Genomic DNA, 57,671 nt, shown 5'->3' with positions numbered 1-57,671 from the left:
GGCTACGACGCCGACGCGGTGGCGGTGGCGCGGACCGTGAAGGCCATGTCGGTGTTCGGGATCGAGCCCCGGCACCTGCGGGCCTACCGGGCCTCGGCCGACCGCGAGGTCGGCCTGTTGACGCAGATCGTCACGCCACTGGCCCGGCAGCGCGATCCGCAGGCCCGGGGCCGGGCGGAGGAGGTCATGAGGGAGCTGGCGGCACTGTCGGTGTCGCTGCATACCCTGCTGGTGAAGACCGGGCTGCGTACTGCCCTGGGTGGGTGAGGGTTAGGTCACTCGATCGGGGCGGCGTGCGGAATGGCCCGCTCGGGAAACCGGGTCCGGGCTGGGATGCACGCTCGTTCCGTGACGAACGGGTAACCAAAATGCAGCCGAACAGGCGAAGGGCGGCGTTCCACGCCCCGGACGGGTAGCGTCGGAGACGACGGTACGCGATCCTCGTCGGTACGGGGGCGCCACGGTTGCGTGCTGGAGGAGGCGAGACCGATGAGCAGCGAGATGCGCGTCGTCGGCGTACGGGTGGAGCTGCCCGCCAACCAGCCGATCCTGTTGCTGCGCGAGTCCGATGGCGACCGGTACCTGCCGATCTGGATCGGGACCATGGAGGCCAGCGCGATCGCGCTCGAGCAGCAGGGCGTGCGGCCGTCCCGGCCGCTGACCCACGACCTGCTCAAGGACGTGATCGCCGCGCTCGGCCGGGAGCTGCGCCAGGTCCGCATCACCGACCTCCAGGAAGGCACGTTCTTCGCCGAGCTGATCTTCGACGGTGACATCCGGGTCTCGGCCCGGCCCAGCGACTCGGTGGCGCTCGCCCTGCGGGTCGGGGTGCCGATCCACGCCGAGGAGGGCGTGCTCGCCGAGGCCGGCCTGGTGATCCCGGACGAACAGGAGGACGAGGTCGAGAAGTTCCGGGAGTTCCTGGACTCGGTCTCGCCGGAGGACTTCCGCGGCGCCGATACCTGAGGCCGCGCTCGCCGGCCCTGCTCCAGCACGACGTCAACCCACGGCGCCCCTCCCGCACCACCCACGGGAGGGGCGCCGTCGTTCGGTCCGGTCCCAGCCCGCGGCCGAGCGCGGTCGATGGCCCGCCGATCGGGTGATGCCGGGGGCGCTTCGGGGGCCGCCCCGGCGGCACCGCAACCTACCGTAACCCTCAACTAGAGCTTTATGTTCTGGCCCGCCCGCGCGTCGCGTTGACCGGCCGGACAGCCGGTCTTACCGTCGAGGTCGAGCGAATCGCGCCGGTGTGATTCGGCGAGATCGCGGATTCCGCTCGCGTCCCCCGCCCGCCGGGTGGGCGGGCGCGGTCGTCGGCCGTCGGGCCGGACGAGGGGAGGCAGGCGTGGTCGAGGAAACGCCCAACCGGGACGGTGCCGGTGCGCAGGGCGAGTTGTTCCCGGACACCGCGCTGCCGGACGAGCTGGTCGGCTACCGCGGCCCCGCGGCCTGCCAGATCGCCGGGATCACCTACCGGCAGCTCGACTACTGGGCCCGTACCGGCCTGGTGCAGCCATCGATAAGGAGTGCGTCGGGCTCGGGGAGCCAGCGGCTGTACTCCTTCAAGGACATCCTGGTACTCAAGGTCGTCAAGCGGCTGCTGGACACCGGTGTCTCGCTGCAGAACATCAGGGTCGCCGTCGACCACCTGCGGCGCCGCGGCGTGCAGGACCTCGCCCGCATCACGTTGTTCAGTGACGGCACGACGGTCTACGAGTGCACCTCCCCCGAGGAGGTCGTCGACCTGCTACAGGGCGGCCAGGGCGTGTTCGGGATCGCGGTGAGCGGCGCCATGCGGGAGATCAGCGGGACCATCCACGAGTTCCCGGCCGAGCGGGCCGACGGCGTGGAGATCTCCCCACCCACCGACGACGAGCTGGCCAAGCGGCGTCGGGCCCGGCGCACCGGCTGACGGCCGTGACGCAGCACACCTCGGGCCGCCTGATCCGGATCCGGCGGTGGACGGGGTAACCTGCGCGTGTAGTCGCTGACCCCATGCGGGAGAGTCCACCGCCCCGACGGCGGTGGCGCCGAAGGAGCAACTCCTCCCCGGAACCTCTCAGGCCGCCAGGACCGCGTGGGCGAGATGCCTCTGGAAAGTGGGCGCGCACCCGCGGGCGCGTGACCCCGCCGACGGTGCAAGCCCGGCCGGGCCGGGTGAAGCTCTCAGGCGTCCGCCGGGTGCGGGCACGGACAGAGGGGGAGGGCGCGGAGCCGTCGTTCCGCATGCCCGTCCCCCGACGCCGGAGGCGCAACATGACGCAGGCGACCAACCAGCTCCGAGCCGGCCACACCCCGTTGGCCGAGCTGGAGAGCGGCACCCCGTTCGTCGACCGCCACGTGGGCCCGCGGCCCGCCGAGCTGGCCAGGATCCTGTCCACCGTGGGGGTCGGCTCGCTCGCCGAGCTGGCCGATCGCGCGGTACCGGAGGCCATCCGGGAACGCGGGCTCACCATGGCGTTGCCCGAGCCGGCCAGCGAGGCCCAGGCGCTGGCCGAGCTGCGCACGTTGGCCGACCGCAACCGCCGGGCCGTGCAGATGATCGGCCTGGGCTACCACGGCACCGTGACGCCACCGGTGATCCTGCGCAACGTCCTGGAGAACCCGGCCTGGTACACCGCCTACACGCCGTACCAGCCGGAGATCTCGCAGGGCCGGCTGGAGGCGTTGCTGAACTTCCAGACGGTGGTCGGCGACCTCACCGGACTGCCGGTGGCCAACGCCTCGATGCTGGACGAGGGCACCGCCGCGGCCGAGGCGATGACCCTGGTGCGGAGGGCCGGCCGCTCCCGGTCGGCGCGGTTCGTGGTGGACGCCGACACGCTGCCCCAGACCCTCGCGGTGCTGCAGACCCGCGCCGAGCCGCTGGGCATCGAGATCGTCGTCGCCGACCTGTCGCAGGGGCTGGAGGGCCTCGGCCTGGGCGAGGACTTCTTCGGCGTGTTGCTGTCCTACCCCGGTGACTCCGGCGTGGTGCGTGACCACGAGTCGGTCATCGCCGAGGCGCACGCGCGCGGGGCGATGGCCGTGGTCGCCGCCGACCTGCTGGCGCTCACGTTGCTCCGCCCGCCCGGCGAGATCGGGGCCGACGTCGTGATCGGCACCACGCAGCGGTTCGGGGTGCCCATGGGCTTCGGTGGCCCGCACGCCGGGTACATGGCGGTCCGCCAGGGCCTGGAGCGGCAGCTGCCCGGCCGGCTGGTGGGCGTGAGCGTCGACGCCGACGGCAACCCCGCCTACCGGCTGGCACTGCAGACCCGCGAGCAGCACATCCGGCGGGAGAAGGCGACCAGCAACATCTGCACCGCACAGGTGCTCCTCGCTGTCGTGGCCGCGATGTATGCCGTCTACCACGGCCCTGAGGGGCTGCGCACGATTGCGACCCGAGTGCACCGGATGGCGACCGTCCTGGCCGCCGGGCTGTGCGAGGGCGGTGTCGAGGTCGCGCACGGCGACTTCTTCGACACCGTGGTGGCCCGGGTGCCGGGCCACGCGGATGAGGTGGTGGCCGCGGCCCGGAAGCTGGGCGTCAACCTGCGCGCGGTCGATGCCGACCATGTGGGGATCTCCTGCGACGAGACCACCACCCGGGAGCACCTGGAGCTGGTCTGGCGGGCCTTCGGCGTCACGGTCGGTGATGTCGACGGACTGGACGGCGACACCGCCGACGCAATCCCGCCGGAGCTGCGCCGCACCTCGGAGTACCTGACTCACCCGGTGTTCCACCAGCACCGGTCCGAGACCGCGTTGTTGCGGTACCTGCGTCGGTTGGCGGACGCCGACATCGCGCTCGACCGCAGCATGATTCCGCTGGGCTCGTGCACGATGAAGCTCAACGCCACGGCGGAGATGGAGCCGATCACCTGGCCGGAGTTCTCCGAGCTGCACCCGTTCGCCCCCGCCGAGGACGCGGCCGGGCTGCTCCAGGTGGTGTCCGACCTGGAGCGGTGGCTGGCCGAGATCACCGGCTACGACGCGGTGAGCCTGCAGCCGAACGCCGGGAGCCAGGGCGAGTTCGCCGGCCTGCTGGCGATCCGCGCGTACCACCGCAGCCGCGGCGAGTCCGGCCGTGACGTCTGCCTGATCCCCTCCAGCGCGCACGGCACCAACGCCGCGAGCGCGGTGATGGCGGGCATGCGTGTGGTCGTGGTGCGGTGCGACGACAACGGCAATATCGACATCGACCACCTGAGCGAGTTGGTCACGACGCACGCTGACGACCTCGCCGCGATCATGATCACCTACCCTTCAACGCACGGCGTGTACGAGGACACCGTGCGCGAGGTGTGCGGCTTGGTGCACGACGCGGGGGGCCAGGTCTACGTCGACGGCGCCAACCTCAACGCGCTGATCGGTCTGGCCCAGTACGGCAAGTTCGGTTCCGACGTCTCGCACCTGAACCTGCACAAGACCTTCTGTATCCCGCACGGCGGCGGCGGTCCCGGTGTCGGCCCGATCGGTGTCCGTGCGCACCTGGCGCCGTTCCTGCCCAACCACCCGCTGCAGCCGGCGGCCGGCCCGGAGACCGGTGTCGGACCGATCGCCGCGGCCCCGTGGGGTAGCGCGTCGATCCTGCCGATCTCCTGGGCCTACGTCCGGATGATGGGCGGTGCGGGGCTCACCAAGGCCACGCTGACCGCGGTCGCCGCCGCGAACTACATGGCCAGGCGACTCGAGCCGTACTACCCGGTGCTCTACACCGGTGCGGGTGGTTTCGTGGCCCACGAGTGCATCCTCGACCTCCGGCCGATCACCAAGGCCACCGGCGTGACCGTGGACGACGTGGCCAAGCGGCTGGCCGACTACGGCCTGCACGCACCCACGATGTCGTTCCCGGTGGCCGGGACGCTCATGGTCGAGCCGACCGAGAGCGAGGACCTGGCCGAGCTGGACCGCTTCTGCGAGGCCATGATCGCGATCCGGGCCGAGATCGACCGCGTGGGCTCGGGCGAGTGGCCGGCAGACGACAACCCGCTGCGCAACGCGCCGCACACCGCCGCGTCGTTGGCGGGCAAGTGGGACCACCCGTACACGCGGGAGGAGGCCGCTTTCCCCGCCGGGCTCGACAAGCCCAAGGCGTGGCCGGCGGTGCGGCGGATCGACCAGGCCCGCGGTGACCGCAACCTGGTCTGCTCCTGCCCGCCGCTGTCGGCCTACGAGAGCTGACCGGACGGATCTGACCACATCGGAAACCACGAACGCGCCCGCCGGCGGAATGCCGGTGGGCGCGTTCTTTCGTGGCGGGTTGGCAGAGACAGGATTGCCGGGTGACCGGGATCCACCCGAAAGCGCCTGCCCCGGCGCCTAGTGCGTGGCGGTTTCGGCCCAGCTCTTGGGGAGTTGCTCGGCGACGTCCCGGGGGAGTGCAGGGACCTGTGTGCCCAGGGGCTGCCAGCGCAGGCCGGGGGAGGAGGTGGGGTGGTCGGCGGTGGCGCGCACCCGCAGGCCGGCCGACGCGAACAGCCGTTGCTGGGCGTCCTCCCGCAGGAACTCGCGGAACTTCTGGGCCGCGCGCAGCTGCACCTCGTCGTCCTGCCCGCCGGAGCTGGCGAGGCCGACGAACGGGAAGTCGGCGACCGGGCTCGGCCCATCGGCCAGCAGGCCGATCAGCGGCATGGACGGGCGCGGCGCGCCGTCGGCACCGATGTTGCGCCGGTACAGATCGATCTCGGTGGCCGGGACAGCAACGAACGGGGTAGCGGCCATGTCCTTCTGTTCGGCCAACTTGACCAGCGCGTCCCGGGTGGTGCCGGGAACCTCAGCCGGCTGCGCCTTCGCGAGCTGGCTCAGCGCGTCGGAGACCGGTTGCGAACCCAGCACGTCGGCGGTCAGGGGTCCCGCGGCGTTCGGCCCGGCACCCGCGAGCGCGGCCCCCACCGCGAACAGGCTCGCGGGGTTGGCGGCGGGGTCCGGGACGGCCACGGTGAAGCGGCCCCACTCGGGCTTGCCGAACCGGTTCCAACCGTCGGGGGCGGCGGTGAGCCCAGGGAGGTCGGCCCAGCGGAACCGGTCCTTGTCACCGCCGACTAGTGGCTGCGCCCCGGCGTCCGGGACCGCGAGCAGCACCGGGCTGGTGCCAACCGACTCCGGCTGCGTGGCCACCGCATTGCCGTCCTGTGCGGCCAGCCGGTCGACCCACAACGTGGAGTCCGGCAGCCAGGCATCGGGGCGCGGACCGAGCTTCGCCTCGTCCCAGGTTCCGGTGAACCCGTCGAGCACCGCCTTGGGCTCGGCCTCGGTGACCCGCACGGTCACGCAGTGGTCCTGGATGACCGGACGCTTCGTGGCCCACTCGCTGGCCGCGCGGCGGACCGGCTCGGCCACGCCCGGGGTGACCGCCACGGTCAGCGTCGCCTCGCCGTCCACGCAGGTGCCCGCCTCGGCCGCGGCCCGGCGTTCCAGCAGCCCGCCGAGCCAGCTCCAGCCCAGCCAGCCGACGACGACCAGCAGCACGAGGCCGAGCACCGCGATCGGCCAGCCGGCCACCCCGCGGCGGCTCGCGGAGCCCAGCGCGCGGTGTCGACCCATCGGACGCTCCCTTTGCCTGCAACCGGCGGCCTGACTGCACGCCGTAGTCGTTGCGGGTGATCGGGCCGGCGGATCGACCCGGATTCCCGGCGTATCACGCTAACAGGGGATCTTATGTGGTCAATCGTGCTTACATTCAGTTAGCACCGGTGTCGTGTGGCTCACGGCGGTGTTGAATCGCTCGCCGTCGGGCTTCGCTGTGCGCCCTCTCGCCGCGCGTTGCAATGCTCGTCGCCCGTCACCTCGCGTATGCCAGCAGCGCACGGCACACCTCGACCAGCCGGGCACGCAGCGGCGCGGCGCGCTCAGCGAAGTCGGCCTGCTGCCGCGCGTACTCGGCCCGCCCCTCAACGGTCTCGATCCGCACCGGCGAATACCCCAGGGCGGTGAGGTCGTAGGGACTCGCCCGCATGTCCAGCTCCCGTACCCCGACGGCGAGTTCGAAACAGTCGGCCACCAGTTCCGAGGGCACGAACGGGTCGAGCTTGTAGGCCCACTTGTAGAGATCCATGTTGGCGTGCAGGCAGCCCGGCTGCTCCAGCCGGAGCTGGTCCTGCCGCGTCGGCTGCAGCGTGTTGCGCGGCCGGGCGGGCGGGGTGAAGAACCGGAACGCGTCGAAGTGGCTGCACCGGATCGGCAACGACTCCACGACCCGGTCGGTCCCGCTCGACCCGAGCCGCAGCGGCCACCCGGCGTGCCGGACCTCCTCCTGCGACGACCGGTACACCATGGCCCACTCGTGCAGGCCGAAGCAGCCCAGCCGGGGCGGGCGGGCGGCGGTCGCCGTCAGCAGGGCCAGCACGAACTCGGCGGTGCGCCGCCGGTTCGGGGTGAACGCGTCCGGGTCCAGCTCGACCCCCGCCGCCACCTCGCGGTAGCCCGACCAGCCCAGGTACTCGCGAGCGGACTCCCCGGCGAGCACGACCCCCGGCCCGGGGTGCCACCGCTCCAGGCGTGCCGGGCGGTGCGAGTAGTAGGTGAAGAGGAAGTCGAGCACCGGATGCTTCTGGCCGTCGGCCCGGCGGCGCAGGTGCGGCTCGGTCCACCGACGCATCCGCCGCACGTGCTCGTCCCGCCGCGCGCGCCAGGTCGCCTCGACCAGGACGACGGGACCGGCACGGCGGTCGGTCTTGGGAGTGAGCAGGTCCGACACCACCACCCCACCACCGTACGGTGGCCCGACGCCAACGGGTGACCGGGCACCCGTGCGTCAGCGCCGCTGGCCGTTGACGTGCGTGCCGTCCCGCACGGTCCCCACGTACTCCTCGAGCAGGTCCTCCAGCGCGACCACACCGCGCAGCTCACCGTCCGGCCCCACCGCGCGGGCGAGGTGACTGCGGGAGCGGCGCAACGCCGACAGCGCCTCGTCCAGCCGGGCGTCGGCCGGCAGCTCGGGCAGGCCCCGGACCCTGGTCCGCGGGACCGGCGTCACCGGGTCCGCACCCGCCAGCTCCAGCACGTCCTTGACGTGCAGGTAGCCGACCAGCCGGCCGTCGCCGGTGCGCAGCGGGAATCGGGAGAAGCCGGTCTCCGACACCGCCCGCGCCACGTCGCCCACGGTCGGCCGGTCCGGCACGGTGGTCAGCCGGTCGACCGGGACCAGCACGTCGGCGACCGTGCGGCCGGCCGACGACAGCGTCTGCGCCAGCCGGCGGTGCTCCGGCTCGTCGAGCAGGCCCTCCCGCCGCGCCTCCCCCAGCATCTCCGCCAGCTCCGCACTGGTGTAGGCGGTGTCCAGCTCGTCCTTGGGCCGCACTCCGAACAGCCGCAGCGTGCCGTTGGCGATCAGGTTGAACAACGCGATCAACGGTCGCACCAGCCGCACCACCGCCACGTGCGGCGGCACGAGCAGCAAAGCCATCCGTTCCGGGCCGGCGATGGCGATGTTCTTGGGCACCATCTCGCCGAGCACGATGTGCGCCACGGAGAAGATCGCCAATGCGATGACGAAGGCCAGCGGGTGCACCACCGCGCCCGGCACGCCGAACGGGTGCAGCAACCGTTCCATCTGGTGGGCGATCACCGGCTCGCCCAGCGCACCCAGCCCCAGCGAGGAGACCGTGATGCCGAACTGGGCGCCGGCCAGCATCAGCGAGATGTTCTCGCCGGCCCGGATGACCGTCCGCGCCCGCTGGCGCCCCTGCTCGAGCAACGCCTCCAGGCGGTCCCGGCGCGCACTGATCAGGGCGAACTCCGCGCCCACGAAGAAGGCGTTGGCCGCCAGCAACAGCACCGCGATCGTCAGCGAGACCAGATCGCTCATTGCACTGTCTCCCGCGGTCGCCGCTGCTCGGGCGGAGTGGCCGAGAGGTCGGCAACGCGCGCGACACGCAACTCGGCCACGCGGTGCCGGTCCATGCGCATGACCGTCAGCCGCCACCCGGCGTAACGCGCCTCGTCGCCGACGATGGGGATGCGGCCCAGCCGGGCCACCACGAACCCGGCGAGCGTCTCGTAGTCACCTTCGGGGATCCGAAACCCGGTCGCCTCGGCCAGCTCGTCCCCGCGCAGCAGGCCCGACACCATCCAGCTGTGCCGGCCCAGCGGCCGAACCGGGGAGACCTCCAGCGGATCGTGCTCGTCCCGCACGTCGCCGACGATCTCCTCGACCACGTCCTCCAGGGTCACCAGCCCGGCGGTCCCGCCGTACTCGTCGACGACCACGGCGATCTGTAGGCCGGAACCGCGCAACCGGTCCAGCAGGGCGTCCCCGTCCAGCGTCTCCGGCACCGTTGGCACCGGGCGGGTCAACGCCGAGACCGGGGTGGTGCCGCGCTGCGCCACCGGAACGGCGAACGCCTGCTTGACGTGGACGATGCCCTTGATGTCGTCGAGGTCACCGGCGTGCACCGGGAAGCGGGAGTAGCCGGTCCGGCGGGTGGCCTCGATCAACTCCAGCACGGTGTCGTCGGCCCGCAAGGTCTCCATCCGCACGCGCGGCGTCATCAGCTCGCTCGCCGTGCGCTCCACGAACCGCAGCGAACGGTCGAGCAGGGTGGCGGTGCCCGGGTCGAGCGTGCCGTGCGCGGCACTGGCCCGCACCAGCGACCCCAGCTCCTGGGGTGAGCGCGCGGACCGCAGCTCCTCGGCCGGCTCGATACCCATCCGGCGCACGATCCAGTTGGCGGCGTTGTTCAACGCGTTGATCAACCAGCGGAACGCGGTGGAGAAGGCCGCCTGGATCCCGGCGACCGCACGCGCGGTCGCCAGCGGCCGGGCGATGGCCAGGTTCTTGGGCACCAGCTCGCCGAACACCATCGACAGCCCGGTGGCCAGCAGCAGGGCCACCGCCAGCGAGACCGGCTCGGCAGCAGCCCGGGGCAGACCGATCAGGGTCAGCCCGGGCTCCAGCAGCCGCGCGATGGCCGGCCGGGCGATGAAGCCGGTGACCAGCGTGGTGATGGTGATACCCAGCTGGGCACCGGAAAGCTGGAAGGACAGGGTGCGGTGCGCCTGCCGGACGCTGCGCGCCCGCCAGTCACCGACCCGCTGGGCGTGCGTGTCGACCTGGCTGCGCTCGAGCGCGGTCAGGGAGAACTCGGCCGCGACGAAGATGGCGGTGCCGAGAGTGAGCAGAACGACGGCAAGCAGGCCGAGCACGCTGAGAAGGACCCCGGTCACCGAATGCTCCCCAGGTCGGTGTCCGGGTCAGGATGGCAGCCGGGTGATCCCGGCTCGCTACTGCAACCTGGCGACTGGGCGTCGCACACGGAACGTGTCACTCCTTGAGCTGCGGTTGTTCGTACGCATCAGTGTATACGGGGAGTAAGGAAGGAGGACGATCTCCCGTAAGAAAGCCCCAGTCAGGTTGTAGCGGGCGACTGGCCGAGTGAATTCCCCCGGTGCCTCGGCCGGCGCCGGTAGGTTGCCCTGGTCACCGGCGGTTGTTGACGATGCCGTCCGGCCCCGGTTCGGGTGGCCGGGCACCCCGACTTCCTCCCGCTTCACCGTCTGTGCGGGTTGCCGCTTGCGCGTTCCGGATAGCGGTTACCCGCCTTCCGGCCGGGGGCCACGTGAGCAGATCCCGCAAGCGGTGTCACCTCGCCCGCGCGAGCACGCACCGGGAGCACCACGTCCTCCGGAGCGGACAGGCCGAATCCTAGGCGCCAACGACCAGTCGATCAGCTCGTCGAGGCCCGTCTTTCCCGCGTCCTCAGTGCTTCGGCGCGGGCTCGCGCCCGGCCAGCGCGAGCAGCTTGGCCTGCAGATCGGCCGAGCCCGCCACCGTCACCGCCGGCGCAAAGACGCCGGCGGCCCGCCAGGACTCCGCCTGTGGGCGCAGGACCAGGTAGACGACCTGGACCAGTTCCTCGTCGAGCCGTTCGTCGGCGCCGACCGCGCGGGCCAGGTCCCAGGCGTGCACCGCGAGGTCGATGGTCATCTGCCAGCCGTACTCGCTCGCCGGGAGCAGCCCGGAACTGGTATGGACCTGTCCGTCCAGTGCCCCCGGCTGCCGGAAAGCCGCCCCGGCGCCGGAGGCGGCTCGGTCCCAACTGGCGACCGGGTCCGAGCCGAGTTGATCACCGTCGAACCGGTCACCGACGTCGGCCAGCGTCGCCCCGCGCAGCAGCCACGGCGCCCACAACTGTTCGGAGACCAGGTGGTTGACCAGGTCGTGCACCGTCCACTCGGTGCACGGCGTCGGCGCCGGCCACTGCTCGTCCCCGACCGCGTGCACCCGACGGCCGAACTCACCGAGGGCCCGTTCGTGCGCCGTCAGGAGATCCATGTGACGAGTACAACATTGTCCGGATCGGACCGCGCACCGACCCTGGAGCGAGCGGCCGCCGGGAGGGTGTGGTGTAGACCACGGCGGCCCTTGTTTGGTTTCGGAGTGCTACCAAAACCGGCGTAGCCTCCGGCCGTCGTGCGCGGACGGTAACCCCCGGACGCGCGGTCGAGGGGAAAGAAGGGCAACTCAACGTGAGCGCTACGGCGAGCGCGGCCCCGGTCAGCGAGGATCGGGGCTTTTTCGGGCACCCACGCGGGCTGGCCACCCTGTTCTTCACCGAGATGTGGGAGCGCTTCTCCTACTACGGGATGCGCGCCATTCTCGTGCTGTTCTTCACCGCCTCGGTGGCCGACGGCGGCATGGGGATGGAGAAGGGGCTGGCCAGCTCACTGGTCAGCGTCTACGGGGCGGCGATCTACATGTCCGCGCTGGTCGGCGGATGGCTCGCCGACCGCATCCTCGGTGGGCAGCGGTCGGTCTTCTACGGCGGCGTGCTCATCATGGCCGGGCACATCTGCATGGCGCTGCCGTTCGGCGCGACCACCGTCTACCTCGGTCTGCTGCTGATCATCCTCGGTACGAGCCTGCTCAAGCCGAACATCTCCGCGGTCGTCGGCGGGCTCTACAGCGAGCAGGACCGGCGTCGTGACGCGGGCTTCTCCATCTTCTACATGGGGATCAACATCGGTTCGTTCGCCGGCCAGATCATCACCGGCTACCTCGGCGAGGAGATCAACTGGCACCTCGGGTTCGGCGCGGCCGCGGTCGGTATGGCGCTCGGCCTGGTCCAGTACAGGCTGGGCGGGCGACACCTGAGGGGCGCGGGTGCGACCCCGCCGAACCCGCTCACCACCGAGGAGCGGAGCAAGGCGTTGGCCCGGTTCGGGCTCGCCGCGGTCGTGCTGGTCGTCGTCGGTGCGGCGCTGTATTTCCTGGGGCGCCTTGACGCCAAGGGCGTCACCGACGTCATCAGCCTGGCGTCGCTGCTGCTGCCAATCGCCTACTTCACGATGATGATGCGCAGTCCGAAGACGACGAACGTGGAACGGGACCGGCTCAAGGCATACGTCCCGCTGTTCCTTGCGGCGGTGCTGTTCTGGTTGATCTTCGAGCAGGCGGCGAACGTCCTCAACCTCTACGCGCAGGGCCGGGTGGACCGGAACCTGGCCGGGTTCGAGATCCCCGCGTCCTGGTTCCAGTCGGTGAACCCGCTGTTCATCATGGTGCTCGCGCCGCTGGTGGCCTGGGTGTGGATCAGGCTGGGTGACCGGCAGCCGTCGACCCCGCGCAAGTTCGCCATGTCGCTGGCCGTGGTCGGCAGCTCGTTCGCCGTGCTGGCCCTTGTCTCCGTCATCACCGACGGCAAGGTGAGCCCGCTGTGGCTGCTGCTGGTCTACGGGATCCAGACCGTGGCCGAGCTGCTGCTGTCCCCGGTGGGCCTATCCGCCACGACCAAGCTGGCCCCGGCGGCCTTCACCTCGCAGATGATGGCGATGTGGTTCCTCGCGACCGCTGCCGGCTACGGCATCGCGGCGCAGGTTGTGCCGTTCTACTCCCCGGAGAACGAGCTGCCGTACTTCGGCATCCTCGGTGCCTGCGCGGTGGCGCTCGCCGTCCTGGTCTGGATTGGGGCGAAGCGGATCAGGGGCTTGATGCACGGCGTGGGCTGAGCCGCCTTCTGACCCGTGGGGCCAGGGTGCGCTACGGCGTACCTTGGCCCCATGTGGTTGGGAGAGCTGTTCTCGTCGGGTGCGCGGCACCAGCGGGAACACCGTGAGTGGTCGCTGCTCTACCGGCGGGGGCAGTACGAGGCCGGTGCAGACCCGCTCGACCTCGACTCCGGCGTGGTGCGCCTGGAGAGGCGCCGGCCGGCTGAGGAGAGCGACTAGTCGTTCCGGCCACACACCCGGACCGTGGCGGCGGTCCAGGCCCGTTGTGCAGGAAGCCCCCATAACGCCCCGTAACCCCTCTGACACCGACAAGACGGCGACTAGGCCAGGACCTCGCGGCGGCCGGCGATGCACCGGACGGGGAGGCTGCCGACGCCGTGGATGAGGCGCGAGGAGCGGGGCCGTGGCGCGCCGGCCAGCTCCAGCGCGGGGAATCGTTGGAACAACGCCCGCAGCGCCACCGCACCTTCGATCCGCGCCAGGCCCGCTCCGAGGCAGTAGTGAATCCCGCCGGAGAACGACAGGTGGTCGCGGGCGTTCTCCCGTCCGATGTCGAAGCGGTTCCGGTCGGCGAACACAGCCGGATCCCGGTTCGCCCCGCTCAGTAGCAACAGGACCGGTGTGTGGCGGCGCAGCAACGTACCGGCGAGCGTGACGTCCTCCTTGGCCACGCGCATCGTGAACTGCACCGGCGACTCGTAACGCAGCACTTCTTCGACCACGTTGTCGGCCAGGTCGGGGTTTGCCAGGAACCGTTGCTTCTCCCGGGGATGGGACAGCAGGGTGAGCACCCCGTTGCCGATCAGGTTCACGGTCGTCTCGAAGCCGGCGACGAGCAGGAGTTGAGTGGTCGCGACCAGGTCCGCCGGCCCCACCGGCGCACCGTCGACCCGCGCCGCCAGCAGGTCGCTCATCACGTCGTCGCCGGGGTGTTGTCGTTTGTGGGCAAGCAGTTCGTCGAAGAACGTGCCCATTTCCGCCACGGTCTGCTGGAGCCACCGCAGCTCGCGGACCGTACGTACCCCGTCGAGGGTCCGCCCGAGGACCTGACCCCACCGGGCGAACCGCTCGTGCTGTGGCTCGGCGATGCCGAGCAGGTCGCAGATGACCTGGATCGGGACCCGCACCGCGAACTCGGTGATGAGGTCGATGGGCCGTGAGGTGTCCAGGCGGTCCAGGTCCCGCTCGACGACCTGCTCCACCCGTCCTACGCGTTCCCGCAAGGCACGCGGGGTGAACCATGGTGCCGCCAGTCGACGGAGCCGGGTGTGGTCCGGCGGATCCTTCGACAGGAACGAGTCGTTGATCGGGTGGATGGACGAATCGGTGGACAGCGCCTCGCGTGGCCGCAGCCGGGTCCACGGGTCCTCCGGCAGCGGTACCACGCCGAAGCGGTTGTCCCGAACCACCTCGCTGACCACGGGGTAGCTGGCGCTCGCCCACAGGCCCAACCGACTCCGCACCACCGGGCCCGCCTGACGGACCGCGTCGTACCACCGCGGCAGCGGGTCGGTGCCGGGCTGCAGCACCCGGGCGACCGGATCGCCGAGTCGCGCGTAGGTCCAGATCGCCCCGCGGGCGGTGAACAGCGACAGAGCCATGCGGAACCCGGTGCTGGCCGTCATCGCCACCTCCCTTGACGGGGCGGTCCGGGCGGCACCGGCACCACCCGTATCCACGATCGCGCCGTGGTCGGAACGGCGTAAGACCCAGGAGGGTGAATAATGTTCACCTTTTTCGCCGGGTGGATGCCGCACCACCGGGTGGTTGCCCTGCCCGGCACCGCGTCATGATCGCGGTTGCCGGGTGCTCCCGTCCTAGCCTGGCCAGATGGCATCCCTGACCGACCGATCTCTGCAGGGCCGGCGGATCCTGGTGACCGGGGCATCCTCCGGCATCGGCGAGGCGGTGGCGCGGGCGGCGGTGGCCGCCGGCGCCTCGGTCGCCGTGCTCGCCAGACGGGCCCACCTGCTGTCCGCCCTCGCCGAGGAGATCGGTGCCGTGCCGGTTCCCGCCGACGTCACCGACCACCCCGCGGTGGCCGCCGCGGTGGACACCGCCGCCGACCAGCTCGGCGGGCTGGATGCCCTGGTCAACTCCGTCGGGATCACCTGGTCCGGGCTGCCGCTGAGCACCGACCCGGCGGTGTGGCGCCGGCTGTTCGACGTCAACGTCGTGGGCACGCTCGCCGTGACCAAGGCGGCCGCGCCCCATCTCCTCGCGGGGGTGGCGCCCAGCGTCGTCACTGTTTCATCCATGTCGGGCCGTCGGGTAGCCGGGGCGAGCAGCGGGGTCTACGCGGCCACCAAGTTCGCGTTGCACGCCCTCGGCGAGGCGTTGCGGATGGAGCTCCAGCCGCGTGGGGTGCGGGTCACCACGCTCGCGCCGGGGCTGGTGCGGACGCCGATCCTGGACGACGTGCCGGACAGCCCGTGGCGCGCGGCGCTGGCCCGACGCATCGCCGAGCTCGGGCTCGACCCGGCCGAGGTCGCCCGGGCCGTGCTGCACGTGCTGTCCCAGCCGCCCGAGGTCACTGTGGTCGAGTACGCGCTCATGCCCACCGCACAACGCGACCACGGCTTCCTGGAACCATCCACCGAATAGACGGGCGGCGTCAGGCGGGCGCGCCGTCGCAGACCGGACCCAGCGGCTCGACCCGCACCACCGGCCGGAACCTGGTCCGGGCCGCAGCGTCGAACCCGCCGGCCAGCGGGTGGAGCACCGCGGCGGCGGACAGCGCGACCGCCTCCCGCAACAGCTCCGGCCACGGCACGCCCTCGGCCAGACCCACGGCCAGCGCGGCCACGCAGGCGTCCCCGGCACCCGTCGGGTTGCCGGCGATGCGCTCGGGCGGGACCGCACGCATGGCCAGCCCGTCGGTGACGGCCAGCAGGCCCTTGTCGCCGAGGGAGGCGACGACCGTGCGGGCCCCGGCCTGGCGGAGTCGGTGCACGCCGGTGAGGGGATCGTCGGTGCAGGCGGTGCCGCGCAGTTCCGTGGCGTTCGGTTTCACCACGTCGGGCCGCGCCGTCAGGGCGAGCCGCAACGGCTCGCCCTGAGCGTCGACGATGGTGCTCGCGCCGTGCTGGGCGGCGCTGCGCACCAGCTCCGCGTAGGCGTCGTCCGGCACGCCCGGCGGCAGACTCCCGGACAGCACGACAACGGAGGCGTCGCGGGCCAACACGGCGAAGCGCTCCATGAACAACGCCCATGCCTCGGCGGGGACCGCCGGACCCGGCTCGTTGAAGACGGTGGCGTCCCCGACCGCGGCGGAGACGACGGTGACGGTCCGCCGGGAGTCGCCGGGAACCTCCACGAACGCGTCGACCAGCCGGGACCCGAGGCCACCGCGGATCGCCGCGCCGGTGGGGCCACCGGCCAGCCCGGTCACCACCGTCGGGTGCCCCAGCTCGGCCAGCACCCGCGCGACGTTCACGCCCTTCCCACCGGCCCGGTGATGGACCTGTCGCACCCGGTGCGAGTAGTGCGGCACCAGCTCGTCGACGGTGTAGGTCGTGTCGAGCGCGGCGTTGAGCGTGACGGTGACGATCACAAGGAGACTCCGGACGGCTCGGGAGACAAACTGTCTACTCGGCGATCGTAGGAGCAGACGGCGGGTACGCACGCGCGCGCATGACCACCCAGCCCACCGCTGCCGCGGCGACCTGCGCAATCGCCACCAGAATCAGAACCGGTCCGCTTCCCCAGACAGGTACGAGGAAACCTCCCGTGGCCGAGCCGAGGGTGGCGGCGCCGATCTTGAGGCCCGCGCCGGTCGTCGAGACCTGGGCGAGCAGGCGGCCGGGCGTGTACCGCTGTCGTGTTCGGATGAGTGCGGGCAGTGTCGGTCCCTCGGCCACCCCGGCGATCAGGGCGCAGGAGGCGAGGAGCGGCACGGACGGCGCGAAGGGTCACAACATCAGCCCCAGCCCGTAAAGCGCGGTTCCGACGTACGCCACGCGCTCCGGTCGGCTTTCCGCCAACCGCGGCGCCACGGCCAGCGTGCCGACGAGCGCACCGATTTCGAGCGCGGCCAGGACCAGCCCCGCGACGCCCTCCTCGCCGCCCAACCTCGTCACGTGCAAAGGGAAGGGAGTGTGATCGCCAGCATTCCCACGGCGCCGAAGCCCAGCATGGTCGTGAGCGTGGCGCCGAACAGTGGAGGTGTGCACCAGAAATGCGTGATTCCGTTACGGACGGCGGCCAGGATCCCCGGACGCGCGTCGTTGTCGGTCCGATCCACGGTCACCGGGAGCAGGCCCGTTCCGAGGAAGCCGGCCAGTGCGAATCCCGCGATCGCCACCATGGCCGTCTCGGGGCCGAGGATGGCTGCGAACGTTCCCGACAGTGCCGGCCCCGTGATCGCGGCGGCCTTGAACGTCGCGGCGTCCCACGCCGTGACCCGAGGCAGCGACTCCGGAGGGGCCAGCCGTGGTAGCAGGCTGCTGAAACCGCCACTGGTCAGGGGGATTCCCGCACCCGCCAGCGCGGCGAGCCCGAGGGGAACCCATGGGTTCCGGCCGGCGAAGAGCAGTAACCCCAACGCCACCAGCGCCAGCACGATCTGGTTGGCACCAAGGGCGAGTCGGCGGTGCCGGGTCCGGTCCAGCCAGGCGCCGACGACCGGCCCGGACAACACGGCGGGCAGCGTGTAGGCCGACAGCGTGATCCCGGCCACCGCTGGATCACCGCGTCGCAACATGAGGGACGTGACCGCGAGCGGGGCCATGTCGTCCGCAAGCCGGGTCGCTCCGGCCGCGAACAGATACCGGGGCACGCCGCGCGTTCGGGCCGGTGCCTCGATCGCCAAAACTGGCTCCCCTGGTCGGAAATGCTCCGCAGGCTGTCATCTGACCATCAAGGGCCGGCTACCGCGCGAGTTTCCATCCCTGGCGCCGGATGAAGGTTGGTCGGGGAGAACCGGAACCGTGGCGGGAAGACGCTGCGGTGGGTGGACTGTCTTTGTCGGGGCGGATTTCAGCCGGAACGCCGGTGCCGGCGTACGCTCTCCTCGACGAGATCGAGGACGGGGTCGAGGTCGTCCGCGGGTAGGCCCATGGCCAGGTGCGAGACCAGGCCCTCCATGACCAGTTCCAGATACGCGGTCAACACCGGGACCTCGACGTCGTCCCGCAGCTTGCCGGCCTCGCGCTGCCGCTCCAACCGGGCCCGGGTGGCCGCGGTGAGCTGCTCGGAGCGCTCGGCCCAGCGCGCCCGGAAGTCCGGATCCGTCCGCAACCGGCGGGACACCTCCAGTCGGGTTCCCAGCCAGTCCGCCGGGTGCTCGCCGACCGGCTCGGAGTGCTCGGCCAGCAGGTTACGCATCACCTGGACCAGGCCCTGCTCCGCCACGACGTCGGCCATCCGGCGGGCGTCGTCCTCGGCGAGCGCGAGGAACAACGTCTCCTTGTCCCTGAAATGGTGGAAGATCGCACCCCTGGAGAGCCCGGTAGCCTCTTCCAGGCGGCGCACCGTGGCGCCCTCGTACCCGTGGCGGGCGAAACAGGCCCGCGCACCGTCGAGAATCTGGCGGCGGCGCGCGTCGAGGTGGTCCTGGCTCACCCGGGGCACACGTCGATCGTCCCAGGCGGGCCCGCAAGATGCAATCCGTACGTACGTCTTGGGGGAACCCGCACCCATCCTCGGTTCCGTGGTTTCAGTCCCCACCAAGAAAGGTCGGGTGGGGGACAGCTCGGGTGCGCGCGTGCGTTCGCGGGCGGTATCGAACGGTGGGGCGCACACTTGTCGGAGGGGTGCACAGACTCCGCGAGTTTGTGTAGCGTCGGGCGAACCGATCACAGGGGGTGGTGGCGTGACCGCGCTGCGTGCCGCCGACGCCGCCGGTGCCGGGTCACGTCGGCTCCGCACCCGGGCGGAGGCGGAAGGCTACGTCGCCTCCGTCTGTTTCAAGCACGGCCCTCCGCGGCTGGTCGGCGTCGAGCTGGAGTGGACCGTGCACCACATCGACGACCCCCGCCGGCCCCTCGACGCCGCCGTGCTGGCCAAGGCCCTCGGCCCGCACACACCCACGACCCTCGTCCCGGACAGCCCACACCGCCCGCTGTCGAGCGGCTCCCTGGTCACCCTCGAGCCCGGTGGCCAGGTCGAGGTCTCCAGCCGGCCCCATCCCACGCTGACCGGACTCATCGACGCCGTCACCGCTGACACCGCCGAGCTGGCGGGGCTGCTGCGCGCGGCCGGGTTGTTCCTCGGCGAGCGCGGCATCGACCCGCACCGGCCACCCAACCGGCTGTTGATGACCCCCCGCTATGACGCGATGCAGACCGCCTTCGACCGCATCGGACCGGACGGCATGATCATGATGTGCAGCACGGCCGGGCTGCAGGTCTGCCTGGACGCGGGGGAGACCGCCCGGGTGCCGGCGCGGTGGGCCGCGATCCACGTGCTCGGCCCGGTCCTGACGGCCGCCTTCGCCAACTCGCCCGTGCGCGCGGGTGTGCGGACCGGATGGGCGTCGGCCCGGATGGCCGCCCTGTTCGGCACCGACCCGCCCCGGACCAGGCCGGCGGTGCTCAGCCCGCAGGATCCGGGCACCAGCTGGGCGCGCCGGGTGGTGAACACCCCGCTGGTCTGCGTGCGGCGGCCGGACGGGCCGTGGCACGCCCCGCCGGGCATCACCTTCGCCGACTGGATCGCCGGTGCCCTGGTGACCCCGCCGACCGTCGACGACCTCGACTACCACCTCACCACATTGTTCACACCGGTGCGGCCGCGCGGATACCTCGAGGTCCGCTACCTGGACACCCAGCCGCTGACCGAGTGGGTGGTGCCGCTGGTGACGTTGGTGACGCTGTTCGCCGAAGAGTCCACTGTGGACGAGGTGTTGCGGGTGGCCGCACCGGCCGGCTCGCGCTGGGTACAGGCGGCCCGGCACGGCATGGCCGACCCCGTGCTGGCCCGTACCGCGCGGGACCTGTACGCGGTGACGGCGGCCGCGTTGCCCGCCATGAAGCTCCCGACCGACCTGGCCGAGCACGTGCTCGACCGGTTGCAGGAGAAGTTCCGACCGACCCGAGGGGCGGGCTCCGACCCGTGGAAGGGGTAGGCCGATGGCACTGGAGGACATGCCGACCGAACGGCTGCGCGCGCACGTGGCCGCCGAGCTGGAACGCACCCGGGCGCGAAGCGCGCTACTCACCGACTCCGTCGACGAGACCGACCTGGTCCGCCAGCATTCGCCGCTGATGTCGCCACTGGTGTGGGACCTCGCGCACATCGGCAACCAGGAGGAGCTCTGGCTCGTCCGGGACGTCGGCGAGCGGGCGCCCGTACGGTGCGATATCGACGAGCTCTACGACGCCTTCAAGCATCCTCGGCGCAAACGACCCGACCTACCCCTGCTCGGCCCCACGGAGGCGCGTGACTACGTCGCCGAAGTGCGGGACAAGGTGCTCGACATCCTCGACCGGGCTCCGTTGGAGGGCAGGAGGTTGGTCGACAACGCGTTCGCCTTCGGCATGATCGTCCAGCACGAGCAGCAACACGACGAGACCATGCTGGCCACGCACCAGCTCCGCACCGGTTCACCCGCGCTCGACGCGCCAGCACCACCGTCCGCCCCGGCCGATGTGCGTAGCCTGCCCGGCGAGGTGTTGGTTCCCGGCGGCCCGTTCACCATGGGCACCTCGACCGAGCCCTGGGCACTGGACAACGAGCGGCCGGCGCACACGGTGGACGTTCCGCCGTTCTTCCTCGACACCAGGCCGGTGACCAACGGCGAGTTCATGGAGTTCCTCGCCGCCGGTGGGTACGACGATCCCCGGTGGTGGAGCGAGCAGGGCTGGGCACACCGGCAACGCGCCGAGCTCGGCGCGCCACAGTTCTGGGAGCGCGATACCGACGGCACGTGGTGGCGCACCCGGTTCGGCCGCGTCGAGCGGGTTCCGCCGCAGGAGCCGGTACTGCACGTGTGCTACTACGAGGCGGAGGCGTACGCGCGATGGGCGCGGAAGCGGCTGCCCACCGAGGCGGAGTGGGAGAAGGCGGCCCGCTTCGACCCGGCCAGCGGACGGTCCCAACGTTACCCGTGGGGCGACGCCGATCCCACCCCGGAGCACGCCAACCTCGGCCAGCGCCACCTGAGCCCCAGCCCGGCCGGCAGCTACCCCGAGGGTGCCTCACCGCTGGGAGTGCGCCAGCTCATCGGTGACGTGTGGGAGTGGACGAGCGGCGACTTCCACGGGTATCCGGGGTTCGTCGCCTTCCCGTACCGCGAGTACTCGGAGGTGTTCTTCGGCCCCCGCTACAAGGTGCTGCGCGGCGGGTCGTTCGGCACCGACGGTGCGGCCTGTCGCGGTACCTTCCGCAACTGGGACTTCCCCATCCGCCGGCAGATCTTCTGCGGGTTCCGCTGTGCCCGCGACCCGCGCCCGGGTGAGCTGGAGTAAGTCACGTGTGTCGGCATCTGGCGTACCTCGGCCCACCCGTGTCCCTGGCTGAGTTGTTGCTGCAATCAAGTAACTCGTTGTTGCGACAGTCGTGGGCACCCGGCGACATGCGCGGCGGCGGGACCGTCAACGCCGACGGTTTCGGCGTTGGCTGGTATCCGCCCGATGGCCGGGAACCCGTGCGGTATCGCGTCGACCGTCCGATGTGGAGTGACGTGAACTTCGCCGCACTGGCCGAGGTGACCCGTTCCCCGGCCGTGCTGGCCTCGGTACGGTCGGCGACCATCGGCATGCCCGTGGTGGAGACGGCCGCTGCGCCGTTCTCCGACGACGGGTGGCTGTTCGCGCACAACGGAGTGGTCCGGGGCTGGCCGGAGTCGGTGGCCCACCTCGCCGGTGAGGTGCCGGTCGCCAACCTGCTGACGATGGACGCGCCGATGGACTCGGCGTTGTTGTGGGTGTTGTTGCGGCACCGGCTCCGCAAGGGGGCGGACCCGGCCGAGGCGGTGACGAGCCTGGTTGCGGACGTGGCGGAGGCGTCGCCGATGTCGCGGCTGAACCTGCTCCTCACCGATTCCGAACAGATCGTGGCGACGACGTGGACCCACTCGCTGTGGACCCGGGTGGGCCCGGGCCGGGTGGAGGTCAGCTCCGAACCCGGCGACGACGATCCGGCCTGGACCGAGGTACCGGACCGTCACCTCGTCCTCGCCCGACCGTCCGAAGTGGATCTCCGCCCGCTGGCCGAGGCGGCCGGCGGCCCGACGACGGGAGCGAGATGACCGAACCGCTGCTCACCGTGCACTTCACCGAAGCCGACGCCTCGACCGCTCTGCGCTCGGAGGCTCGCGCGGGGCTCACCGACCATCCGAAGTGGTTGTCCCCCAAGTGGTTCTACGACGCGCGCGGCAGTGAGCTGTTCGAACAGATCACAACGTTGCCGGACTACTACCCCACGCGCGCCGAGCGCGCCGCGCTCACCGCGCACGCCGCTGAGGTCGCCGCATTGACCGAGGCGGTGGAACTGGTCGAGCTCGGCTCGGGGTCCTCGGCGAAGACCAGGCTGTTGCTCGACGCCCTCACCGTCGGTGGTCGGCTGCGCGGTTTCGTGCCGTTGGACGTGTCGGCATCGGCGTTGCGCGGTGCGGCGGACGCGGTGGCCACGGAGTATCCCGGGCTGGCTGTGCACGCTGTCGTCGCCGACTTCACCGAGCATCTTGCGTTGCCCACGGCTGACGGGCGGCGGCTGGTCGCCTTCCTGGGCAGCACGATCGGTAACCTGTTACCCGAGGAGCGCGCCGCGTTCCTCAAGGGACTCCGGGACCTGCTGCGCTCCGGGGAGTTCCTGCTGCTGGGCACCGACCTGGTCAAGGACTCTGAGGTCCTGCTCCGCGCGTACGACGATCCGGCCGGGGTGACCGCGGAGTTCAACCGCAACGTGTTGCGTGTGCTCAACCGCGAGCTGTCGGCCGACTTCGACGTGTCGTCCTTCGACCACCTCGCGGTGTGGGACGCGAAGCGGGAGTGGATCGAGATGCGGCTGCGTGCCCGCCGCGACATGCGGGTCCGGTTGGACGTGCTGGCCCTGGACATCTCGTTCGCCGCAGGGGAGGAGATGCGGACCGAGGTCTCCGCGAAGTTCCGGCCGGAACGGGTGCGGGAGGAACTGGCCGCGGCCGGGTTCGTGGTACGCCGGTTCTGGACCGACGAGAAGGGCCTGTTCGGCCTCTCGCTGGCCGAGGCGGTGGGATAACCCCGGGCCTCGCGGACCGAGACTCCGGTCGTCGGCCTTCCGGCCCCCTAGACCGGGCGCAGCCGGTCCCGCCCTGTCCGGCTGCGCAGGGGACGCCATCGTGGTATGACCTGCAGGACAGGGGTACGTCAAACCGAGAGGTGCGGGTAGGACGTCCGAACCGATTGCGGCGCCAAGAAATTCCGGCACCGCAACCGGGGGCAGATCATGGGCCCGCCGTGCCTGCCGGCGTGCCATCGGGCGACAACACACCGCATCCGGCGAGGCGGAAACCCAACGCCATCCGGGAGTTGGTGCCATAGCGCTGTTGCAGCCCGGACACCACGGTACGCACGGTCCGTGCGCTCACACCCAGCCGGGACGCCACCTGGTGATCGGTCGCGCCCCGCACGAGCAGGCTCGCCACCTGCTGCTCCCTGGCGGTGAGGCCGGAATTCTCGTGAAATGTTGGTGGGAATCGCCGGGAATTGGCCCACAGCTGCGTGAACAGGTGGAGCCACGGGGTGGTCAGGGGGTGACGCAGCAACAACCCGCCGCCCCCCAGGCCCACACCGGCCAACGGAACCACGGCGTACCGGTCGTCGAACAGAATTATCCGGTGCAACGGGTCCGGGTGGACCCGGACACGCACCATCCCCGGTGCCGCATCGGCGAACCGGGAGCGCAGCGCGAAGCACCTTGCCGCGATCGGGTCGATCAGAACATGACTCACTTTCCCCGGTGTGATCTCGGGCAGTGCCGTCTGGTCCCGGTCCTGCTGCTCGTCGCCACCGCCAACCGTGCTGCGCATCATGGTCGCGGTCGCGGCCAGCTGGCTGATCCGCCGTGCGACCAGGGTGGGATCGAGCACCTCGACCAGATCGGTGGAGTGGTGGAGCCGCCGCGTCGAGGTCTCCAGTAACACGTGGTTGTCGCCCCTCATTCGGTGCGGCCGGGCAACGCGGCGCACATTCGCCTGATGCGGCCTGAAGAGAACGCTGCCGATGATGACATCGCCATCACTTGTAGCAGAATTGCCTGCACCGCCCAAGCTTCCGTTGATTCGGCAACGATATGCGAGTGGCCTATTGATCATCCTGTGATCTGAACGGGTGAGCTATCCGGCGCAATGCCGGTCCACCGCCGCCGTGGGGTCACCGAGTGACTCGCCGCCCGCGCGAGCCGGTGCCAGCCGACCCTCGGCCAGATCGCGGTACCGCGTGCTCGTCGCCATCAGCTCCTCATGGGTGCCGGTCACGGCCACCCGTCCACGGTCCAGCACCACGATCCGGTCGGCCCGCCGCACTGTCGACAACCGGTGCGCGATCACCAGGAGCGCACATTCCCGCCGGACCTCGGTGATGGTCGCGGCCAGCGCGGCCTCGTTGATCGCATCCAGCTGGGAGGTCGGCTCGTCCAGCAGGAGCAGGGAAGGGCGCGTCAACAACGCGCGTGCGATCGCGACACGTTGCCGCTCCCCACCGGACAACAGGATTCCGCGTTCTCCCACCACTGTGGACATTTTGTCCGGCAACCGGGACACCAGACCGTCCAACCGCACCAGCCGCAGGACCCGCTCGATCTCCGCCTCGTCGGCATCCGGTACGGCATAGGTGATGTTGTCGCGCAGGGTGCCGTGCAGGACCGTCGCTTGCTGGTCCACCAGGGCGATGCGGGAACGGCAGGCCGCCCGCCCGAGCTCGTCGGCGGGTCGGCCATCCAGCAGGATCCTTCCCCGGTCCGGATCGTAGAACCGGGCAACCAGGTTGAAGACCGTGGACTTTCCCGCACCCGACATGCCAACCAGGGCGACGTGCGAGTGGGGTGCCACCGTGAACGAGACGCCCCGCAGCACACCGCGTTGGTCGTACCGGAACCACACGTCGTCGAACTCCAAGGCTACGTGGGCGTTCCTGCCCGTACGCCCCGGCCGCACCGGGGCCGGGGCGTCGGTCTCCACCGGCAACCGGAACACCTCGTGGACACGTTGCAAGGCGCCCAGCGCCCGGCCGAACGTGCCGGTGGCCTCCAACACCGACGCCAGCGGCATCACCAGGTAGGTGGCGTAGAGCAGGAACGCCACCAGGTTGCCCAGGGAGGTCGCCTCGGCGCCGACCCGGATGCCACCCACCACCAGGACGAGCAGGAACGACCCGTGCATCGCCAGCTCGACCGCCGGGCTCATGACCGAGGCCAGCCGGGCCGCCCGTACCCCGGCCACGTAGGCGTCCCCGGCCCGCGCGGTGACCCGACCGGTCTCACGATCCTCGGCGCGGTTCACCCGCACCGTCCGGATCGCGCCCAGCGCGCGTTCCAGCTCCGCGGTCATGGCACCGACACTGCCCTGCGCCGCCTCACTTGCCGACCGCAGGCCGGAGAACACCGACAGGACCAGCAGGGCGGCAACCGCGACGACCGCGGCGACGACCAACGACAACACCGGGTCCAGCCACACCATCAGGGCGATGGTTCCGACGGCCGTCATCGCACCGCTGACCACGTCGACGAAGCCCTGCGCGACCACGTTCCGCAACGCGGTCGTGTCGGCGCTCACCCGGGAGACCAAATCGCCGATCCGGTGCCGGTCATAGACCTGGATCCGCAGCCGCAACAGGCGATGGACCAGACGGCGCCGCAACCCGAGGACGATCCCTTCCCCACATCGCTCCAGCAGGAAGCGGCCGAACGCGTTGACCGCGGCCTGCGCCGCGAACAACGCCGCCAGCGCGCCGAACAGTGGCCACAGCGGCGGGCCGGTGCCAGCCCGGTCGATCGCCTCCCGGGCCAGCAGCGGCTGCATCAGCCCCAGGCCGGAGCCGAGCAGGGTGAACAGGACTGCCCCGGCGATCGCCACCCGCTGGCCGAGGACCAGCCGTACCAGGTCGCGCCACCCCGCACGGTCACGACCGGGCGGCTCACCCTGGCCGGAGCTCACCGGGGCGGCACCGTGATCAGCCGGCTGAAATACGTGGCCGGCACCTGTTCCCCGACGAGTTCGCCGTCCGCCTCGACCCAGGCGTGCGCGCCGAACGGCGGGACGATCCGCACGCCGACGCACCAGGTCGGCCAGTACCCGGACCACCGGCACAGCAGTGTGGTCGCCAGCGACCGTGGCAGGCAGCCGCGCGGCCCGGCGCAGCTCAGGCTGACGGCCTCCGCCGCATCCCGCGCCCTCTGCGTCTCCGCTGCCGTGGCCGGCCGGGCACCTCGGCGGAGCAGGTGGAGCACCGTCCGGATACGACGGGGCGGGAGCAGGGCCAGCAGCTTCGCCGCCGTCACCGCCGTGCGGGCCCGCAGCCGGGTCCCCAGCCGCAGGCCGCCGGGCCGGTTCAGCGCGCCCGGCGTCGTCACGACGTCACCAGCCCCGCCGCACGCAACCCGTCGACCAGGTCGGTCACGTCCCGCTGCGCCTGGTCGGCGGTGACGTCGAACTCGGTGGCCAGGGCGAGGGCGGCCTCCTCGGTGCTGTCGCCGGCGAGCAACATCCGCACCACCAGGGCACCGGTCGGGTTGAGCTGCCAGTACCGCCCGTTGCGCTCGTCGAGCAACACCGTGCCGTACTCCGTCTCCGTCGTGGAGACGTGCGCGCGGAACCGAAGGCCCAAGGCGGGTTCTCCTAATGAGTCGGGGCCGCGGGTGCCGGAGCGGTGCGGGACGATTCCAGCGCGCGCAACCAGACCTCGCAGGCGATGGTCGAGTACAGGATCGCTTCCTGAAGTTCGGGGGTGTCCGGGCGCTGCGCCAGGGCGCGGAGCCGACCGGCGTCGACCAGACCGAGCTCGGCCAGCCGGGAGTCCGTCCACAGCGCGAGGAGGTCACCCCGGTGCTCGCGCAGCCCCTGGGCCGCGTCCATCGCGGCCTGCGCCTTGCTCCGCCGCCGCAGGCACTCGTCCGGCACGATGCCCCGCATGGCCGCCACCAGCAGCGGCTTGTACTGCCAGGGCGTGACCCGCTCGTCCGGCCGCACCGCAAGGGCGGCCTCGACGACCCGGTCGTCCAGGAACGGGTGCGCCATCGGCAGCCCCACCCGCGCGGCCATCTGGTCCCACTGCCGCAGGATCCGGGTACAGCCCAGGATCTGCTCCAGGTCGACGTGCTGGCCGTGGCCCTCGGCAAGCGGCTCGGCGGCCTCGGCGGCCGCCAGGATGACCTCCCGGGCGGCCCGCTCGGCCTGCGGGGTGACCCAGTCGAACAGCCGTGGCGGCATGCCCCACCCGAGCGCCACCTGGACCGAGGACGGCCGCTCGGCCCGCAGCGTCCGCACCGAGTCGGCCAGCCAACGGCGGTAGGAACGGCCGTCGGACAGTGCGCGGAGCATGCCCGCCGTTGGCCAGGTGAACAGCGCGCGGAACCCCCGCAGCTGCCGCAACGCGAAGCCGGGTTGCCGTCTGACCAGGTCGTGGTAGTGCGCCTCCGAGCACCAGGCGATGTGGTCGCCACCGATGCCGGTCAGGTGCAGCCGGCTGCCATGAGCAGCCAGCCGGGGAAGATGGCAGAGCACCCGCGCCCGGTCCATCACCCCGATCGTCGGCTCGTCGAGCCGGTCGTCGATCTCCAGCAGCCCGGCGTACACCAGCGGGGACTCCTCGGCCGGCCACACCAGGTGCTCGACAGCGGGCAGGTGCGCCGCGGCCCGGCGGGCCCACGCCAGGTCGTCGTCGGCCGGGTCCCGGCCGGGCCACGTGCTGGCCAGCACCCGGGCGTCCCGACCGGCCAGGAAGCAGATCGACGTCGAGTCCAGGCCGCCGGACAGGTCGCAGCTGAGGGCGCCGCCGGCCCCGGCGCGAACACGGACCGCGGTGGCGAGCGCCTCCCGCAGGCGTGGTGCCCCCTCGGCGAGTGCGATCGTCGGCTCCGGCGGATACCACCAGCGGGAGACCCGGGTCGTTCGGCTGTCCGCCGCGACGGTCACGCAGCAGTCGGCCGGAACCCCGGACACCCCTCGCCACAGTGGGGTCTCCGGCAACGGGTGGGGGGCGGGCCACAGCAGGCGGGCCGCGATCTGCCGCTCGTCGAGCGCCGCACCCGCCAAGCCGCCGAGCAGGTCGGCGCGGTCGGAGAGCACCGTGATATCGCCGACCATGGCGTGGAAGACCCGCCGCAGGCCGGCGGCATTGCCCTGGGCGCGCAGCCGTCCGCCGTGCGCGGCGAGGAGGTGGAAGGTGCCCGGGAGACGCCGGGCCAGCCGGTCGAGGTCGGCGAGGTCACCGAGCCGCTCGGCCTCGTACCGCAGCTCCTCGGCGGTGACGGGGCAGCAGCCGAGGACGGCCAGCCGGGTCGGGCCCGTCTCGGCCACCCGCAGTGAACTCTCGCCCCAGCGGCCCACCAGCCAGGGCCGGCCCGACGCATGGGCCACGACACGGGGTGCCCGCAACGACGGGGCCACGGCGAAGGCGGCCTCGTGGTCCGGCAGGACCACGAAGTACTCCTCGCCGTGGCCCGTCGCCTCGTTCCGGACAGGCATGGTCTGCGGAGGACCCGCTCAGTTCTTGCTGAGGATCAGCCGGTCGTTGCCGTTCTTCTGGAGGAGTCCGGTGGCCTGGCGGAAGGAGCCGACCTCGATGAGCACCGGGGCCTCGTAGACCTTCTTCTCCATGCTGTTCCCTTCGTTTGGCGGGTTGGGAGCCGACTGGCGTTCCCGGCTGGTGGTGCACCGCAGCCGTCACCGAACGTAACCGCGGCCTGATCCGCTGGCCAGGCACCGGGGCCTTCCGGAAGTGGCAGCTGCCGCAACCGGAAGACGAGGTTTGCCGGCCGGTGGCCGCGTCAACAGCGGCCACCCGCTGCCCGGTGGGAGGCGTGACCGAGGCCGGGAACCCGGCACGCACCATGGCGGAAGCGGACGTCAGGGGCTTCAATGAACGCCCATGAGCCTGTTGATGAAGCTGGGCCAGCGACTCGGCCAGCAGGAGTGGCTGGCCTCCGTGGGGCGCAAGCTGGTTCCCCTCGACCTCGTGGTGCAACGCCGCACCCGCGGCAGGGTCAGCCTGCTCGGGCTGGTCGGGATCCCACCGGTGGTGCTGACCACGACCGGGCGCCGCAGCGGCAAGCCCCGAGAGGTGCCGTTGCTGCCGGTAAAGTTCCGCAACGGCTACCTGGTCACCGGCTCCAACTGGGGGCAGGCACACCATCCCGCGTGGAGCGAGAACCTGCTGGCCCACCCCGATGCCGAGATCCTGTTGCGGGGCAGGCGGATCCCGGTGCGCGGCCGGCTCCTCGAGGGTGCCGAACGCGCCGAGGCGTGGGCGGCGATCACCAAGGTCTGGCCCGGCTACGACACCTACGACGAGCGCAGTGGTGACCGGCAGATCCGGGTCTTCCTCCTCGAGCCGCGATAAGCGACCGGTAGGACTCCACCGGGAGAACGGCGCCCGAGACTCCGTGACTCCGTGGTGCCGGGACGTGTCCTGGCAGTGGGACGTTTCTCGCTGCCGCCGGTTGCCCCCTCCCACCGGGGCGGAACCGCCGCCCCGGCAGGGGGAGAACCGCTCCCTCTTCTCACCCGGCCTTGGGAAGACCGACGAGGATCCAACGGTTCTGCGGGGCACTGGTGTCAATCGCACCGCAGGAGACCTGAACGATTTGCTGCTGCGGGCTGACGTTGCCGCCGGCGGGCGCGACACACTTGAAGTGCACCGAACCGTCGGGCTGTCGGTGCACCACCTTGAGCACGACGTCGTTCCCGTTGGGAGACTTGTCGAACAGGGCGATCTCGGCGCTGTCGTTCGACGAGCCGCACGGCACCTGCGACAGCGGGGTGTTGTCCGCCAGGTTCTTGCCCGGCACGCCGTAGCACATGCTCCGGTCACCGACGTTGCGCGGCTTCAGGAAGGCCGTCCGGGAGTCCTCGGGGTTCACGCAGATGTCCATCTGCTGGTGTTGACCCCCGCCGAACTTGGCCAGGTTGGCCTTCCCATCCGGGCCGATCTCGGTGACCAGGTGGTGTTGCTGGCCGTCGGCCGGGTCGGTCCACGGCTTGGCGCTGGTGAGGATGTCACCCTGCGGGGAGCACTGCTGCCGGTCCTGCACCCCGGCCCCGACCCCGGTGCCCGCCGACGCGCCCTCCGGCCCGGACTCGGCGGCGGTCGCGCCAGTCGTCGGGAGAAGGGCGGCGGCGCCGAACAGGAACGTGAACACCAATCCCTTGCGGGCCAGGGACGTCGACTTCTCCAACTAGCCTTCTCCTTTCTGGCTTTCCCACGTCCGGCAGCCCCGAACCGGGTGCCGTGTCGGCAATGGCGACCGCCGGGAGCCGCGCGGAATTCGGTGGGGAGGACGCGAGGGTTCCGGACTGTACGGCGGTGATCGTCGGCAGGTCCAGGTGAGGAAGCGCCGGCGACCGATAATCAGCCGGTTGTGGGATCACCGCCCCGGGCTGCGGTTGGGGCCACCGGGACCGAGACTGGTCCGTCATGGGTCAGGATCGCCTGGGGGAGATCGCCGACGAGGTCTACGGGGCGTCGCCGGAGGGGTTCGTGGCGGCCCGTGACCGGCACGCCGACGCCGCGGCCGAGGCGGGAGAGACGGAGCTGGCCGCCGACGTGCGGCGGCTGCGGAAGCCGACCCGGGCCGCCTGGGCGGTCAACCTCCTGGCCCGGCAACGCGGCGACCTGCTGGACCGCCTGCTGACGCTCGGCGAGGAGCTGCGGGCCGCCCAGCAGGAGCTACGGGGAGAGGCGTTGCGCCGGCTCAACCGGCAGCGGCACGAGGTGCTTTCCGGGCTCACCCGCCAGGCGCGGCAGCTGGCCGCCGACGCCGGGCATCCCCTCTCCGGCGACGCCGTACGGCAGGTGGAGCAGACTCTCACCGCGGCCCTGGCCGACCCCGACGCCGCCGCGGGGGTTCGGTCCGGCCGGCTCGACCGGGCGCTGGCCGGCGATTCCGGGTTCGGTGCCCCGCCCACCCGACCCGCTCCCCGCGCCGGAGGAGCAAAGCCCCGGTCCACCGCGACCGGCGCGCGGAAAGCGCCAGCATCGGACCGGAAACGAGGCGGGGACGAGCTCGACCGGCAACGCCGCGGGCGGATCGAGACCGAGCTGGCCGAGGCCCGGCAGCGGCTGCGCGACGCCGAGGCCGAGGTGGAGCGGGCCCGTAGCGAACTGGCGGAGCGGGACGCCGAACGCGAGGAGGTGCGGCGGCGTCGTACCGAGCTGGTGGCCGAGCTGGGGGAGCTGGCGGAGGAGCTGGCCGGTATCAGGGACCGGCGGCAGGAATCCGAGCGGCGCGTGCGGTCAGCGGAGCGCACCGCCGGCACGGCCCGCAGGCGGGTGGACCAACTCGCCGGGCGGCTCGGCCAGATCTGATCCAGCAGCCACCGGTCCACCCGTCGTACCGTCTTGGAACATGGTGCGCAAACACGTGATCGTGTCCGGCCTGGTCCAGGGCGTCTTCTTCCGGGACACCTGTCGGCGCACGGCCATCGAGCACGGCGTGTCGGGGTGGGTGCGCAACCTCCCGAACGGGGATGTGGAAGCGGTCTTCGAGGGCACCGACGACTCGGTGGAACGGTTGGTGGGCTGGGCCCATCACGGCCCGCGCGGCGCTGACGTCCGAGAGGTCGAGGTCCGCGAGGAGGCGCCTGAAGACCTCCGTGGCTTCGAGATCCTTCCCACACCGCGAGGCTGGGCCTAGCGAGGGCGAGTGGCTCGTCGGCCCGGACAACGGGCATGCCCCTGGTGGGCAACGGCGGAGGTCGGAACGGCTCGCCGGTGGACGTCCCGGGAGACATCCACCGGCGAGCCGGTCGGGGCTAGCGAAGGTTCGGCCGGAGGTCCTGGGACTGGGCGGCGTCCGGCTTGGCCGGCGTGGTCTTGCCGCACACCGCCAGGTTCATGATCTTCAACACGGGGGTGAAGAACTTGGCGGCCGCGTCGGGGTTGTCGAGGTCCACCGCTCCCGTGGTCACGGACATCTGGAAGCGCTTGCTGAGGTCGGCGTTGCCGTACAGGAACGAGACGTACCCGTGGATGCCACCGCCGTGGCCCAGCATGGTCTCTCCGCACTCCAGACCCAGCGTCGTCTCGGCCAGGCCCAGGCCGTAGCCCTCGACGGGATTGGTCGGACGCATCCTGCGCATCTCGGCGAGCAGGTTCGGCGGAAGGAGCTTGCCTCCGAGCAGCGCGGAGATGAAGGTGTCGAGGTCCCTCGTCGTGGAGATCACCTCTCCCGCGCCGTAGGCCCACGAGGGGTTCAGCCTGGTCGCGTCGACGACCTGCAGCTCGCCCTCCCGCTGGAAGGCGTGGTAGCCGTGCGCGTGCGGGCCGGGAATCGTGGTGCGCGTGCCCGGAAGGCTCGTCTGCCACATCCCGAGCGGCCACAGGATGCGGTGTCGCATCTCGGTGGCGTAGGACCTGCCGGTCACCTTCTCGACCAGCAGCCCGGCCAGGACGTAGTTGGTGTTCGAGTACGACCAACCCTGGCCCGGCTCGAACCGGGCCGGCTTGGACAGTGCGAGCCGCACCAGCTCGTCGGGCTGGTAGGTGCGGAACCGGTTGTCCACGAAGTCCTGGCCGAACAACGGGATCCCGGGCTCAACGGTGCCGTCCTCCTTCGACTCGCCCGTGTAGTTGAAGATCCCGCTGGTGTGCTGCAGCAACATGCGGACGGTGATCCGCACGTCGAGGCCGAACCGTGGCAGGTAGCGGTCCACCGGGTCGTCCAGCCCGATCTTTCCCTCGCCGACCAGCTGCAGCACCACGGTGGACAACATGGTCTTGCTGATGCTGCCGATGCGGAATCGACCGTCGGTCGGTACCTTCCCACCGCCGCGAAGAAGGCGCGTTCCCTCGCTGCCGGTCCAGTCGCCCCGCTCGTTGTGCACACGCACCTGCACGCCGACCGCTCCGGCCGCGACCAGCTCGCGCATGGCCTCCCGTAGCTCGGAGCGGTCATGCGTGGCCTGCTGGCCTACACCGGTCGCGTCGGGTGCTGCGACGGCCGTCGTCACGGACACACCGGTGAACAGCGCGGCGGCCAGCACCGCGCCGGTGAGCCGCCGAATGCTCAGTCTCAAGAGATCTCCTCCCCAGTTCGATGTGGCCAGATCATGACCCCCATCGAAAGCATCATCGATCACTGGAGCGCACGGCGCATCCCCTTTCAGGAGGAGGTCGTGTCATTCTTCGGAGCAGGAGCTCCGTCAATCGGGCTAAGGGAAGAAAGAAAACGGGGACGTCCACAGTGGACGTCCCCGCTCCTCGATGCGTGTGCCGGAGGTCAGCTCCGTAGCATCTTGCGCAGCACGTACTGCAGGATGCCACCGTTGCGGTAGTAGTCCGCCTCACCCGGGGTGTCGATGCGGACCACCCCGTCGAACTCCACGGTGGAGCCGTCGTCCTTGCGCGCGGTGACCTTCACCGAGCGCGGCGTCTCACCGTTGTTGAGCGCGGTGATGCCGGCGATGTCGAAGGTCTCGGTGCCGTCCAGGCCCAGCGAGACGGCCGACTGGCCCTCCGGGAACTGCAGCGGCAGCACACCCATGCCGATTAGGTTCGAGCGGTGGATCCGCTCGAAGGACTCGGCGATGACCGCGCGCACGCCCAGCAGGCTGGTGCCCTTGGCGGCCCAGTCGCGGGACGAGCCGGAGCCGTACTCCTTGCCTGCCAGCACCACCAGCGGGACGCCGGCCCTGGCGTAGTCCGTCGCCGCGTCGTAGATGGTGGTCTGCTCGCCGCCGTTGAGGAAGTTGCGGGTGAAACCGCCCTGCACGTCGTCCAGCAACAGGTTGCGCAGCCGGATGTTGGCGAAGGTGCCGCGGATCATCACCTCGTGGTTGCCGCGGCGGGAGCCGTAGGAGTTGAAGTCCTTGCGCTCCACCCCGTGCGCCTGCAGGTACCTGCCGGCCGGCGAGTCGGGCTTGATGGCGCCGGCGGGCGAGATGTGGTCGGTGGTGACCGAGTCGCCCAGCAGGGCCAGCACCCGTGCGCCGGCGATGTCGGTGACCGGCTCCGGCTGGTCCTGCATGCCCTCGAAGTACGGGGGCTTGCGGACGTAGGTGGAGTCGTCGGCCCACTCGAAGGTGTTGCCACTCGGCGTGGGCAGCGAGCGCCACCGCTCGTCACCGGCGAACACGTCGGAGTAGCTCTGCGTGAACGCACCCGCCGACATCGAGGAGGTGATGACCTCCTGCACCTCCTGCGGCGACGGCCAGATGTCGGTCAGGTAGACCGGCTTGCCCTCGCGGTCGGTGCCCAGCGGCTCCCGGGTCAGGTCCAGGTCCATGGTGCCGGCCAGCGCGTAGGCCACCACCAGCGGCGGGCTGGCCAGGTAGTTCATCTTGACGTCGGGGTTGATCCGGCCCTCGAAGTTGCGGTTGCCGGACAGCACCGACACCACGGCCAGGTCGGTCTCCTGCACCTTCTGCGAGATCTCCTCCGGCAGCGGGCCGGAGTTGCCGATGCAGGTGGTGCAGCCGTAGCCGACCAGGTGGAAGCCCAGCTTCTCCAGGTACGGCAGCAGGCCGGCGCGCTCGTAGTAGTCCATGACCACCTTCGAGCCCGGGGCCAGCGTGGTCTTCACCCACGGCTTGCGCTCCAGCCCGTGCTCCACCGCCTTCTTGGCCAGCAGCGCCGCGCCGATCATCACCGACGGGTTGGAGGTGTTGGTGCAGGAGGTGATGGCCGCGATCGCGACCGCGCCGTGGTCCAGCTCGCAGGTGGTGCCGTCCTCCAGCGTCACCAGGGTCGGTGCGCTGGGCCGGCCCTGGGTGTCGACCGCGGCGGAGACGTACGGGCGGGGCTTGCCGGCGCCGTTCTCCTCGTGACCGTAGGTCGGCGAGTCGCTGGCCGGGAACGACTCGGCGGAGGCCTCGTCGACCGGCGAGTCCGACGGCTGCGTGGGCGCGTGCGCGACGTAGTCACCGAGTGCGGCCCGGAAGGCCGGCTTGGCGTCGGTCAGCGCGATGCGGTCCTGCGGCCGCTTCGGTCCGGCGATCGAGGGCACCACGGTGCCCAGGTCCAGCTCCAGGTGCTCGGAGTAGGCGGGCTCGGCCTGCGGGTCGTGCCACAGGCCCTGCTCCTTGGCGTATGCCTCGACCAACGCCACCTGCTCCGGGCTGCGGCCGGTGAACCGCAGGTAGTCCAGGGTCTCGCTGTCGATCGGGAAGATCGCGCAGGTGGAGCCGAACTCCGGGCTCATGTTGCCGATGGTGGCCCGGTTGGCCAGCGGCACCGCGGGGACGCCGGAGCCGTAGAACTCGACGAACTTGCCGACCACGCCGTGGTTGCGCAGCATCTCGGTGATGGTCAGCACCAGGTCGGTGGCGGTGGCGCCGGCGGGCAGCTCGCCGTGCAGCTTGAAGCCCACCACGCGCGGGATGAGCATGCTCACCGGCTGGCCGAGCATCGCGGCCTCGGCCTCGATGCCGCCCACGCCCCAGCCCAGCACGCCCAGGCCGTTGACCATGGTGGTGTGGCTGTCGGTGCCGACCAGGGTGTCGGGGTATGCCTGGCCGTTGCGGGTCATGACCACGCGGGCCAGGTGCTCGATGTTGACCTGGTGCACGATGCCGGTGCCCGGCGGGACGACCTTGAACTCGTCGAACGCACTCTGGCCCCAGCGCAGGAACTGGTAGCGCTCCTTGTTGCGCTCGTACTCCAGGTCGACGTTGCGCTCGAAGGCGTCCGGCCGGCCGAAGATGTCGGCGATGACCGAGTGGTCGATGACCAGCTCGGCCGGGGCCAGCGGGTTCACCTTCGCCGGGTCGCCGCCCAGGGCGGTGACGGCTTCGCGCATGGTGGCCAGGTCGACCACGCACGGCACGCCGGTGAAGTCCTGCATGATGACCCGCGCCGGGGTGAACTGGATCTCGGTGGCCGGCTCGGCGGTGGGATCCCAGTTGGCCAGCGCGCGCACGTGGTCGGCGGTGATGTTCGCGCCGTCCTCGGTGCGCAGCAGGTTCTCCAGCAGGACCTTCAGGCTGTACGGCAGGCGCTGCGCGCCCTCGACCGCGCTGAGCCGGAACACCTCATAGGAGGCGTCGCCGACCTGCAGCGTTCCGCGCGCGCGGAAGCTGTCCTTGCTCGCAGGTGCAGTCACGTCTCACTCCATCTCGCGACGGGCCGCAAAGTCCGGGAACTTGCCTTCGGGGCGAAGTCTCGCGCACATCGTGGGGATGTGCTTGCGGGTGCCCACTCGACCCAAACAGTACGCTTGTCCTGTATTGGTGTTCAAGTAGGGGTGCCCGCGTGTTGGGATACCTCCCGGCGGGGCATCGTGCACATCCGGTGGCCACCTGCCTCGGCCTAAATCGTTCTACATCTCGTCGTGGCTGGCCTGACCAGGGCGGACGCCCGATTGATCGGGTCCACTCACCGGGTCACGCTCTGTCCACTGTGTCCGAGACCACTGGGAATTGCGGCGTCCCCCGGAGATGTCCCGGGGGACGCCCTGCCGGTTTCGGTCACTTCGAGAGCTTGGCCAGTTCCTCGATGTCCTTCGGCTGGAGGCCGCGCAGCACCGACAGCCACACCTCGTTCATGGTGCGCCCCGGACTCACGTACCACCTGCCGTCGATCTCCACGGTGACCAGCCCCACGTCCGTCAGGCTCGTCATGATCCGGTCGACCATCTCGCGCACCGCCTTCGGCGGGCGCTTCCGGCTGTTCTTCCCCATCTGCTTCGCCACGTCGGCGGCGCACACCCGGTCCCGCTGACGGCCCAGGGTCACGTCGTAGCACTCGCCGTCCCGCACGAAGGAGACGCGCTGGCCGTCGGCCTCCGCCACGAACTTGTTCGGCAGCAACGAAACGCCGCCGGGGACGTCCTTGCGCTCCACGTCCAGCTCGACCACCTTCATGCTGCCGCCACCCGTCGGCAGCCCGGCCGCGGCCTTGTCGACCAGCAGCGGGCCGACATCGTGCAGCACAGCCATCTCGTCCGGCGGCAGCAGCTCGATCAGCCGGCGCACGTCCGCCTTGCCGGCGGCCTCGACCATCGCCCGCAGGGCCGCCTCCGGCGAGTCCGCGCCGTTGGCCGGAATGCTCTGCGTGGGCCACTTCTCGCCCGCGTCCAGCAGGGCGTGGTCGGCGATCGTGTAGAACAGGCTCGGGTACCAGCCGTCGTCGGTCCGCACCGTGGCGATCCGCACCGGCTCCCCCTTCTTGCGGACCTCCTCGGCGATGTCGACCGTCTCGCTCTCCCTGGTCCTGGCGGTGCGGTCGAGCTTGGTCAGCGTGAGGAACCTGTCGGTCAGTGGGAGCTGGTTCAGGTCGGAGTTGATGGTGATCTTGCCCTCGACCAGCTTGGTGATCGTGAGATGGTCGTTGACCACCTCGGCCGCGGCATCGTCGAACCGCAGGCCCTCGACCGTGACCTGAAGCCCGCCGATGTTGGCGGGGTCGGCCTCCGGCTTGAGGATCTCCAGCCGCTTCAGCTCGTCGACCGTGCCGCCCAGGCTCTCCCGGGCCAGTGCGGCCTCGGCCGGCGCCAGCCCGTCCATCAGGCCGACGACGTCGTTGTTGCCGACCGCGGTCAGCAGCCGGGTGGCCGCGGCGGTCGGGTTCTCCTCACCCGAGGCGGCGGCCTGCCGCAGCGCGTACCACCCGCCGACACCGCCCGCAGCCAGTGCCACGACGGCGACCAGCGCGCCGACCAGCAGCCCGGTCCGCTTCCTCCTGGGGGCGGGCGGCGGCGCGGGGTAGGCGTAGGGCGGCTGCCCGAACGGGGGCTGCTGCCCGGCCGCGGGGTCGGGTCCCCAGCCCGGCTGGGGCTGGGGCGGCTGCGGCGCGCCCGACCAGCCCTGCCCGGGCATGGTCGTGGGCGGGTAGCCGGGCTGGCCCGGCGGGGGAAAGCCCTGCGGGTTGGGCTGTTGGGGCGACCACTGGTCGCCGCCACCTGGGTTGCTCACGGTGCCCCTCCTGATGTGCTCGGATTCCTGCGGCGGCCGGCGAGGAGCGGGCCGAGTACCCCCACCACGGCCAGCGCCGCGCCCGAGGCGGTCGTGGCGGGACCCCATGGCAAGACCCCGACCATCGCCCCCTCGGCGGCACTTTGGACGAAGGCGACACCCGATACGGTTCCCGTCATTGCTGACAAAAGCACGATCGTCGCGGCGGCGGTCCTGCCGTAGCCGAGGATGAGCAGGGCCGCGCACGCTGCGGCCCACGGGCCGACGAAGGGCCAGGCCGCCAGGAGGGTGCCCGCCGGACCATCGCCGGCGCTGGTCAGCCGGTGCAATGCGCCGAGTGCCTGGTAGCTGTCCCGGGACACGCGGCCCGAACGCAGCCAGGGCAGGAACGTTCCGGCCACGGTGAGGAGCAGGCCGGTGAGGGTGAGCGCCAGCCACGGCGGGCGGGGTCGGGTGCGGGGCATGCCTCCTCCGACCCTCGCGAGCAGCTCCCGGTTCCCGCCGGGTTGCAGGCGCTGCTGAGGCTCCGCCGGTCGGTCCGCCCGAGATCGTGTCGGGCCGGGCACGAACCCTGGCCGCGGCGAGGTCCCGCGGGTCGGCGAGGTAGCGGTCAGTCGCGGAGGTCGACGAAGGCCAGATCGATTCCGCCCAGGGCCTCCGCGGTGACGTTGAATACCCGGTCGCTCCACACCGCGTGTCCGTGGGCAGACCACAGCGGGATGACCGGTAGGTCCCGCAGCAGCTGGTTCTCGGCGAGCCGGGAGAGCCGGCCGATCTCGGCCGGGTCGGTGGTGGCTTCGGAGGCGGCGAGCATCTGGTCGAAGCCCTCGTCCGCGTACCCCGTGGGCCCCGCCAGCCCGGACAACGCCTCGTACGGGCTTGGCGACCACAGGGTTCTGGTGATGGTGAACAACCCGTCCGAAGGCCGGTTCGCCAGCAGGGCACGGAACTCCGGGCCGGGCAGCGAGGTCGGCACGATCTCCGGGACGCCGGGGACACGGCGAAGCTGTTCGGCCAGTGCCGGTGCCCACTGGCCTTGCGCGGAGTCGGCGTCGAACCGCAACGGCACCGGACCGGTGAGACCACCGGACTGCTCCAGCAACGCCTTCGCCGCCTCCGGGTCGTGCGTGCACGGCCGACATGGCCCGGAGCGTTGCGTCAACGGCACCGCGGGCGGGGCGAGACCCTGCGCGAGATCGACTTGGTATCCCAACGGACCTCGCTCGAGCTCCTCCCGACCGACGGCCAATGCCAGCGCGTGCCGCACGGCGGCCTCGGCCAGGCGGGTGTCCGCAACGGCGATCCCGAGATAGCTCACCTCCGAGAGCGGCCACAGGACATGGCGGTCGGGGAAGTCCTTGCGCATCGATTCGTGTCGTGCCTTGGGCACCTGGGTGGCGAGGTCCAGATCACCCGAGCGCACCTGGTCGTACTGGGCCATCGGATCGTCGATCACGCGTAGCGCGATGTCGCGCACCTTGCCGGGTCGGCGGCCGCTGTACGCGTCGAAGCGAGTGAGCCGTGCACCGTTGCCAGGGCGCCACGCCTCGGTCATCTTGTACGGTCCGGTGCCTACCGGGTGACGCGCGAAGCCCGACCAGTCCCGTGTGGACAGGACGGACTCCGGGAGCGGTAGCAACGCGGGCGAAGCCAGGACGAACGGAACCTGGCCGAAGGGGCGGTCGAGCACGATCTCCACCGTGGTCTCGTCCGCGGCGCGCATCCGCACGGGACGGAGCACGTCAGTGAGCACCCGGGACCCGGGCCACCGCTCGGTAGCCACCGCCTGCCAGGTGTCTACATAGGACTTTGCGGTAACCGGGGTTCCGTCGTGGAACCGCATTCCCGGGCGCAACCGCACCGTCCAGTTCACCTGGTCCTGGCTGGTAACCGACTCGGCGGCCACCGGCTCCACGCGGTCCTGGTCGACGGTGACCAACGGCGTCCACAACGCGCCGACGATCGTGCGCTGCGCGACCGTGTGGGCCTGGGCCGGCAGCAGACTCCCCGGTTCGCGCAGGCCCACCGACAGCACGCCGGGTTCGGCGGCTTCCCGCCCGCTCCCGGAACATCCGGCGAGCGTGGCAACCAGGACCGCGACGAGCACCGCAATGCCGCCCCGCATGGCACCTCCGTTGATCGTCTCCGGTCGAACCAGGGCCATCGCACCAGAAGCCGGCGGCGACGGCAGGCCCCGTCCGGGGGAGGGGCCGGGGGCCGTTCGTCGGTTGTTGCACCGCCGTGACCCGCCCTAGCGTGGAGCCGCGCTGCCGCGCCACCGCACGCCGGGAGGTGGACGTGTCTACCCGTAGCTGGTTCCTGCGTTCCGGTCTCGCCCTCGCCGTCGCCGCCGCGTTGACCGTGACCACGATGCCCGCCGACGCCTGCGACCCCGACCACGCCACGGGTGAGGGCGGGCACGACGTCACCACCCGGGCGGCCGACAGCGGTACCAGCTCGGTCAAGGGTGTGCAGCACGTCGGCAGCGTGCCCGACGCCCAGGGCGCGATCTCGGTGAACTTCCTGCAGTACGGGCAACGGGACGTGATGCTGGTGTCCGGCCAGTTCGGGCTGCGGGCCTATGACGTCACCGCGGACCCGGCCCGGCCCAGGCTCGTCGGCCGGCTGTCCATGCCGGGGATGTGGGAGACCGAGGACACCGAGGTCGACCCAATTCGAAAGCTCGTCTTCCTCGCTCGTGATCCGCGCGCGTTCGGCGGCAACACGCAGACCGGTGAGTCCGGCGTCTACGTGGTCGACGCCAGCAACCCGGAACGGCTGGAGGTGCTCAGCTACGTGAAGGTCCCGGCGGGCCACACCACGAGCTGCGTCAACAACTGTCGCTACCTGTGGACCGGGGGCCCGGCGAAGGCGGCCAACATGCCGGCGGACTGGGGCGGCCGCCCGGTCTGGGTCACCGACATCCGCGACCCGCGTAACCCCAAGGTCTTCCCCGAGCCCATCGACACCGGCCGCAACGACGGCAAGACCGACTACGTGCACGACGTGCAGGTCGATGACGCCGGCATCGCGTGGGTATCCGGGCGGGGCGGCGTGCGCGGGTACTGGACCGAGGGCGTTCACCGCGACCCGGTGAGCAACACCATGCGCCGGGCGACCCCGATCGAGCCGGTGCCCTACGCGGGCGGCGGCATCGACGAGGTGGCCGCCCCTTCCAAGTTCATGCACAACAGCTACCGGCCGGTCGGGCGGCGCGCGGCGGACGGCGGGCAGCCCGCCGGACACCGGGGTCGCGGCGACATCCTCTACGTGACCGAGGAGAGCTTCCTCTCCGGGTGCGCGGGAGACGGTGTGTTGGTCATCTCCTCGCTCGCCGGCTCCTACGACGGCCAGGGCTGGCGCTCCAGGCCCGACAAGCCGTTCCGGCTGCGCACCCTGGGCACCTGGAGCGTCGCCGGCCAGGAGGGCAGCGACCCGAACAGCGGCGACTGCTCCGCGCACTACTTCGACGTGCGTGGAAATGTGCTGGTGCAGTCCTTCTATGCCCAGGGCACCCGGTTCCTGGACGTCAGTGATCCGACGAACCCCACCCAGATCGCCTACTTCCGGCCGCGTGACGCGGCGTCCTGGCAGCCAATGTGGCACCGGGGTCTGGCGTACGTGGCCGACAACAAGCGGGGCATCGACATCCTCAGCCTCAGCAGGTGATGCCGCGGGACCGTCGCCGCGACTTCTCCTGCCTTGACGTGCTTCGCGCACTACTTCGACGTGCGTGGAAATGTGCTGGTGCAGTCCGCCCAGCAGGTGACCGGCCGGTAGAACCCGGCGGTAACCGGACTGCTATGGAGCGGTCCACGATGTCCCGTACGGTGGGGCCGTGCATCCAGGCGGTACGGACACCGGGGCCGAGTGGGCGAAGGCGGCGGAACTGATCGCCACGGCCCGCCGGATCACCGTGCTCACCGGCGCGGGGGTGTCCACCGACTCCGGCATCCCAGACTTCCGCGGGCCGGACGGCGTGTGGACCCGGCAGCCGGAGACACAGCGGCTGTTCACGCTGCATGCCTACGTCGACGACCCGGAGGTCCGCCGCCGGGCCTGGCGCGCCCGCGCGGAGCACCCCGCCTGGCACGCCGAGCCGAACCCGACCCACCTCGCCCTGGTAGAGCTGGAGCGCAGCGGCCGGCTACGGGCTCTGCTGACCCAGAACATCGACGAACTGCACCAGCGCGCCGGTTCCGACCCCGGGTTGGTTGTCGAACTGCACGGCTCGTTGTTCGGCACGGTGTGCCTCACCTGCGGAGCCCGTGGCCAGATGAGGGATGCGCTGCGCCGGCTCGCCGAGGGCGAGGACGACCCGCACTGCGAGGGCTGCTACGGGATCCTCAAGTCGACCACGGTGTCCTTCGGGCAGCCGCTGGACCCGGACGTGCTCCGCCGGGCGCGCGAGGCGGCCCTGGACTGCGACCTGCTGCTGGCCGCCGGCACCTCGCTCACCGTGCAGCCGGCCGCCGGCCTGGTGGGGCTGGCCGCCCAGGCGGGCGCCGCGGTGCTCATCTGCAACGCCGAGCCGACGCCGTACGACCCGTTCGCCTCGGCGGTGCTGCGCGATCCGGTGGCCACGACCCTGCCCGAGCTGGCGCGGGTTCCGGTACGGGATCTTCCCCGGCTGCGGATGACGACGTGGGGCGATCCGTCCACCTGGGACTGATCCCGGTCACCGCGTGCGCCGCGATGCGGACATGACGACCCGGATGCCCGGCAACGCAGGGACTCCTGCGCTCGGGCGGCTGAGGGAACCTGGGCGGACTCACCGGAGCCACGTTCCTTCGCTTAGCAGACCGGCCCCGTCGCTGGCTAGGTCGTCTATCCACTGTGGATGTCTACTCCGGACTGAACTGGTCCGGTGGATCACACCGCTGCGCGCGGACGTCCTCCCTCTTTCGGGCGATGGCTCCCCGGGTGGATCACTGGGATGTCGTAGCGCGTCCGGGTCCCACCCGGCGCCGCCGGTAATCATTGTTGCCGAAAATTGGTCCTTCCCGGCGAATTGCGGGGCATTTCTGGTTGGGTGTAAACACGATTACCGGATTACCTGTTGGTAGCTTTCTCGATTGTGAAACTTCTTGCCGTGGCACCGGTTTCTGGTCCCCGTGAGGGGGCCATGAGGCCGCCGGTGCTGGGCTGTTCGAACCAAGATTGTGTACTCCTTATGGGTCAGTGCACCGGTTCGTTATTGCTCTGTTCGGGTGGAGAGTGCTGGCCGAACGGGAATTTGTTGCCAAGCGCGTAATGACACGCCGCGTGGTGCGCGATAGTCGGGGCGTCGCTCCCGTGTGGCGTGTTCCGCGTGCCACGCCAACCCCTGTCGTCCATCGATTGGAGGCTCTGTGAAGCAAGTGTCCTCTTAGCAGAGTTGCCCTCGTGCTCGGGCACGGCCACCGCACCCACCGGCCGTCCGCCGTGACCACCGAGCCCTCACCACGTCGGCCAGACGGGCCAGACGTTTTTCCTTGACCGGATCCCTCGTCGTGTCCCTTGCTTACCCGTTCCCCACGGCGCCAACGGGAACCGGCGGGGAAAGAGTCAGACGTGGGCCAAAACCCGGCCTCCCCCGCACTCCATGGCACATGCCTTGTCGTCGCGGATAAGCCTGTCCGCCAACGGTTTCGCCCAGGTAGCACCGAATGGAGATCGCCGCTGATGCCACCTGCCGTCCGGTCCCGGTCGCTCATGGCCGCTGTGCTCGCCGCAGCGGTCACGATGCTCGTCGGTGCACTCATCCCGGCTTCCGCGCCGACCGCCCCGGTCTCCGCCCCGACGGTTCCGATCGTCACGTCGACCGATGGCCCCCGGATCGACCTGCGCGTGCTCCTCGTCACCAACGGCACACCACCGGTCGAGGCGATCCGTGCGGCCCTGGCCGACGAGGGTGTCCCCACCCAGGTCGTCGAGCTTGCCGACGGTGACCGGCCGGTCATCACCGACGCGTTCCTTGCCGACACGGTGGAGGGGACGGAACGGGCGAAATTTCAGGCGGTCGTGCTGCCGAGCGCGATGCCGAACGGGCTCGCCGAGACCGAGCGCACCGCGATGCGTGACTTCCAGCGGCGTTTCCGGATCAGGGAGGTTGTCGCCTCCGAGCGCCCCGGCGCCGGGACCGGGTTGGGTGCCCCGTGGTTCTCCGGACCGCTCGACGGAACCACCACCCAGGTCACCACCAACGGTCTCGCCGGAGCGTGGCGATACCTACGGGGTCCCATCCGCTTCGCCGACAACGACGCCTCGGTGCCGGAGACCTACGGGCACCTGGCGAATCCGCTGCCCGCCGACCCAACCACCGGCCGAAGCTTCCTTCCGCTGCTGACCGCACCGGCCCCCGGTGGGGGCCAGACGGGAGTGCTGGCCGGTGTCCACCAACACGACGGCCGTGAGCAGCTGGTACTGACCTTCTCCTACCACGCCCACCAACCCCACTTCCGGTTGTTCGCGCATGGCCTCATCAGCTGGATGACCCGCGGCGTCCACCTGGGACACTGGCGCAACTACTTCTCGATGCACGTCGATGACGTGTTCCTGCTGAACTCCCGCTGGAGCGTCACCGGAAACTGCACACCGGGGAGCGACTGCCCGCCCGACGTTGCGCCGACGAAGAAGATCCGGATGACCGAGTCCGACGTCGCCGCCCTCAGGGACTGGCAGAGCAGGAACCGGTTCCAGCCCGACCTGTTGTTCAACGGCGGCGGCAGCGACGAGGCGATGGCCAAAAACGGTGCGGACCCGCTCACCGACGCCTTCCTGGAGTCGAGGCCGGAGTTCCGCTGGACCAACCACACCTACTCGCACCCGTATCTCGGGTGCGAACAGGATCACTCGACGATCCCGTGGACCTGCGCGACCGACTCCACCGGCAGGACCCGTTGGGTGAGCGAACGCATGATCAGCGAGGAGATCAGCAAGAACATCAAGTGGGCGATGCGGAACGGTTTGTCTATCCGGCCGGACGAGCTGGTCACCGGCGAGCATTCCGGGTTGCGGGTCCTGCCCCCGCAACCCGCGGACAACCCGAACCTCGCTCCGGCCTTGGAGGCCAACGAGATCCGGTGGTTGGGTTCGGACAACTCGCGTGACCCCGGGCAGCGCCCGGTGGGCGGGACACTGACCGTTCCCCGGCACCCGGTGAACCTCTTCTACAACGTGGGGACCGAGGTCGAGGAGGTCGACCAGTACAACTGGATCTACACCTCGCGTGCTGACGGCGGTAGTGGCCGTTGTGAGGACAACCCGCAAACCATGACCTGTATCGAGCCCCTCGACCCGGCGACGGGCTACCGGTCCCACATCGTGCCCATGGAGACGCGTATCGCCCTTCGGCACGTGCTTTCCAACGACCCCCGGCCGCACTACACGCACCAGTCCAACCTGGCCGAGGAACGCCTCCTCTACCCGTTCCTGGACTCGGTGCTGCAGGAGTACCGGGACGTTTTCGCCGGCAACGCCCCACTGGTGAACCCGCGACACGGCGAGGCCGGCCAGATGCTGCTCCGCCAGGCTAGGTGGCGTGCGGCCCTGACCAACGGCTCCGAGATCGTCGCGTACCAGCGGGGCAACCTCGTCACCGTGCGGGGACCGGACGGGCTGGAGGTTCCGGTCACCGTTCCCGAGGGCAGCTGGCTCACCAGCCCCGTCGCGAAGGTCTTCGGCGACGGCTACGCGGGCGAGCGCTCCGGATACCGGACCGCCGCATCGACCGTGGCGATCGTGCTCCCAACGGAAGCCTGATGGGGGTGCGACAGATGGAGGTCGGGTTGATCACCGAGGGCACCTACCCCTATGGCTTCGGGGGCGTGAGCGTGTGGTGCGACCAGCTCGTGCGCGGGCTGTCGCAGTACGAGTTCCACCTCGTCGCCCTGGTCGGTACCGGCAGCGAGAGCCTCGTCTGGGAGATACCGGGCAACGTGACCACCGTGACCCCGATCCCGTTGTGGGGACCGGTGCCGCCGAGCCGGGTCGGTCGGCGAGCCCTCCGCCAATTCGCACCGGCACTGCAGCTACTGTTCGACTCCCTGCTGGACCCCGACGACCACGCACAGGTCTGGTTCGCCCAGGCACTGCGCGCGCTGTACGAACACGCGCGCCAGGAAGACCTTGCGGTGGTGATGAATGACGAACTCGCGGTGCGGATGGTGCTGGAGCGGTGGCAACGCGACCCCCGTATTGCCGCAACGAAACCGACCGTCGGCGACGCGGTCACCGCAATGCGCCTGCTCATGGCTTCTCTCCGCCCTCTCTCCGTGCCTCCCCCACACGTCAGAATCGTGCACTGCGTCGCCAACGGGCTGGCCACGTTGGTGGCGTTGGCCGCCCAGTGGGAGCACGGGGCGCGGCTCCTGCTCACCGAGCACGGCATCTACCTCCGCGAGCGCTACCTCGCGCTGCGCACCGGTCCGTACCGGTGGCCCGTGAAGTCCCTGCTGCTGGCCTTCACCCGCCGGCTGTGCATGCTCGCGTGCAGCTCAGCCGTGCTGGTCACCCCGGGAAACCGCTACAACCAGCGGTGGGAGGAGCGGCTGGGCGCGAACCCACGACGCATCCGCACCATCTACAACGGCGTCGACCCACAAGCCTTCCCACCTGCCGCAGAGGAGCCGGCGGTACCCACCCTGAGCTGGGCCGGGCGCATCGACCCGATCAAGGACCTGGAAACGTTGATCCGTGCCTTCGCCCTCGTGCGGTACCGGCTGCCGGCGACACGGCTACGCATCTTCGGTGGCACGCCCAAGGGGAATGAGGGATACCTGGAACGGTGCCGGAACCTGGTCACCGAGCTCGGCCTCACCGAGTCGGTGACCTTTGAGGGCCGGGTGGAGAAGATCCGGGACGCCTACGCGGCCGGCAACGTCGTGGTGTTGTCCAGCATCTCCGAGGGCTTTCCCTACACCCTGATCGAGGCCATGACCTGCGGGCGGGCCACGGTGGCGACCGATGTCGGAGGTGTCTCCGAGGCGGTGGGGGACACCGGGTTCGTCGTCCCGCCGCGCGATCCGACGGCCATGGCCGAGGCGTGCCTGCGACTGTTGCGCGATCCCGTGTTGCGGACACGGCTCGGCAGAGCCGCCCGCACGAGGGCCCTGGGCCAGTTCACCGTGGACAAGGCCGTGTCGAGTTTCGACGAGATGTACCGGGCCCTGGGCTCGGATATGCCGTTGCCGTTGCAGCCTTCCCCGGCCCGCTGGTGGGAGCTTCCAACTAGGCCGGTGATCTCGGCATGAGCGCGGGAACCGTTCCCGAGGTGGCACCGGCGGGCCTCGGCACGGCCGACGGGCCGACGGTCCGGGTCCTGGCCCCCACCGATCCCGCGCACCAGCTTGCCCACCAGATGGAGCAGACCTGCGCCAACGCGGTTGACCCGCTGGAGATTGCGGCCGCCCTCGAAGCCGATGGGATCAACGACCGTTCAGCGCGGGAGCGGTTCCGCCGTCCCGATGTCTTCGCCCTGGCCCGCGAGCTGTTCGCCGTGGTACCGAGGAACCCGGCGGAACCGCAACGGGAGCCGTGCCCGTGGCAGGTCCAGCCCCTCACCCACATGACCAGGGGCGTGCTGTTCGCCCTTCCGGGAGCGTGCTATGTGGCGCTGACCCCGCTGTTCTTCGGGCCGGTGCAGCTCACCCTCCTCGTCGTGGCGCTGGTGGCCTCGTGGTCGGCCGGGCAGGGACTGGCCTACCTCGGATGGTCACGGTTGGGCCAGCTCGACCGCGGTGGCGCCATGCTCGTGCTGCGCAAGGGGTTTCTCCTGCTCTCCGGAATCCTGGTGACCGGCCTGGTGGGAATGGCCGCGCTCACCGGTGCCGAACTCGGGGTGGTGGCGCTGGCCGCCGGGCTCGTGGTGTACCTCCTGGCCGCCACGGTCCTGCTTGTCCTGGGTGCCGAATGGCAACTGATGTCGGTGCTCCTGCCGCTCGTGGCGGTCTGTCTCACCTACCTCGTGCTGGGGAGACCGTTCTCGCTGTCCGGTTGGGTCGGGGGTGTGTCGGCCACGTGCCTGATCGCGATCGCGTTGCTCGCGTTACGGAACACCAGGGGTGGACCGCCGGCCAAACGGGGCTCGTTGAGAGCGCGGGACTCCGTGCGTGCGTTGCCCCACGTGTTGTTCGGTGTACTCGCGGCAGGAATGGTGTTGTTGGCAACCGGTGGTCTTCCTGCGGCTGATGGGCCCTCTGTTCCCAGCACGGCGGTGTCGTTGTCGTTGAGCATGGGTATCGCGGAGTGGTTGTTGACCGGGTACCGGCAACACACCTACGACCTACTGGGACGTTGTCAAGGAATTGGAGAATTTTCCCGGCAGGCAAGGGTTTCCTTGCTCACCGTGTGGTTCTACTATCTGATGTCGACAGTCTCACTCACCGCGCCGGTCCTCGCGCTGCGGTGGGAGCCGGGCGTCGATGAGATTGATCTTGCGATTCGGGGAGCCGTCCCGGTTGTCGCCGCTGCCGCGCTCTTCATCGCCCTGCTGTTGCAGGCGATGGGAGTCAGTGGATTCGTGTTGGCCTCCTGTGCGGTGGCGCTGATCGTCGACGTCTTCATCCTGTACGGAGCCGAGATTCTCGCCATGGTGGACATCTTCATTCCCCAGCCGACCCCGATCTGGCTCGACCCGATCGAGGCCCAGCTCGGCACGTTCGGTGCGCTCACCGTCGCGCTACTGATCTACGGCGGGGTGGTCGTGGGGCGAGTCTCGCGTCACGTCTAGGGAAACAGACAAGGAGTGTCGAGGTGACATCCGTTGTTGCGGTGACCGGAGCCGAGGGGTTCATCGGTTCCCACCTGGTCGACCTGTTGGTGCGCTCGGGGAACCGGGTACGCGCCATGGTGTGGTACAACTCGTTCGGCTCGTGGGGGTGGCTGGAGTCGCTGCCGCACGAGGTGCTGGCCGAGGTCGAGACCGTCATGGGGGACGTCCGTGACCCGTCCAGCGTGCGCGAGCTGGTGGCGGACGCCGAGACGGTGTACCACCTCGCCGCGCTGATCGCGATCCCGTATTCCTACCGCGCTCCGCGATCGTATGTGGACACCAATGTCACTGGAACGCTCAATGTGCTGGAAGCGGTTCGGGAGGCGCAGACCCCGAGGCTGGTGCACACCTCCACCAGTGAGACCTACGGTACCGCGCGTACCGTCCCCATCGCCGAGGACCATCCCGTCCAGGCGCAGTCGCCCTACGCGGCATCAAAGGTCGGCGCGGACAAGCTCGTCGAGTCCTACCACCTCAGCTTCGGCCTGCCCGCGGTGATCCTCCGGCCGTTCAACACGTTCGGGCCCCGGCAGTCGGCCCGGGCGGTCATCCCGACCACCATCAGCCAGCTGGCCGCAGGGGCCCGGGAGCTTCGCCTGGGGTCACTGCGCCCCACCCGCGACTTTCTCTACGTCGAGGACACCGTCGCGGCGTTCCTCGCGGTGGGGACGGCACCCGCCACGGCCGTGGTCGGCGAGCAGTTCAACGCCGGTACCGGTGAGGAGGTCTCCATCGGCCAGCTCGCCGACGACATCGCGCGCGTGATGGGACGCGAGGTGTCCATCGTGGAGGAGGCGGCCCGGGTCCGCCCCAAGGACTCCGAGGTGATGCGCCTGGTGTGCGACGCCAGCAAGCTCCGCGAGCGCACCGGGTGGCAGCCGGCCCACAACCGCGACGCCGGGCTGGCCGCAACCATCGAATGGTTCGTCGACCCGGCCAACCTCCAACACTACAAGCCCGACCTCTACAACCAGTGAACCCAGAACAGGAGGGACGCCGTGCACGCTGTGGTTCTGGCCGGGGGCAAGGGGGTCCGGTTGCGGCCCTACACCACCTGCCTGCCCAAGCCCCTGGTCCCCATCGGGGAGGAGCACTCGATCCTGGACATCGTCCTGCACCAGCTCGCCAGCTGTGGATTCCGCAGCGCGACGCTGGCGATCGGACACCTGGGCCACCTCATCCGCTCCTACGTGGGCGACGGGAGCAGATGGGACATCGAGGTGGACTACGCCCAGGAGGAGTCCCCGCTGGGCACGATCGGTCCGCTGCTGGCCCTGCTGGACCGGCTACCACGCCACTTCCTGGTGATGAACGGGGACGTGCTCACCAACCTCGACTTCGGCGAGGTGCTGCGGCAGCACGTGGCCGAGGACGCCCCGCTCACCGTGGCCACCAACCGGCGCCAGGTGAAGATCGACTTCGGGGTGCTCTCCTCCCGCGAGGGGCGGATCGTGGAGTTCAGCGAGAAGCCGACACTCGAGTACCGGGTGAGCATGGGTGTCTACGGCCTGTCCGCGGACACGCTGCGCGGTTACGAGCCCGGGCTGCCGCTGGGGTTCGACGAACTGGTGGTAAAGCTGCTGGCGGCGGGAACCCCGCCGCGCGAGCACGCCTTCGACGGGTACTGGCTGGACATCGGCCGTCCGGACGACTACGACCGCGCCAACGCCGAGTTCACCCTGCTCCGCCCGATCCTGCTCGGAGGGCACGCGTGACTCGCTACCTCCTTCTCGGCGCCTCGGGATTCCTCGGCCGGCACGTGTGGGACCGGCTGGTCACCGACCCCGAGGCGCGGCTGCTGACCGCGGGCCGCCGGCCGGTCGACTCGGGCCAGGCGCACCTCCGGCTCGACCTGGCCACCGCCGGCGTACGGGAACTGGGTGACGTGCTGGCCGCGGCCAACCCCGATGTGGTGATCAACGCGGCCGGCATGGTCGGCGGCACCCCCGCCGAGCAGGCGGCGGTGAACACGACCGCGGTCGGGAGGCTGGCCGAGGCGATGCTGCGCACCCGGCCGACCACCAGGTTGGTGCACATCGGCTCGGCCGCCGAGTACGGCCGTGTCCGCACCGGAATCGCGGTCGCCGAGGACACCCCGGCACACCCGGTGGCGGCCTACGGCGTGACCAAGCTCGGCGGCACCCAGCTCCTGCGGCTGGCCCGGGTAGCCGGGCTGGACGCGGTGGTGCTGCGGGTGTTCAACCCGGTCGGTCCGGGCATCCCGGAGGGCAGCCTGCTCGGCCGGCTCGTCCGCCAGCTGCGGGACCGCGAGCCGGAGATCCGGCTGGGTCCGCTCGGTGACCACCGCGACTTCGTCGACGCCCGCGACGTCGCGAACGCGGTCGTGGCCGCCGCCCGGGTCAGCACCCCCCGGTGGTTGATCAACGTGGGTAGCGGCCGGGCCACCCAGGTACGGGAGCTGGTGCGCGCCCTGCTGTCGATCGCCGGTCACGACGGCCCGCTGCACGAGGCCGAGCCGCCCCCGGACCGCTCGGCACTGGTGTCGTGGCAGGCGGCGGACCTCACGGTCGCCCGCCGCGTCCTGGGCTGGCGGCCGACCCGGACGCTGACCACGACCCTGACGGACGTGTGGCGGGAGGTGGCGTGTCCGTTTCCGTGATGCCCAGCGTCGTGCCGGCCTACTTCCATCCGCTCACGGCTCCGGCGGACTGGCGGCGGTTGGCGGCAGCGGGTGACCGGCTGCGCCTGGTGGTGCTCAACATCGCCGACGGGCCGGGGGAGCGGCGGGACCCGGAGTTCGCCGGCGTGGTCGAGCCGCTCCTGGCGGCCGGGGTGCGGGTCGCGGGGTACGTCGACACCGACTACGGCCGCCGGCCCTGGGACGCCTGCCTGCGGGACGTCGAACGCTACCGGGACTGGTACGGGGTTCGTCGGGCCTTCCTCGACCAGGTGGCCGCCGAACGCGCATGGCTGCCCTACTACGCGCGCCTCGGCGCGGCGATGCGACGCGCAGGCGCGACGGAGACGACGCTCAATCCCGGCGTCTACCCCTATCCGGGTTACATGGAGCTGGCCGACCTGCTGGTCACGTTCGAGGGGCCGTGGCCCGCCTACCGGTGTCTCACGGTGCCGTTCTGGGTCCGCCGCCATCCGGCGCACCGCTTCTGCCACCTGGTCTACGCCGTGCCCCCGTTGCGACGCTGGCTCGTGGCGCGCCTGGCCGCGCATTACCACGCCGGGGTCGTCACCATCACCGAGTTGGGTGGCGCCAATCCGTGGCAGGGTCTGCCACGACATATGACGCTAGGTGCGTGACATGTTTCCGGACACTGCCGTTCCTGCTCGCGGTGGCCATCGCCGTCCCAGGGTGCACACCCGCGCTGGAGCACGCCGTGCCTGAGCCCAGGGGCACGCCGCCCCCACCGACGCAACGCTGGGTGCCGACACCGGGCGTCGCCTGGCAGTGGCAGCTCGAGGGCACGCTCGACCTCGACGTCGATGCCGCCGTCTACGACGTCGATGGGGTGGAGACCAGCGCGGAGGAGATCCAGGCGCTGCACGACCGTGGTCGGCGGGTCATCTGTTACGTCAACGTCGGCGCCTTCGAAAACTTCCGACCGGATCGGTGGCGCTTCCCCCCGGAACTGCTCGGGCGTCCCAACGGATGGCCGGGTGAGCGGTGGCTGGACATTCGGCGTGTCGACGTGTTGGAATCCCTGATGGCCGAACGGTTCGACGAGTGCCGACGCAAGGGTTTCGACGCGATCGAGGCGGACCTGGTGGACGGGTACAAAGCCAACACCGGCTTTCCCCTGACCGTTGGACACCAGCTCACCTACAACCGGATGCTCGCCGGACTCGCGCACGACCGCGGACTGTCCATCGGGCTGAAGAACGATCTCGACCAGGTCCCGGAGCTGGTCGACGCGTTCGACTTTGCCGTGAACGAGCAGTGCTTCGAGTTCCGCGAGTGCCACAAGCTGCTTCCGTTCATTCACGCGGGCAAGGCCGTGTTCCACGTGGAGTACAACCTGCGCAACGAAAAGTTCTGCGCACGCGCCAAGGAGATGGGGTTCAGCTCGATGCGGAAGCGGCCCCAACTCGATGCCCCGCGTTGGCCCTGCTGAGACCGCTGTTCCCGCGCGGCTTTCTCGCTTAGGGTGAGGACCTTTCTGCCAGCAGTTCGCCAGGAGGTGCTCCGGATGCGCGTGCCGCTCACCGTCACCGATTTCCTTGACCGGGCGGAGACCGTCTTCGCCGACAGCCCCGCGATCGTGGACGAGCCGAACCAGCCCGCCCCACCCGTGCCGACGACGACCTACGGCGAGGTGGCGCGCCGGGCGCGGGCCTGGCAGGCCGGGCTGGACGCGCTGGGCCTGGCCGAGGGCGAGCGGGTCGCCGTGGTGAGCCACAACGCCGCCCGGCTGCTGGAGCTGCTGTACGCGGTGCCGGCCGGCGGGCGGGTGTGCGTGCCGGTGAACTTCCGGCTCCGGCCCGACGAGGTCGACTACATCGTGCGGCACAGTGGCGCGTCGGTGCTGCTGGTCGACCCGGAACTGGACGAGTCGCTGCGCGAGGTCGAGGCGCCGAAGCGGTTCGTGCTCGGCGAGCAGACCGAGACCGAGGTGATGCGGTTCGACACCGAGCCCCGGCCGTGGTCCGCGCCGGACGAGGACGCCACCGCCACGATCAACTACACGTCGGGAACGACGGCGCGGCCCAAGGGCGTCCAGCTCACCCACCGCAGCATCTGGATCAATTCGGTGACCTTCGGCCTGCACACCCGGACCTGGGAGCGCGACGTCTACCTGCACACCCTGCCGATGTTCCACTGCAACGGCTGGGGAATGCCCTACGTGCTCGCCGGGCTCGGGGTGAAGCAGGTCGTCCTGCGCAAGGTCGACGGCGCGGAGATCCTGCGGCGCGTCGAGGGGCACGGCGTGACGCTGATGTTCGGTGCGCCCGCGGTGTGGAACATGGTGCTCGACGCGGCCGAGAAGTGGGAGGGGGAGATCCCCGGGCGGGATCGGGTACGGATCGTGTGTGCCGGGGCGCCCCCGCCCACGCGCACCATCGCACGGATGGAGGCCGAGCTGGGTTGGGAGTTCCAGCAGATCTATGGCCTGACCGAGACGAGCCCGCTGCTGACGTTCAACCGGACGCGGCCGGCCGACCTTGGGCTGCCGGCAGAGGAACGCGCCCGCAAGCTGTCCCGTGCCGGGGCGCCCTCGCTCGGTACCCGGCTCCGGATTTCGGAGAGTGGCGAGGTGTTGGCCCGGTCCAACACGGTGCTGGAGGGGTACTGGTGTCACGAGGAGGCCAGCCGGGAAGCGTTGGCCGACGGCTGGTTCCACACCGGCGACGGCGGCCACCTCGACGCGGAGGGGCACCTGACGATCTCCGACCGGAAGAAGGACGTCATCATCAGCGGTGGGGAGAACGTTTCCTCGATTGAGGTCGAGGACTGCATCTTCAGCCACCCCGCGGTGGCGGAGGTCGCCGTGATCGGCGTTCCGCACGACCGGTGGGGGGAGACGGTCAAGGCCCTGGTGGTGCCGGTGAACGGCGTCGAGGTGAGCGAGCAGGAGATCATCGCCCACTGCAAGGCCCGCCTGGCCGGTTACAAGGCGCCGACCTCGGTGGAGTTCCGCGACAGCATCCCGCGCACCGCCACCGGAAAGGTGCAGAAGTTCAAGCTGCGCGAACCCTACTGGCGCGGCCGTTCCCGCCAGGTCAACTGACCCCGGTGCTTCGCCGACATGCCCAGCTTCGCGATCACTGATGTTGCTGGCCAGCCAGTCGATCTCACGATGGCGCTGCGCGGACTCGCGGAAGCGTTCGGCCGACGTTTCCCGGAGCACAACGAACCCCCGCACCGACTGGGCCGGCTGTGCGAGGAGGTGGGGGAACTGGCCGAGGAGATCCTGCGTGTGGCGGCCGACGGCGGCCAGCGCGCCCGTGTGCGGGGGAATCTGGTCAAGGAGCTTCGCGACGTGCTGCGAGCAGCCTTCGCGCTCGCCGGGCACTACCACCGGGATGTTCGTTTTCGGATGCCGGGCAACAGTGAGAGGCAGCCGTTGGTTCTGCTGGCCCGGTTGACCGCGGCCACCGGCGACTGCGCGCGCTGGGTTCACCATCATGCCGGGATGGGGGTGAAGGTCGAAAAGCACGGTGCGTTCCGGCCGGAGCGCCTGGGCGCCGCCGCACAGTTGGTCATCGACCTGGTGGCCGAGGTGACAGCGTACTTCGCCCTGCATGAGGACCTGCGCGTCTCCGTTGAGGAGACCTACCGCAGGTACCAGCGCGGTGGCTACCTTCTGCCGGAGTCGCCGCGGTGACGAGAGTGCGTCGCTGCCCACGTCCCCTGAGTCGTGGTCGACATCGGGGAATCGCAGCGGTTCACGAACGTCGTCGACGTCCTGCTCGACCGGGACGTCTGCCTCAACCGTGACCAAGCGGACAACTCCAGACCACCGAAAGCGCTAAGCGATCCTGGCCGTTTCCTGCCGTACCCGAAGCGGGGCTTCCCGGGGTTGCGGACGGTGAGCACCGTCCTCGTGGCACGCGAGGGCCGGGGACGGCCGGTCCAGCCCCTTCGGTCGGTGCAGGACAGTTGATCACGGACTGTGGCTACTCTGCGTATATCGGTGTTACTCTTGTGGCTGATGTGGTCAGTGTTTCAAGTGGCAAGGCTGTGACCCCGGTGGCACAGTTCCTCTGAGTACTTATATGCCTCCGTTCGGCTGAAAAGTTGTCATTCAAGTGGCCGTGCGGGGTTTCGGGGCCTCGGGTGTGGACCCGTGGGGAGGTGAGCGTCGTGGCGGTGCGGTGCTCGATGCGGAGGACGGTGCGGGGAGTCCTCGCCGGTGCCCTGACCCTCGCGGTGGCGTTCGCGGTGCCCGGGACCGGCGCCGCCGTCCCTCCACCCCCACCCAATCCCAGCGACAGCGAGATCGACGCCGGCCACGCCGAGGTGGAGGCCACGGCCAGGCGGGTCGGCGAGCTGACCAACCGGCTCGCTGAGGCCGAGGCCCGGCTGCAACAGCTCGTCGACGAGGTCGCCTACAAGATGGAGCAGGCCAGCAAGGCGTTGGTGGACCTGGAGCGCGCCGAGGCGGCCGCCCGCAGGGCCGCCGAGGACGCCCGCGCCGCCCGGCGCGAGGCCGATGCCGCCGACTCCGCCATCGAACAGGCCCGCAAACGCCTCGACGAGTTCGCCGCCGCAAGCTACCGGCAGGGCAGCACCGTGGGCTCGATCACCGGTTTCCTCGGCGTCAGCGGCCCCAAGGACCTGCTCGACCGAGCCGAGATGCTGGATCTGGTGAGCCGCTCCCAGCTCGACGTGCTCGATGACCTGGAGCGGGCCCGGGTGCACAAGACCAACAAGGACTCCCTGGCGCGCAAGGCGCTGGAGAACGCCCAGGCCAAGCGGGCCGCGGCCGAGGCGGCCAAGCGCGCCGCCGACGCCGCCAAGGCCGCCGCCATCCAGGCCCGCAGCCAGCAGCAGCGCCAGACCGAGCGGATCGAGAACACCAAGGCCGAGGTGGAGCGGGAGCTGGCGGAGGCCAGGGAGAACGTGGCCGCCCTGGAGGGCCAGCGCCGGCGGTACGAGGAGTGGCTGGAGGCCAAGCGCCGCGAGGAGGAGGAAGCCCGGCGTCGGGCGGCCGAAGCCGCCGCTGCGGCAGCGGCAGCGGCCGCAGCGCAGAACCGGCCGGTGCCGGCCGGATCTCCGGTTCCGGGGATCTCCGGCCGGGGCAACATCGAGACGGTGATCGGGCGAGCCATGTCCCAGCTAGGCGTTCAGTACGCCTGGGGCGGTGGTAACGCCTACGGCCCCACCCTGGGCATCCGCGACGGCGGCGTGGCCGACGCCTTCGGCGACTACGCCAAGGTCGGGTTCGACTGTTCCGGCCTGATGGTCTATGCGTTCGCCGGGGCGGGTGTCCCGCTGCCCAAGTACAGCGGTTACCAGTACAACACCGGAATGCGGGTGCCGCTGTCCCAGGTGCGGCGGGGAGACATGCTGTTCTGGGGCCCCAACGGTGGAACGCACGTCGCGTTGTACCTGGGCAGCGGCATGATGGTGGAGGCGCCGTACTCCGGTGGTGTCGTGCGCGTCTCGTCGGTCCGCTACGGCGGCATCCAGCCGTACGCCGTGCGCATTCTTTGACCACCACCTGTTTCGACACTGTTCCGGGTCGGATTTCCTCCCCTCGCTGCTGATCAGCCGTGCCCCCAGGTATCCGTCGGATCCCTGGCGGAGGATGATGGTCCGCGGAACCTGCGAGGATCAGCCCCGCTGCCTGGCCCGAGCTCACCAGGACAGCACGGCCCACCAGGCGGTGTCGCGGTCGCGTGGTCGCAGGCGGAAGTACGTCGAACCCGCGGAGGGGGCGAGGACAACGTCCCACGGAACATCCGGAACCGCCTGGGCCGCCATCGTGCTGGCCGGTGGAACCGGGCGGCGCCTGGGCGGCGTGGACAAGCCCGGCCTGCGGGTCGGGGACCGAACCCTGCTCGACCGGGCACTGTCGGCGGTGTCCGGGGCCGAGCCCGTCGTCGTGGTCGGCCCCTTCCGCCCGGGGCTGACCGGCGTCGTCCAGACCCGCGAGGAGCCACCCGGGGCCGGCCCGCTCGCCGCGCTGGTGGCCGGCCTGGCCCACGTGCCACCCACGGTCCGGGAGGTGGCCGTGTTCGCCGCCGACCTCGTGGCGGTCGCACCGAGCACCGTCGAGCGCCTACGGGGCGCGTTGCGGGACGAGACCGACGCGGACGGCGCGGTACTCGTCGACGAACACGCTGCGGTCCAGTGGTTGATCGGGGTGTGGCGGACCGACGCGCTCCGGGCCGCGCTCCCGGATCGGACGGCCGGGCATTCGCTGCGCGCCGCCCTGGGCCGGATCACCCGGGTCGACGTTCCCGCATGGCCGGGGGAGGCCCTCGACGTCGACACCCCGGAGGACCTCGCGCGGGTCACCTAGCTGTACTGCCCATAGAGGTTGGTGACGGGCACGACAGCCTGATGATGTTGGAATGAGGGAG

General features: G+C 70.7%; 51 protein-coding genes and 1 riboswitch (1 of these 52 running past the window's edge). Of the genes, 28 read left to right on the top strand and 23 right to left on the bottom strand.

Features of this window, described 5'->3' with window-relative positions:
- The 4 genes from ftsR to gcvP form a co-directional block, all read left to right on the top strand.
- A protein-coding gene (gene ftsR / locus IEY55_RS14350) for a transcriptional regulator FtsR (protein WP_189058007.1) crosses the window boundary here: on the top strand, window positions 1-267 show its end. Its footprint begins 429 nt before the window's first position; 267 of the gene's 696 nt are visible here — the last part of the coding sequence; its start codon lies off the left edge, out of view; it ends in the stop codon at window positions 265-267.
- A gap of 222 nt (window positions 268-489) precedes the next feature.
- Window positions 490-966 carry a bifunctional nuclease family protein gene (locus IEY55_RS14345; protein ID WP_189058006.1) on the top strand — a complete coding sequence of 159 codons (477 nt, stop codon included), beginning with the start codon at window positions 490-492 and terminating at the stop codon, window positions 964-966.
- 379 nt (window positions 967-1,345) lie between these two features.
- Window positions 1,346-1,912 carry a MerR family transcriptional regulator gene (locus IEY55_RS14340; RefSeq protein ID WP_189058004.1) on the top strand — a complete coding sequence of 189 codons (567 nt, stop codon included), beginning with the start codon at window positions 1,346-1,348 and terminating at the stop codon, window positions 1,910-1,912.
- Between the two features lie 76 nt (window positions 1,913-1,988).
- A riboswitch (glycine riboswitch) is annotated at window positions 1,989-2,086 on the top strand.
- Between the two features lie 170 nt (window positions 2,087-2,256).
- Window positions 2,257-5,166, top strand: coding sequence for an aminomethyl-transferring glycine dehydrogenase (gcvP, locus tag IEY55_RS14335; RefSeq protein WP_189058002.1), 2,910 nt, complete (start codon window positions 2,257-2,259; stop codon window positions 5,164-5,166).
- 138 nt (window positions 5,167-5,304) lie between these two features.
- Here gcvP and IEY55_RS14330 read toward each other — a convergent pair whose 3' ends face one another.
- The 5 genes from IEY55_RS14330 to IEY55_RS14310 form a co-directional block, all read right to left on the bottom strand.
- Complete coding sequence (locus tag IEY55_RS14330; protein ID WP_189058000.1) at window positions 5,305-6,528, bottom strand: substrate-binding domain-containing protein; 1,224 nt, start codon at window positions 6,526-6,528, stop codon at window positions 5,305-5,307.
- 238 nt (window positions 6,529-6,766) lie between these two features.
- Window positions 6,767-7,582, bottom strand: coding sequence for a 3-methyladenine DNA glycosylase (locus IEY55_RS14325; protein WP_229686397.1), 816 nt, complete (start codon window positions 7,580-7,582; stop codon window positions 6,767-6,769).
- A 156-nt stretch (window positions 7,583-7,738) separates the two neighbouring features.
- A complete protein-coding gene (locus tag IEY55_RS14320; RefSeq protein WP_189057998.1) occupies window positions 7,739-8,791 on the bottom strand; it encodes a hemolysin family protein in 1,053 nt (350 codons plus the stop codon).
- The gene (locus IEY55_RS14315) at window positions 8,788-10,149 is read right to left on the bottom strand and encodes a hemolysin family protein (protein ID WP_189057997.1); all 1,362 of its coding nucleotides are present in this window, start codon (window positions 10,147-10,149) and stop codon (window positions 8,788-8,790) included. Before IEY55_RS14315 ends, IEY55_RS14320 begins: the two co-directional genes overlap by 4 nt.
- Before the next feature lie 532 nt (window positions 10,150-10,681).
- A complete protein-coding gene (locus tag IEY55_RS14310) occupies window positions 10,682-11,257 on the bottom strand; it encodes a TIGR03086 family metal-binding protein (protein ID WP_189057995.1) in 576 nt (191 codons plus the stop codon).
- A gap of 194 nt (window positions 11,258-11,451) precedes the next feature.
- Between IEY55_RS14310 and IEY55_RS14305 the strand changes: the two genes are divergently transcribed.
- A complete protein-coding gene (locus IEY55_RS14305; RefSeq protein ID WP_189057993.1) occupies window positions 11,452-12,930 on the top strand; it encodes a peptide MFS transporter in 1,479 nt (492 codons plus the stop codon).
- A 51-nt stretch (window positions 12,931-12,981) separates the two neighbouring features.
- Window positions 12,982-13,149, top strand: a complete 168-nt coding sequence (locus tag IEY55_RS14300) for a DUF6191 domain-containing protein (protein ID WP_189057991.1) — start codon at window positions 12,982-12,984, stop codon at window positions 13,147-13,149.
- Window positions 13,150-13,250: 101 nt separating this feature from the next.
- Here IEY55_RS14300 and IEY55_RS14295 read toward each other — a convergent pair whose 3' ends face one another.
- Complete coding sequence (locus tag IEY55_RS14295; RefSeq protein ID WP_189057989.1) at window positions 13,251-14,555, bottom strand: cytochrome P450; 1,305 nt, start codon at window positions 14,553-14,555, stop codon at window positions 13,251-13,253.
- A gap of 205 nt (window positions 14,556-14,760) precedes the next feature.
- On the opposite strand from IEY55_RS14295, the gene IEY55_RS14290 reads away from it, so the two are divergent.
- Complete coding sequence (locus tag IEY55_RS14290; protein ID WP_189057987.1) at window positions 14,761-15,534, top strand: SDR family oxidoreductase; 774 nt, start codon at window positions 14,761-14,763, stop codon at window positions 15,532-15,534.
- Window positions 15,535-15,544: 10 nt separating this feature from the next.
- On the opposite strand, the gene IEY55_RS14285 is transcribed toward IEY55_RS14290, so the two are convergent.
- The 5 genes from IEY55_RS14285 to IEY55_RS14265 form a co-directional block, all read right to left on the bottom strand.
- Entirely contained in the window at window positions 15,545-16,483 is a 939-nt protein-coding gene (locus IEY55_RS14285; RefSeq protein ID WP_189057985.1) for a 1-phosphofructokinase family hexose kinase, read from the bottom strand.
- 34 nt (window positions 16,484-16,517) lie between these two features.
- Window positions 16,518-16,826 carry a hypothetical protein gene (locus tag IEY55_RS14280; RefSeq protein WP_189057983.1) on the bottom strand — a complete coding sequence of 103 codons (309 nt, stop codon included), beginning with the start codon at window positions 16,824-16,826 and terminating at the stop codon, window positions 16,518-16,520.
- A gap of 15 nt (window positions 16,827-16,841) precedes the next feature.
- The gene (locus IEY55_RS14275) at window positions 16,842-17,009 is read right to left on the bottom strand and encodes a hypothetical protein (RefSeq protein WP_189057981.1); all 168 of its coding nucleotides are present in this window, start codon (window positions 17,007-17,009) and stop codon (window positions 16,842-16,844) included.
- The gene (locus IEY55_RS14270; RefSeq protein ID WP_189057979.1) at window positions 17,006-17,740 is read right to left on the bottom strand and encodes an MFS transporter; all 735 of its coding nucleotides are present in this window, start codon (window positions 17,738-17,740) and stop codon (window positions 17,006-17,008) included. The genes IEY55_RS14275 and IEY55_RS14270 overlap by 4 nt, the downstream gene beginning before the upstream one ends.
- A gap of 167 nt (window positions 17,741-17,907) precedes the next feature.
- Complete coding sequence (locus tag IEY55_RS14265; RefSeq protein ID WP_189057977.1) at window positions 17,908-18,501, bottom strand: TetR/AcrR family transcriptional regulator; 594 nt, start codon at window positions 18,499-18,501, stop codon at window positions 17,908-17,910.
- A 241-nt stretch (window positions 18,502-18,742) separates the two neighbouring features.
- On the opposite strand from IEY55_RS14265, the gene egtA reads away from it, so the two are divergent.
- Genes egtA through egtD form a run of 4 tightly spaced genes read left to right on the top strand, consistent with a single transcriptional unit; the run spans window position 18,743 to window position 23,091 of the window.
- Window positions 18,743-19,996, top strand: coding sequence for an ergothioneine biosynthesis glutamate--cysteine ligase EgtA (gene egtA / locus IEY55_RS14260; protein WP_189057975.1), 1,254 nt, complete (start codon window positions 18,743-18,745; stop codon window positions 19,994-19,996).
- Window positions 19,997-20,000: 4 nt separating this feature from the next.
- The gene (gene egtB / locus IEY55_RS14255) at window positions 20,001-21,338 is read left to right on the top strand and encodes an ergothioneine biosynthesis protein EgtB (protein ID WP_189057973.1); all 1,338 of its coding nucleotides are present in this window, start codon (window positions 20,001-20,003) and stop codon (window positions 21,336-21,338) included.
- 5 nt (window positions 21,339-21,343) lie between these two features.
- Window positions 21,344-22,120 carry an ergothioneine biosynthesis protein EgtC gene (egtC, locus tag IEY55_RS14250; RefSeq protein ID WP_189057971.1) on the top strand — a complete coding sequence of 259 codons (777 nt, stop codon included), beginning with the start codon at window positions 21,344-21,346 and terminating at the stop codon, window positions 22,118-22,120.
- Window positions 22,117-23,091 carry an L-histidine N(alpha)-methyltransferase gene (egtD, locus tag IEY55_RS14245; RefSeq protein WP_189057969.1) on the top strand — a complete coding sequence of 325 codons (975 nt, stop codon included), beginning with the start codon at window positions 22,117-22,119 and terminating at the stop codon, window positions 23,089-23,091. The genes egtC and egtD overlap by 4 nt, the downstream gene beginning before the upstream one ends.
- A 205-nt stretch (window positions 23,092-23,296) precedes the next feature.
- On the opposite strand, the gene IEY55_RS14240 is transcribed toward egtD, so the two are convergent.
- The 6 genes from IEY55_RS14240 to IEY55_RS14215 form a co-directional block, all read right to left on the bottom strand.
- Window positions 23,297-24,013 carry a helix-turn-helix transcriptional regulator gene (locus IEY55_RS14240; RefSeq protein ID WP_189057967.1) on the bottom strand — a complete coding sequence of 239 codons (717 nt, stop codon included), beginning with the start codon at window positions 24,011-24,013 and terminating at the stop codon, window positions 23,297-23,299.
- Window positions 24,014-24,187: 174 nt separating this feature from the next.
- Window positions 24,188-26,005, bottom strand: coding sequence for an ABC transporter ATP-binding protein (locus IEY55_RS14235; RefSeq protein WP_229686371.1), 1,818 nt, complete (start codon window positions 26,003-26,005; stop codon window positions 24,188-24,190).
- Window positions 26,002-26,421, bottom strand: coding sequence for a lasso peptide biosynthesis B2 protein (locus IEY55_RS14230; RefSeq protein WP_189057966.1), 420 nt, complete (start codon window positions 26,419-26,421; stop codon window positions 26,002-26,004). Before IEY55_RS14230 ends, IEY55_RS14235 begins: the two co-directional genes overlap by 4 nt.
- Entirely contained in the window at window positions 26,418-26,675 is a 258-nt protein-coding gene (locus tag IEY55_RS14225; protein ID WP_189057964.1) for a lasso peptide biosynthesis PqqD family chaperone, read from the bottom strand. The genes IEY55_RS14230 and IEY55_RS14225 overlap by 4 nt, the downstream gene beginning before the upstream one ends.
- A gap of 11 nt (window positions 26,676-26,686) precedes the next feature.
- On the bottom strand, window positions 26,687-28,534 hold the full coding sequence (locus IEY55_RS14220) for an asparagine synthase-related protein (protein WP_189057962.1): 1,848 nt from the start codon (window positions 28,532-28,534) through the stop codon (window positions 26,687-26,689).
- 18 nt (window positions 28,535-28,552) lie between these two features.
- Window positions 28,553-28,666, bottom strand: a complete 114-nt coding sequence (locus tag IEY55_RS14215; RefSeq protein ID WP_189057960.1) for a keywimysin-related RiPP — start codon at window positions 28,664-28,666, stop codon at window positions 28,553-28,555.
- A 271-nt stretch (window positions 28,667-28,937) separates the two neighbouring features.
- Here IEY55_RS14215 and IEY55_RS14210 point away from each other — a divergent pair, with 271 nt between their 5' ends.
- Window positions 28,938-29,408: a nitroreductase family deazaflavin-dependent oxidoreductase gene (locus tag IEY55_RS14210; RefSeq protein ID WP_189057952.1), complete on the top strand. Its 471-nt coding sequence runs from the start codon at window positions 28,938-28,940 to the stop codon at window positions 29,406-29,408.
- A gap of 160 nt (window positions 29,409-29,568) precedes the next feature.
- Here IEY55_RS14210 and IEY55_RS14205 read toward each other — a convergent pair whose 3' ends face one another.
- On the bottom strand, window positions 29,569-30,243 hold the full coding sequence (locus IEY55_RS14205) for a ricin-type beta-trefoil lectin domain protein (RefSeq protein WP_189057950.1): 675 nt from the start codon (window positions 30,241-30,243) through the stop codon (window positions 29,569-29,571).
- A 239-nt stretch (window positions 30,244-30,482) separates the two neighbouring features.
- Here IEY55_RS14205 and IEY55_RS14200 point away from each other — a divergent pair, with 239 nt between their 5' ends.
- A complete protein-coding gene (locus IEY55_RS14200; protein WP_189057948.1) occupies window positions 30,483-31,373 on the top strand; it encodes a hypothetical protein in 891 nt (296 codons plus the stop codon).
- A gap of 40 nt (window positions 31,374-31,413) precedes the next feature.
- On the top strand, window positions 31,414-31,701 hold the full coding sequence (locus tag IEY55_RS14195) for an acylphosphatase (protein ID WP_189057946.1): 288 nt from the start codon (window positions 31,414-31,416) through the stop codon (window positions 31,699-31,701).
- A gap of 118 nt (window positions 31,702-31,819) precedes the next feature.
- Here IEY55_RS14195 and IEY55_RS14190 read toward each other — a convergent pair whose 3' ends face one another.
- The 5 genes from IEY55_RS14190 to IEY55_RS14170 all read right to left on the bottom strand — a co-directional run bounded on the left by IEY55_RS14190 (window position 31,820) and on the right by IEY55_RS14170 (window position 40,040).
- Window positions 31,820-33,082: a serine hydrolase domain-containing protein gene (locus tag IEY55_RS14190; RefSeq protein ID WP_229686370.1), complete on the bottom strand. Its 1,263-nt coding sequence runs from the start codon at window positions 33,080-33,082 to the stop codon at window positions 31,820-31,822.
- 203 nt (window positions 33,083-33,285) lie between these two features.
- Window positions 33,286-36,105, bottom strand: a complete 2,820-nt coding sequence (locus IEY55_RS14185; protein WP_189057944.1) for an aconitate hydratase — start codon at window positions 36,103-36,105, stop codon at window positions 33,286-33,288.
- Window positions 36,106-36,469: 364 nt separating this feature from the next.
- A complete protein-coding gene (locus IEY55_RS14180) occupies window positions 36,470-37,915 on the bottom strand; it encodes a flagellar basal body protein FliL (RefSeq protein WP_189057942.1) in 1,446 nt (481 codons plus the stop codon).
- Entirely contained in the window at window positions 37,912-38,379 is a 468-nt protein-coding gene (locus tag IEY55_RS14175) for a hypothetical protein (protein ID WP_189057941.1), read from the bottom strand. The genes IEY55_RS14180 and IEY55_RS14175 overlap by 4 nt, the downstream gene beginning before the upstream one ends.
- 146 nt (window positions 38,380-38,525) lie before the next feature.
- The gene (locus IEY55_RS14170; protein ID WP_189057939.1) at window positions 38,526-40,040 is read right to left on the bottom strand and encodes an ABC transporter substrate-binding protein; all 1,515 of its coding nucleotides are present in this window, start codon (window positions 40,038-40,040) and stop codon (window positions 38,526-38,528) included.
- A 173-nt stretch (window positions 40,041-40,213) separates the two neighbouring features.
- Between IEY55_RS14170 and IEY55_RS14165 the strand changes: the two genes are divergently transcribed.
- The 14 genes from IEY55_RS14165 (at window position 40,214) to mobA (ending at window position 57,610) form a co-directional block, all read left to right on the top strand.
- Window positions 40,214-41,584 carry an LVIVD repeat-containing protein gene (locus tag IEY55_RS14165; RefSeq protein ID WP_189057937.1) on the top strand — a complete coding sequence of 457 codons (1,371 nt, stop codon included), beginning with the start codon at window positions 40,214-40,216 and terminating at the stop codon, window positions 41,582-41,584.
- 169 nt (window positions 41,585-41,753) lie between these two features.
- A complete protein-coding gene (locus IEY55_RS14160) occupies window positions 41,754-42,587 on the top strand; it encodes an SIR2 family NAD-dependent protein deacylase (RefSeq protein ID WP_229686369.1) in 834 nt (277 codons plus the stop codon).
- A gap of 992 nt (window positions 42,588-43,579) precedes the next feature.
- Window positions 43,580-45,658 carry a hypothetical protein gene (locus IEY55_RS14155; RefSeq protein ID WP_229686367.1) on the top strand — a complete coding sequence of 693 codons (2,079 nt, stop codon included), beginning with the start codon at window positions 43,580-43,582 and terminating at the stop codon, window positions 45,656-45,658.
- Window positions 45,658-47,148: a GT4 family glycosyltransferase PelF gene (gene pelF / locus IEY55_RS14150; RefSeq protein ID WP_189057912.1), complete on the top strand. Its 1,491-nt coding sequence runs from the start codon at window positions 45,658-45,660 to the stop codon at window positions 47,146-47,148. The genes IEY55_RS14155 and pelF overlap by 1 nt, the downstream gene beginning before the upstream one ends.
- Window positions 47,145-48,626: a hypothetical protein gene (locus tag IEY55_RS14145; protein ID WP_189057910.1), complete on the top strand. Its 1,482-nt coding sequence runs from the start codon at window positions 47,145-47,147 to the stop codon at window positions 48,624-48,626. Before pelF ends, IEY55_RS14145 begins: the two co-directional genes overlap by 4 nt.
- 23 nt (window positions 48,627-48,649) lie before the next feature.
- The gene (locus IEY55_RS14140; protein ID WP_189057909.1) at window positions 48,650-49,645 is read left to right on the top strand and encodes an SDR family NAD(P)-dependent oxidoreductase; all 996 of its coding nucleotides are present in this window, start codon (window positions 48,650-48,652) and stop codon (window positions 49,643-49,645) included.
- Window positions 49,646-49,666: 21 nt separating this feature from the next.
- A complete protein-coding gene (locus IEY55_RS14135) occupies window positions 49,667-50,383 on the top strand; it encodes a sugar phosphate nucleotidyltransferase (RefSeq protein WP_189057907.1) in 717 nt (238 codons plus the stop codon).
- On the top strand, window positions 50,380-51,288 hold the full coding sequence (locus IEY55_RS14130) for an NAD-dependent epimerase/dehydratase family protein (RefSeq protein WP_189057905.1): 909 nt from the start codon (window positions 50,380-50,382) through the stop codon (window positions 51,286-51,288). Before IEY55_RS14135 ends, IEY55_RS14130 begins: the two co-directional genes overlap by 4 nt.
- Complete coding sequence (locus IEY55_RS14125) at window positions 51,273-51,944, top strand: spherulation-specific family 4 protein (protein WP_189057903.1); 672 nt, start codon at window positions 51,273-51,275, stop codon at window positions 51,942-51,944. The genes IEY55_RS14130 and IEY55_RS14125 overlap by 16 nt, the downstream gene beginning before the upstream one ends.
- Window positions 51,941-52,756: an endo alpha-1,4 polygalactosaminidase gene (locus tag IEY55_RS14120; protein ID WP_229686365.1), complete on the top strand. Its 816-nt coding sequence runs from the start codon at window positions 51,941-51,943 to the stop codon at window positions 52,754-52,756. The genes IEY55_RS14125 and IEY55_RS14120 overlap by 4 nt, the downstream gene beginning before the upstream one ends.
- 75 nt (window positions 52,757-52,831) lie before the next feature.
- Window positions 52,832-54,370 carry an AMP-binding protein gene (locus IEY55_RS14115; RefSeq protein WP_189057901.1) on the top strand — a complete coding sequence of 513 codons (1,539 nt, stop codon included), beginning with the start codon at window positions 52,832-52,834 and terminating at the stop codon, window positions 54,368-54,370.
- 18 nt (window positions 54,371-54,388) lie between these two features.
- Window positions 54,389-54,967 carry a nucleoside triphosphate pyrophosphohydrolase family protein gene (locus IEY55_RS14110; RefSeq protein ID WP_189057899.1) on the top strand — a complete coding sequence of 193 codons (579 nt, stop codon included), beginning with the start codon at window positions 54,389-54,391 and terminating at the stop codon, window positions 54,965-54,967.
- A gap of 470 nt (window positions 54,968-55,437) precedes the next feature.
- A complete protein-coding gene (locus IEY55_RS14105) occupies window positions 55,438-56,799 on the top strand; it encodes an NlpC/P60 family protein (protein WP_308424759.1) in 1,362 nt (453 codons plus the stop codon).
- Window positions 56,800-56,896: 97 nt separating this feature from the next.
- Window positions 56,897-57,610: a molybdenum cofactor guanylyltransferase gene (gene mobA, locus IEY55_RS14100; RefSeq protein WP_189057897.1), complete on the top strand. Its 714-nt coding sequence runs from the start codon at window positions 56,897-56,899 to the stop codon at window positions 57,608-57,610.
- Window positions 57,611-57,671 lie beyond the last annotated feature (61 nt).

It is taken from the genome of Longimycelium tulufanense (assembly GCF_014645795.1).
Classification (GTDB): domain Bacteria; phylum Actinomycetota; class Actinomycetes; order Mycobacteriales; family Pseudonocardiaceae; genus Longimycelium; species Longimycelium tulufanense.
Note: the sequence above shows the minus strand (reverse complement) of the source record. Positions and strands in the feature narration are given on the sequence as shown.

Coding starts and splice junctions, on each gene's coding strand:
- IEY55_RS14345 (WP_189058006.1), top strand. CDS start 490: ATGAGCAGCGAGATGCGCGTCGTCGGCGTACGGGTGGAGCTGCCCGCC.
- gcvP (WP_189058002.1), top strand. CDS start 2,257: ATGACGCAGGCGACCAACCAGCTCCGAGCCGGCCACACCCCGTTGGCC.
- IEY55_RS14330 (WP_189058000.1), bottom strand. CDS start 6,528: ATGGGTCGACACCGCGCGCTGGGCTCCGCGAGCCGCCGCGGGGTGGCC.
- IEY55_RS14325 (WP_229686397.1), bottom strand. CDS start 7,582: ATGCGTCGGTGGACCGAGCCGCACCTGCGCCGCCGGGCCGACGGCCAG.
- IEY55_RS14320 (WP_189057998.1), bottom strand. CDS start 8,791: ATGAGCGATCTGGTCTCGCTGACGATCGCGGTGCTGTTGCTGGCGGCC.
- IEY55_RS14310 (WP_189057995.1), bottom strand. CDS start 11,257: ATGGATCTCCTGACGGCGCACGAACGGGCCCTCGGTGAGTTCGGCCGT.
- IEY55_RS14300 (WP_189057991.1), top strand. CDS start 12,982: ATGTGGTTGGGAGAGCTGTTCTCGTCGGGTGCGCGGCACCAGCGGGAA.
- IEY55_RS14295 (WP_189057989.1), bottom strand. CDS start 14,555: ATGACGGCCAGCACCGGGTTCCGCATGGCTCTGTCGCTGTTCACCGCC.
- IEY55_RS14290 (WP_189057987.1), top strand. CDS start 14,761: ATGGCATCCCTGACCGACCGATCTCTGCAGGGCCGGCGGATCCTGGTG.
- egtB (WP_189057973.1), top strand. CDS start 20,001: ATGGCACTGGAGGACATGCCGACCGAACGGCTGCGCGCGCACGTGGCC.
- egtD (WP_189057969.1), top strand. CDS start 22,117: ATGACCGAACCGCTGCTCACCGTGCACTTCACCGAAGCCGACGCCTCG.
- IEY55_RS14240 (WP_189057967.1), bottom strand. CDS start 24,013: ATGAGGGGCGACAACCACGTGTTACTGGAGACCTCGACGCGGCGGCTC.
- IEY55_RS14220 (WP_189057962.1), bottom strand. CDS start 28,534: ATGCCTGTCCGGAACGAGGCGACGGGCCACGGCGAGGAGTACTTCGTG.
- IEY55_RS14215 (WP_189057960.1), bottom strand. CDS start 28,666: ATGGAGAAGAAGGTCTACGAGGCCCCGGTGCTCATCGAGGTCGGCTCC.
- IEY55_RS14210 (WP_189057952.1), top strand. CDS start 28,938: ATGAGCCTGTTGATGAAGCTGGGCCAGCGACTCGGCCAGCAGGAGTGG.
- IEY55_RS14200 (WP_189057948.1), top strand. CDS start 30,483: ATGGGTCAGGATCGCCTGGGGGAGATCGCCGACGAGGTCTACGGGGCG.
- IEY55_RS14195 (WP_189057946.1), top strand. CDS start 31,414: ATGGTGCGCAAACACGTGATCGTGTCCGGCCTGGTCCAGGGCGTCTTC.
- IEY55_RS14175 (WP_189057941.1), bottom strand. CDS start 38,379: ATGCCCCGCACCCGACCCCGCCCGCCGTGGCTGGCGCTCACCCTCACC.
- IEY55_RS14170 (WP_189057939.1), bottom strand. CDS start 40,040: ATGCGGGGCGGCATTGCGGTGCTCGTCGCGGTCCTGGTTGCCACGCTC.
- IEY55_RS14155 (WP_229686367.1), top strand. CDS start 43,580: ATGCCACCTGCCGTCCGGTCCCGGTCGCTCATGGCCGCTGTGCTCGCC.
- pelF (WP_189057912.1), top strand. CDS start 45,658: ATGGGGGTGCGACAGATGGAGGTCGGGTTGATCACCGAGGGCACCTAC.
- IEY55_RS14145 (WP_189057910.1), top strand. CDS start 47,145: ATGAGCGCGGGAACCGTTCCCGAGGTGGCACCGGCGGGCCTCGGCACG.
- IEY55_RS14115 (WP_189057901.1), top strand. CDS start 52,832: ATGCGCGTGCCGCTCACCGTCACCGATTTCCTTGACCGGGCGGAGACC.
- IEY55_RS14110 (WP_189057899.1), top strand. CDS start 54,389: ATGCCCAGCTTCGCGATCACTGATGTTGCTGGCCAGCCAGTCGATCTC.
- mobA (WP_189057897.1), top strand. CDS start 56,897: ATGGTCCGCGGAACCTGCGAGGATCAGCCCCGCTGCCTGGCCCGAGCT.